Genomic DNA, 47,725 nt, shown 5'->3' on the forward strand with positions numbered 1-47,725 from the left:
ACCTTCTACAAACTCTTGAGCTATATAAAATTCTTGATTTTCTTCAAAATGAGCTAAGAAACGTGGAATTTGGTCATGATAACCTAATTTTTCCAGAATTTCTGCTTCCTGGTTAAACATTTTTTGTCCCACTTGCATAGTTAGGGGATCGGTAAACATTGGTTTAAATTGCTTGACAACGCACTTGGGATTTCCTGGGCGTTGCATATCTAGAGCTAAAAAAGTAATACCAAACCCCCCTTTTCCTAATTGAGCGATAATTTGATAGCGTCCACCTAGCATTTGACTCTGCATGGAAGTAACCAATCGTAGATTGTGGAAGTTGCCACTTTATTTGTGATTTTGACATAAAATAAAGTGGCTTTTATAGCTTTAGCGGGTCAACTGCCACAATCCCTTCAATTGCATAACGGGTAAAATCAGTTGTATTAAATGTCAGAATATGTGTCACACTGTTTGCCTTCATGCTAGCAACAAGGTAAGCGTCATGCACTTGCACACCTGATACACCATACGTAACAACAAGCCGACGCCACTCAGGATAAATTGCAGGAGTGTCAGGCAATAATGGGAAAAGACGCTCGATTAACTGCAGTAATCGATTTGCATACGTTGGCGTCAAGCCTAATCCGTTTTTTACTGCTGGTCTTGTAGCGACGTTCCAAAATTATTTACAATTTTGCGGCGTGATTTTTAATTGTTCTCCATTGGCTCTAAGTTTTTTCCTAACATCTCTTACAATAGTGTTTAGTGGACTGCTGCAATCCACAAAACGTAGTAAGAAGTTCGTGTCCACAAGATATGTCATCACAATTAGGGGCGATCCTCATAAATACCTTCACGGCTTACCGCATAGTCTGACAGTGTTGATAGATTTGAACCAATAAATAATAATTTGGTTATAACGCAAAACGAAATTAGCGATCGCCTGCTATTTCATCTGGCATTAAATCCATTACATTTTTGTATACTTCTGATGCCAGATGAAATGCTTTCTTAAGTTCTCCTGGGCTAGGATTGAAGTCTTCCGTTGCTTCTATAGGATATCGATATGTCTGGTTATACTGGCTTAAATATCCTGCTTCTTTTAAGATAGTTGTGAATTCTGGTTGAAATGCTGAAGCTAGTTTTACTAAGGTGTTGATATTATGAGTATCTCCTGGATCGGTATCGTGGAGAATAAGAAAACCTTTAAGAGCTTTTTCTGCTGCTTGCTGGCAATGGTAAATAGCTATGTCTGGTAGCTCTGAAGATAACTTTCGGGCAGCAAATAAATCACGTTGAGCTTTTTTCAACCAAAACTGTACCAAAATGCGCTTTGCTTTGTCCATACAGTAATTTTCCTTTTTCTACAATTTTTCTAGTAAGGGAAGCAGGAACTGTTTTAAATGTTTCTACATCAGAACGGGTTTTTATCATAACATCTACGTCAACCATTAAATCCTCTAAAGCATTTAATGCTCGTACTCCCCACTCAATACGGTCAAATTCCGCAATCTCATCATTTACAATGATGCATATATCTAGATCGCTGTACTTATTTGGTGTTCCCCAAGCATAAGAGCCAAAAAGAATAATTTCTTCCGGATTAAGTTCAGCTACTAAACGACGGGTTACTTCAGTAATCACCTCAGAATTAATGTTCATCTAATATCCACCTCTAACGACTACAATTAAAAAACCAAAGTTATCCTATGTTTATGTTATCAGGGTAATTGAGCGTATTTCCCAATCCCCAATCTCCAGTCCCCAGTCCCCAGTCCCTCTATACTCGCCACTTGTTAAAAGAAGATAATTGGCTACATTGCAGGTAGCGATCTAAATTTAGCATTAGTATTGTGAGCGCGATACGCCTTAAGGCGTTAAGCTTTGCTTATCGCTATGCCCTACCTCAAGAACGTCCAGATGACAGCAGATTATGAAACTTAGCCTGTGTACGATTGTCAAAAACGAACAAAAAACCCTTCCCAAGTGTCTGAGTAGTGTTAAGAACCTTGTTGATGAAATGATTGTATTAGATACAGGTTCAACAGACAGCACTCCACAAATCGCTAAAAAATTCGGTGCTGAGGTACACCATTTTCAATGGTGTAATGACTTTAGTGCTGCTCGCAATGAGGCTTTAAAATATGTTACGGGCGATTGGGTTCTCGTACTAGATGCAGATGAAACTCTTACCCAAAAAATAGTACCGCAGTTAAAAGAAGCCATACAAAGGGAAGAATACCTGCTTATTAACTTGGTACGCCACGAAGTTGGTGCAGAACAATCTCCTTATTCCTTAGTTTCTCGCCTATTCCGCAAGCATCCAGAAATCTCCTTTTCGCGCCCTTACCATGCTTTGGTAGATGATAGCGTATCTCAACTGATCGAGCGAGAACCGCATTGGCAAATCGGTTACTTGGAAGGAGTGGCAATTTTACATACAGGATATCAAAAAGATACCATAGCCCGACAAAATAAATTTGCTAAAGCACAAACCGCAATGGAGGAGTTTTTTGCCGCTCATCCTAACGATCCCTATGTTTGTAGTAAATTAGGCGCAGTTTATGTCGAACAAGGTAAAGTCATACAAGGAGTGGAGTTACTCGCAAAAGGAGTTGCGTCTGCTGAAGAGAACTACGATATTTTGTACGAACTTTATTATCATTTGGGTATTGCTTACAGTCGGTTGCAAAATACTAGACAAGCAATAGCTCACTATCAAGCTGCTATTAAATTACCTATTTATCCAATACTAAAATTAGGAGCGTATAACAATTTAGGGACTATGTTAAAAGCATCTGGAGATTTAAATGGGGCAAAAATAGCTTATGAAACAGCTTTAAAAATCGCTCCCAGTTTTACAACAGGATATTATAATCTTGGTATGACATTAAAAGCAATGAATTTATTGCAAGATGCGATCGCTGCTTATCAAAAAGCCATTCAATTAAATCCTAAATATGCCGAAGCTTACCAAAACTTGGGAGTTGTACTATTAAAACTAGGCTATGTAGAAGATAGTTTAACTGCTTTTAGGTCTGCGATCGCACTTCACGAACAACACAATCCTGAAGAAGCAAAACGATTGCGCCAAGGTTTGAAAGAGATGGGATTGATTAACCAGTGACCACCTGACCAGTGACCACCTGACCAGTGACCACCTGACCACCTGACCAGTGACCACCTGACCAGTGACCACCTGACCAGTGACCACCTGACCAGTGACCACCTGACCAGTGACCACCTGACCACTAACCACTAACCAATAACTCCTTTGACAAACCTTTCCAATCTATCCATTCCCTTTTCGATTGTTGCCATGTCCGTAGCATAGGAAAGGCGAATGTTATCATCAGCACCAAAGGCTATTCCTGGAATAACTGCAACTTGCTCTTTTTCTAGTAAGGCGTTACAGAAATCCAGGGATTTTAGCCCTGTTTTGCTAATATCGGGAAATAGGTAGAATGCGCCATCAGGTTTGGTACATACGAGTCCGGGAATCGCGTTGAGTCTTTCCAACATTACCTGTCGCCGTTGTGCGAAACCTTGGCGCATTTCTTCAACACAGTCTTGGGAATCTTCCAAAGCTGCGATCGCACCGTATTGAGCAAAAGTACACACATTAGATGTACTATGGCTTTGAATCGTAATTGTTGCTTTAATCAAATCTAGAGGTCCCGCTAAGTATCCTATGCGCCATCCCGTCATAGAATAAGCTTTGGCAAAGCCATTACTGATAATGGTTCGAGCAAAAATTTCTTCTCCCAATGAACCAATGCTGACGTGTTTTGCACCGTCATAAAGAATCTTTTCGTAAATCTCGTCAGAAACGACAAGGATATCTTTCTCAACAACTATCGCCGCTAAGGCTTTGATTTCATCTGGTGTATAAACCATCCCTGTGGGATTGGATGGCGAGTTAAGAATCAATAACTTTGTCCTAGGGGTAATCGACTTACGTAACTGTTCGGGAGTAATCTTATAATCCGTAGAGGCATCTGTAGAGACGATAACTGAAACCCCGTCTGCAAGCGTTACCATTTCAGGATAGCTTAACCAATAAGGTGCAGGAATAATCACCTCATCACCCGATTCAATCAATGCTAGTATCAAATTAAACAGAGAGTGCTTACCGCCATTAGTGACAACGACATTTTCTGCTTTGTAATCCAAACCGTTGTCAGTTTTAAGCTTGCGGGCGATCGCTTCTCTTAACTTTGGTTCTCCGGCAGCTGGTCCATACTTAGTCTTACCATCATCCAGCGCTTTTTGTGCAGCCACTTTGACGTGCGTCGGGCTGTCATAATCTGGTTCTCCGGCGCTAAAACTACAAACGTCTATACCCTCTGCCTTCATCGCCTTGGCTTTTGCAGCGATGGCTAAGGTTATGGAAGGCGTTACCTGACTAACTCGTCCTGCAAGCTTCATCGTTTCTTTTATTAGGCACATTCTTACCTATTAAAGGATATACCAGAAACTTTATCGATTTTTGTCTTTTAATAATTACTTTTGTAAGTTGCTCGCCGAAGTTAGGGACTCCCAAATAAAAAAGACCCCAACTTTACTCTTGTGGGACGGGCGTCCTCGCCCGTTCTTTATCTGTGGCGGGCTAGAAGCTCCGCAGTCGCCTCAACTCTTGGAACCCTCCGCAGTTGCTTCAACGGGGGGAACCCTCCGCAGTCGCCTCAACGGGGGGAACCCCCGCACGGCGCTGCTCTCCGCAACGCACTGCTCTCCGCACGGCGCTGCTCTGCGCACCACAAGATGGACAAACCACTAACACTATTGTTAACAAATGTAAAAACTTTTTGACACCTGCATAAATCTGCTTGCCACCTCCGTTAAGTAAACGAGGGTTCAAATCGGAAGCAAACTTTTGAGAGAATCCGAACTTACCTAGTACACATCGACTCACACTTTTTAAAGGAGAAAATTACATGGCTAACGGTACTTCTGGAAACGATACACTTTACGGAACTGACTTGGCTGATAGTATCTACGCTTATGAAGGAGATGATACTGTTTACGCTGAGGCTGGTGACGATTACGTTGATGCTTGGTATGGCAATGACACCGTTTATGGTGAAGCTGGTAACGACACGTTACTGGGTTATTACGGTGATGACTTCCTAAGTGGTGGTCGTGGAGACGATACTATCAAAGGTGAAGCTGGCAATGACACTCTCGTTGGTGGTTATGGTAAAGATACACTGTGGGGCGGTGATGGAGCTGATAAGTTTGTCTTTAACTACTTGTATGAAGGCGTTGATGTTATCAAAGACTTCCAGTGGACTGAAGGCGACAAAATTCTAGTTTCCGAAGCTGGATTTGGTGCTTGGTCTAATAACGACTTTAGCTATAACAGCACAACTGGTGCTTTGTCTTTCCTTGGCGTTCAATTTGCCACTATTGAAAACAAGCCTTCTGGTTTTTCAACCAATCTTGATGTTCAACTCATCTAAGCTCATCACAATCTTTCTGTTTAAGAGACATTCATGACAAAAAGAGGTGGATAGAGTAGAACGTCTTTTCTTTTTCTCGCTTTTCTCAGCAAGCGTTGTGCTGTATTTAATCGCTTAACTGCCACTTTACAAGTCAAGAAGAAAGTTTCCCAAGAAAGTAGTTTATTCCCACCGTCTTGCACGAGTGGGTTTTTTTATGTTTGTTCGTCACTACTTAAACGCATCTGAAAATATTGACGATATAAATTACAACGAGGCTGGACTTTATTACCAGCGAGTTTGACTAACCCCATACTTTGTAACTGATAAGCTGATATAGGTTCTATTTGTACGGGATGATGTGTATGAATCACTTGTTGAAAAGCTGCTGCTAATTTGAGGTGTTCTTGCAAATCTAACCAGTATTTCCATAAGTGAGGGCGGTAAATACCAGCTTCAGTTGGTGCTTCTGCTAAAAGTTGCTCCACTGTTATATCTGGATGGCTTTTAAGATGGGCAAAAGCTAATTCTAACAGGTAGGGGTGTCCTCCTAATAATTCCATTAGTTGTGCAACGGAGTTTGATGCGATCGCAAGCCCATGTTGCTGAGACAAAGCCAAGACTTGCTCCTGAGTAAACTCAGACAACTCAATGGGTAACCCAACATTAAAGGGGGATTGATTAATATTGAGTTGAATATAAACATCAGTTGAGTGTAAGATTGCCAATCTTAACTTTTGCCAAAGCCGACGACTTCTTGCCTTTTCATACCAAGAACGGAGTAATCCAAAAAAGTCTTCGTAAATTTCTGGATGGGGAAACAGTAAATCGACATCATCCAAGCAGAGCACAAGGGGATTTGTCAGTTCAGTCAAAAGATATTCCTCAAAATATGTCGTACAACTGACTTTAGAACCTATACCCTCTTCATCCCAGTATTCATCCAATTCCACTGGTAACCGAAGTTCGCGACTAATATTGATGCAAAACCAACGTAAGAACTTATTTAAGTTGGTAAAATGTATGCTCCTATCTGCCAGTTTAAAACTCAAGTAAACAATAGAGTAGTCTTTTTCTACTACTTGACTCAACACTCGTGTCATTAAATACGTTTTCCCCATAAGGCTAGGGGCTTTAATCCGGATGAGAGAACCTGGTTGTAAAATATGTTCGTAGCAGAGAGATTCTATAGGAGGACGTTCTACATAAACCTCTATTTTTGAAACTTCGTTCTTTTCTATTTGACTTCGTTCTTGTTGAATTTGCGTATTTTGTTTTAGCGAGTCTTCTTTGTTACTAGCAATATTTCTAGAAGTCTGTTTATCCCCTTCTGCGCCCGCTAAAACTTGTAAATTTCTACCGACTTCACTGAAAGATTGTTTCTCCCAATACCTTTTTAACGCTTCCTTAAAGTTACTTTTCTTAACTTTTTCTCCCAAAGCATCGCTTAACAGTTTCCAAAATTTAGGCGCTACATCTTGACTAATGTAGGTTGTAGCGTATTGGTGTTTAGCAGCAATAGTATCATAGTCCTCGCGCTGCCAAGCTCCCTTCACGATCGCGATTTCAAGGTCTGTTAGTTTTCTGTTGAATTTTGAATGTACGACTTGATTAGCTGCTTCAATAGCTTCGTTTAAATTGAAATCCATAGTTTTATTGAAAATAATAATCTTTTTTGTAAATCAAATGTAGTTATAAGAGCTTGAGTCAAGAACGCAGTACTAGTGTTACATACAGTCATACCAAATCTACAAGAAAAATGTTAAGTACTCTTAGATGGGCATTACCTGACTTACAACTCTTGATTGCTCTTTCAGAAACCTAGTTTGTGAGAGACCATTTATAAAGTCCATCTTAAATCGCCAAACATAATATATTGCGTAGTTTGGTTTCGTTCCTCAACCCAACATACAGTTGAGATTATCTGAATTAACCTGAATTTTCTGACCTTTTCTAACTTGTTGGAAGAAAAATTAATTCAAACACTCCTGAATTTAACTCAACTCCTTTCCGAAAGGATAAATCATACTAACAATAGAAAGCAACAAACAAGCTTTCCAACAAAACATCAAACACAAACTAGAAAAATTAAGGAGTCAAAAATGTCTACTTCTATTTCTCAAACACAACTATTTACTGAAATGACAGCAGAAGAAGGAGCAACACTAAGCGGTGGAACTGCTCAAGTTTACCTCAAACATTTTGTGATTTACGACACTCAAGAATGGCCTCGAGACGAACCTTATCTAAAAGTTGATGGTAGCACGATTTGGTCTAAAGATGGTGCGGGAAATGGCATTCACGCTATTGACAAAGCATTTAATATCACTGGTACTTATGATACACTTTCCCTTTGGGAAAATGATTCCTGGCCAAATAATGATGAATTTTTAGGTGAAAATAAAATTTACTCTTGGCAACGAGGAACAGATTTAGAACTCTCTTTCACTGGGGAAGGTGCTAACTACAAACTTGTCTATGATGTTTATGATGTTTATTAAAATCAAGCGGTTTCAGGTATCTAAATCCATCACCTCAAAAGAGTAAATTCTACCCAACTAACTCTCAAACATATTAACGTTGGAAAGCTAATTCGCTTTCCAGCGAAAAATATCCAAGCACAAACTAGAAAAATTAAGGAGTCAAAAATGTCTACTTCTATTTCTCAAACACAACTATTTACTGAAATGACAGCAGAAGAAGGAGCAACACTAAGCGGTGGAACTGCTCAAGTTTACCTCAAACATTTTGTGATTTACGAGACTCAAGAATGGCCTCAAGACGAACCTTATCTAAAAGTTGGTGACAAAACAATTTGGTCTAAAGACGGTGCGGGAAAGGGCATTCACGCTATTGACAAAGCATTTAAGATTACTGATGCTTATGATACACTTTCCCTTTGGGAAAATGATTCCTGGCCAAATAATGATGAATTTTTAGGTGAAAATAAAATTTACTCTTGGCAACGAGGAACAGATTTGGAACTTTCTTTCACTGGGGAAGGTGCTAATTACAAACTTGTATACGATGTTTACTCTGTTTAAATCTAGAACATAACATAGGTGTTTTAATAAACTCGGTATTTTTCAAATATCGGGTTTCTTTATAGAAATTCTATCTGATATGTGAAATCCACGTACTACGTTACATGGGTAATGCCTACCAAAAGTCTGATTTGGTGGGCTACAGTACTACAGTATTTAAAATTTTTCAGAAATTATCTGGCGTTCATATAAATAACAAACGAGGGAGATTGTACATTATCCTACCCAGTTACTCTAAATGGGTGCAAATAATTAGGGTGACCTGAATTTTCTGACTTTTTCTGACTTTTTCTGACTTTTTAAACAAAAAATGAATTGAGGAGCTTCTGAATTTAGCTCAACTCCTATACAGAATTATCAATCATACTAATAACAGAAAGCAACCAAAAAGCTTTCCAGCAAAGAATTCACAATTTTACTGAAAATTTTCCTCGGACTGTTTTTTGTACATCAATATTATTATCAATTATGAAATACCAAGTTGTTCTACAACACAGTGAAGAAGACTGTGGTGCTGCCTGTATTGCCACTATTGCTAAACATTACGGACGTACTTTTGCTATCAGTCGAGTGCGGGAAGCTGTGGGTACTGGTTCGCGAGGCACTTCCTTACTGGGTTTGAAACGGGGTGCAGAAGCACTGGGGTTTAATGCTCGTCAGGTAAAAGCTAATCCTGAAATGCTCGATCGCTTAATCGAAGTCCCTTTACCAGCAATTATCCACTGGAAAGGATATCACTGGGTTGTACTACACGGTCAAAAAGGGAAAAAATACATTGTTGCTGACCCCAGCCTTGGTATGCGTTATCTGACTCGCAAAGAGTTAATGATGGGTTGGGTCAATGGTGTCATGCTTTTGCTAGAACCAGACTACAGCCGTTTTCTAGAACAACCAGAAGATAAAATTGGCGGTTTTGGACGTTTTATTGCCCGTGCTTGGCCTTATCGCTTTATTCTTGCTCAGGCAATTGCCATTAATATAGCCATTGGTCTCCTCTCTCTCGCCTCTCCCTTGATGATGCAATTACTCACCGATGATGTGTTGGTACGGGGAGATACTCAATTGTTAACAACAGTGGCAATTGGGGTGATTACGATGAATTTTATTAGAAGTGCGATCGCATTAGTACAATCCCACCTCATCGGTCACTTCGGTCAGCGCTTGCAATTCGGATTAATTCTAGAATACGGACGCAAACTGTTACACTTACCCCTGTCATACTTTGAAGGTCGTCGTAGTGGGGAAGTCGTCAGCCGCATTTCTGATGTAAACGCCATCAACGCTCTTGTTTCCCAAATTGTTCTCGGTTTACCCAGCCAATTTTTTATCGCCGTGGTTTCCTTGGGGATTATGCTGTTCTACAGTTGGCAACTATCCATAGCTTCTTTTGTTGCATTTATCATCCTGACTTGCATTAATCTGCTTTTTGTACCGATGATGCGGAATAAAACCCGTAAATCCATCGTTTTACGCACAGAAAATCAAGGTTTTCTGGTAGAAACTTTTCGCGGCGTCCAAGTGCTAAAAACAACCCAAGCAACCCCCCAAGCCTGGGAAGAGTATCAAACAAATTACGGTCGCCTTGCCAACCTGGGGTGGAGTACGATGAAACTGGGGTTATACAGTGGTACTATTACCGGTCTTATTTCCACATTCACCAATATTGCCTTACTTTGGTTGGGAAGTTACTTAGTCATCAATCATACATTAACAATTGGTCAACTTCTCATGTTTAACGGTATGAGTGGTAACTTCCTCGGTTTCTTAGGTTCAGCAATTGGCTTAATTGATGAATTTATTACCGCCCAAGTTGTCATTCAGCGCCTGACAGAAGTTATTGACGCCACCCCAGAAGACGAAAACGACTTCAAAAAACCTTGGGCGCAAATTCCCGGTAATGCAGATATCACCTGTACCAACCTCAACTTCCACCATGCAGGTAGAGTAGACCTACTGCAAGACTTTTCTCTCACTATTCCCGGCGGTCAAGTCATCGCTTTAGTTGGTAAATCAGGTTGTGGCAAAAGTACCTTAGCTAAATTGATAACTGGTTTGTATCAAACTCAATCAGGTAATATCTCTTATGATATATACAACCAACAAGATTTATCTTTAGAATGCTTGCGACAGCAAATCGTTCTCGTACCTCAAGAACCCCACTTTTGGAGTCGCTCAATTGTTGACAACTTCCGCTTCAGTTATCCCAACATTACTTTTGAACAAATTGTACGAGCTTGTCAAATTGCTGGTGCAGATGAATTCATTAACAAACTACCCGACAAATACCAAACAGTTTTAGGAGAATTTGGCGCAAATCTTTCTGGCGGACAAAAGCAAAGATTAGCTATTGCCAGAGCAATTGTAACCGATCCACCCGTACTCATTTTAGACGAATCCACAGGTGCTCTCGACCCAGTTAGCGAAGCCGAAGTTCTCACTAAACTGCTACACCATCGACGAGGTAAAACCACAATAACGATCAGCCATCGTCCCAAAGTCATTCAACGAGCCGATTGGATTGTACTCCTCGAACAAGGTCGCTTAAAAATCCAAGGAACTCCAGAATATCTCCGACAAATTCCAGGCGAACACTTACATTTTCTCGAAGAAGGTAACATTCAAAGGTCATTGTTAACAGTCAGCAGTAACCAGTGACCAGTAGGTTGGGTTGAGGAACGAAACCCAACATTTAGTAACCAGTGACCAGTAATCAGTGACCAGTGACCAAGAAACAATTCAAAATCCAAAATCTAAAATTAATTAATCCAAAATCCAAAATCAATTAATCCAAAATCTAAAATCCAAAATCCTATGTTCGGCTACTTCAAATCAGATTCTATCCCCTTCAACCAAGAAAACGATTTTCTGCCTCCCCTGAGTCGTTGGACAACTTACGGTGGAATGTTTATCTTAGGGGTCATAAGTTTAGTAGTTCCAATTGCTTCTGTGAGTAAATATAAAGAGGTTGTAAAAACAGAAGCTGTTATCCGTCCTGTTGGTGAATTGCGAATTGTGCAAGCAGCAACAGAAGGTCAAGTCATACAAATCTCTGTTCAAGAAAATCAATTTATTAAAAAAGGGGATATCATAGCCACAATTGATGACTCCCGCCTACAAACTAAAAAAAGCCAACTACAAAGTAGTATTCACCAAGCGAAGTTACAACTTATTCAAATTAACTCTCAAATTGGTGCTCTTAACAATCAAATCCGCGCTGAAACTGACCGCGTAAACCGCACTATTGCTTCTGCTGAAGCCGAACTTAGCGGGCGCATTCGTTCATACCAAGATAAAAAAATAACGACTGTTGCAGAAGTTCAAGAGGCTGAAGCTAATGTTGGAATATCTGAAGAGGAATTGCATAAAGCTCATGCAGAGTTAAGATCGGCACAAGCAAATTTAAATGCTGCTCGCTCGGCTTTGATAGCTGCACGTTCTAAACAGAATCGATATGAAATGGCGGCTATTGTAGGAGCGCTGTCAAAAGACCAGTTAGAAGAAGCACAACTCGCTGCTAAACAACAAGAACAAGCAGTGGAAGCACAAGATGCAGTTGTGGAAGCGCAAAAACAAACTATCGCTCGCCTCAAACAAGCTGTTTCTGCATCTGTTGCCAAACGACAACGAGCACAAGTTGCTTTAAATCCTAGCTCTTCAGAAGTCGCGATCGCAACGGAACGTATTGCTCAAGAAAAAGCAGCCGGAAGAGCCAGCTTGGCTACATTGGATAAAGAACGTCAAGCTCTCATAGCTCAAAGGATTGAAGCCCAAAAACAGTTAGATCGCGATTTCCGCGAATTGCAACAAGTGGGTATGGATATCAGACAAACAATTGTCACAGCCCCATTTGATGGGACTATCTTCAAACTCAACTTGCGAAATACCAGTCTAACCGTGCGTTCTGGAGAAGAAATTGCCCAAATTGCTCCTAGCAATACCAAACTCATGGCTAAGAGTTCGGTGAGTGCGGAGGACGTGAGTAAAGTCAAAGTTGGTCAACAAGTTCACCTGCGGATATCTGCATGTCCCCATCCAGATTACGGTACTCTTAAAGGTAAAGTCACAGCCATTTCTCCAGATGCAATCGCACCTCAAGCCCAAGGTGCTAATTCCAATAGCGGTACGACTGCTAGTAAGATGATGACGGGTGGTGCGTTCTACGAGGTTAGTATAGAACCAGAAAATTTGGTGTTAGCTCAAGGCAAAAGCCAATGCCAAATAAGTTTGGGAATGCAAGGTAGAGCAGATATTATCTCTCGCGAAGAAACTGTATTACAATTCTTTTTGAGAAAAGCAAAATTGATTGCAGATTTTTAATATTTGCAACAATTTATATAGATATTTAGTGTTCTTTAGGAATACCAATTTTCGATTTGCAAGTCATTAAAATGCTAGAATTATATGTTGAAGACACTTGCCATATTGCTGAAATGTCAGAAACCTCTCCACCCAAAGACTGTAGAGTTGATTTGAGGGTGACACAACAACAAAAAGAACTCTTAGAAAGAGCCGCAAACCTCAAAGGAGTGTCCTTGAGTGCTTATACCCTTTTTCATCTGCTTCCCATCGCCAGACAAGATATAGACTCCCAAGAGAGGCTAGTGCTATCAGATCGAGATCGAGATTTATTCATGTCTGTGATGGAAAATCCCCCGGAACTTAAGGGAAAACTGAAAACTACACTGCAAAAGTTCCGTAAGAAATATAGCAATCCTATTTGATGTGTAAACGTGAAAGTAGGGCTATGCCGCACAAAAGCCTTATATGGTGCGCCTACCTACGTGTATTTCAAAAATCAAATAGGAGTCCTATATGCTTAAAAGTGCGATCGCTCTTCAATATGCATTAACAGGATGGTTTGTCAATCTTTTAGCTGGAAACTGTGTACTGGCTCAGATTAATCCAGATGAAACTTTAGGGACAGAACGCTCATCGCTCGTACCAAATGTTGAAATTAAACAGGGTGTGAGTAGCGATCGCATAGAAGGTGGAGCTACACGAGGGAGCAATCTTTTTCATAGCTTTCGAGAATTTAATATCAACGAAGGGCAAAGAGTTTATTTCAATAATCCTACCGGAATTACAAACATTATCAGCCGAGTCACGGGAACTAACCCCTCAAATCTTTTAGGAACATTGGGTGTGAATGGTAGTGCCAATTTATTTTTCATCAATCCTAACGGGATTATTTTTGGTCAAAATGCCAAATTAGACGTTGGAGGGTCGTTTGTCGCAAGTACAGCCAATGCAATTCAATTTGGGAACCAAGAGTTGTTTAGCATTGACAATCCAAATATTCCGGGTTTACTGACAATCAATCCTTCGGCTTTACTCTTTAACCAAATTGGAGCCACTGCATCTATCCAAAACAACTCAACAGCACCAGCCGGATTAGATTTAGCAGGTTTGAAAGCAACTGGTTTGCGCGTTCCAAATGGTAGAAGTTTACTACTGGTAGGTGGAAATATCACTATGGATCGCGGGGGATTAAATGCTTTTGATGGTCGTGTTGAGTTGGGAGGATTGACTTCTAGTGGAACGGTTGGACTTCAAGTCAAGAACAATAGTTTGAGCTTGAGTTTTGTTGATGGTGTAACACGAGCAGATACCACTCTAACTCATGGAGCAGGTATATATGTAGATGGTGCTACTGGTGGTCATATTGCAATTAACGCTCGTAATTTGAGCATTTTAGAAGAAAGTATTCTTTTTGCAGGAATCGGGCGAGGTTTGGGAGCGCTTAACACTCAAGCGGGAGACATTACACTTAATGCCACAGAAGCAATTAGACTTGAACAGTCAAGCGTTATTGGAAACTTAGTCAGTCGTGATGCGACTGGAAATGGTGGCGATATTATTATTTCTTCCGCTTTTTTGTCCATAACTAATAGTGTATTGGATAGCAGTACTTCTGGACGAGGGAATGCAGGTAGGATATTACTACAAACTTCTGATTCGATTTCGATCGCGGGGAATGATGCTGCTATTGTCAGTGGTGTAGGATCTGGGGGTATAGGTAAAGGAGGCAACATTGATATCCGTGCGGCTTCATTCTCTATAAAAGATGCTGCTCAGTTACAAAGTGCTATTTTTGTAAATCAAGATACCGGGCGAGTTGGACAGGGAGATGCGGGGGATATAAACATTAATGTCACGGGGTCATTGACAATTACAGGGTTAAACGAACGACCTAGTGGAATTTACAGCTTAGTGTCAACAGGAGGAAGAGGTAATGGGGGTAACATTACGATTTCTGGGAGGTCTGTGGATTTACTAGATGGTGCTAACATATTTGCCAACACTAATGGACTGGGGAATGCAGGTACAATTCAAATTAATGCGACTGATTTTGTCAACATTTCTGGAGCAAGTGCTACTAGAGGAGATTCTAGTGAAATATCTACACGAACTAGATCTTCTGGAAAGGGAGGAGAGATCGTTATTAACACTCCCAACTTTAACGTGTCAAACGGTGCAATTGTAAATGCCGAAACTAGGAGTAATGGCAATGGTGGTAATATTACAGTCAATGCAAGACGAGTGGAAGCGATCGATGGAGGACAACTTTTTTCTACCACTAGAGGTAGGGGCAATGCGGGTAAGATTGCAGTCACTGCTACAGATCGAGTCACTATCAATGGGATTGATACTACACTAAGCGATCGAATTGATAAATATGCCCAATCCGACCAAACGAGAGGAATTCTTAATTTAGCAAATGGTGCTAGTGGCTTTTACGTTCTTTCTTTAGGTTCGGGACGCGCAGGAGATCTTGAACTTACCTCATCGAAAATTCAGTTAGACAATTCTGGAAGGTTAACTGCTGAATCTGCATCTGGAGATGGCGGTAATATTACTCTCAAAGGAGGAGACATATTACTTCTGCGCCGTGGAAGTTTTATTTCTGCAACAGCAGGTATTACAGGCGCTACTGGTGGTGATGGAGGTAATATCAACATCAAAACTAATTTCATAGTTACTGTTCCCTCGGAGAATAGTGACATCACTGCCAATGCTTTTGAGGGTAGTGGAGGTCAAGTAAACATTACAGCCCAAGGTATTTTTGGAATACAACCACGCACCCGACAAGAACTACAAACTTTATTGAGAACGGAAAAACCAGAAGACATCGATCCTCGTAAACTTTCTAGTAATGACATTACAGCTATTTCTCAAAAAAACCCTTCTCTGAGCGGTCAAGTTATTACCAATACACCCGATACAGATCCAACACAAGCATTAGTTCAACTACCAGTAGAGCTCGTTGATGTGACAGGATTAATTAACCAAAACCTTTGTGTTGCAGCCAATCAAGGTAGTGAATTTACTATAACTGGACGTGGAGGTTTACCTCCCTCTCCTTATGAAGCCCTTAATCCTGATGCTAGTTGGGAAGATTGGCGCATCGTACAGCAACAAGCTTTATCTGATAAAACAGGGAGTACAAGAAATAACCAACCAGATCGAGATGTTCAATCTACAAACATTATTGAAGCCCAAGGTTGGGTAATGAGTGCAAATGGTACGGTAATTCTTACGGCTGAGCCTGCTGTAGTGACACCTGAAGGAACTTGGTTATCTCCTTTGGATTGCCAGCAGTTTAGGGCAAATTTATGAAATATAAAAAGCACTCCCTCGTCTCTCTTTCCCTGGTTACAGCTCTCAGCTTTATACTCAGCCTAAATATCCCAACATTATTTTCTGCCACCGCACAGCAACCTGTTATCACCCAGCAATCTGCGATCGCATTGATGCAAGCAGGTAAAAAAAGCTATGACGAAGGATTATTTGCTGAGGCTACAAAAACATTGCAACAAGCAGCAAAAATATACGCAACAACAGGAGAAACTCTCAACCAAGCTCAAGCACTGAGTTTTACTTCTTTAGCTCAACAAAAATTAGGGCAATTACAAGAAGCAGAAGAAGCTATTTCTACTAGTTTATCTTTGTTAAAAACCTTACCCGACCGTCAAGACACAACCCAAGTTCGTGCTTTAACTTTGAATGCTCGAGCACATTTGCTACTTGCTAAGGGCAATACTGAAACTGCTTTGGAAACGTGGCAAAAAGCAGAGAAACTTTACAGGCAAATTCGCGATCGCGTGGGAATTCTTGGAAGTCAAATCAATCGAGCTTTAGCACTACAAGTTTTAGGGCTTTACCGTCGTGCTGATAAAATTCTCACTCAGGTAGAACAAGAAATTTATCAAGAACCCGATCCCTCTTTTAAAGTTGCTGGTTTACTAAACCTCGGTCAGATTCGCAGACAGGGGAGAGATTTGGAACAATCTCAGAAAATTTTACAGATAGGGTTAGAAGTGGCTCAAAAAATGCGATTGTCCGAAGTTCAAAGTAAAGTTTTGCTAAGTTTGGGGAATACTGAGATAGCACTGGCTAGAAATGCAAAAACCTTAAAAAATTTAGAAAATGCTCAAAATTATACTCAAAAAGCTTTAAATTCTTATCAACAAGCAGCTAATCTTGCCATCTCACCGACGGCAAAAGTTCAAGCAAATCTCAATCAAATTTCTGTATTACTTGAAGAGCGGCAAGATTCCTCTGTTGCAGTTTTGCTTCCACAAATTAGGATTTCTTTAGAGAAATTACCGAAGAGTCGAGCTTCCATATATGCCCGTGTAAATTTTGCTCAAACTTTAATCAAATGGTCATTAGACAGAAAAGAAAACATAACTCAAATACTAAATATTGCCATTGATCGAGCAAGAAATTTAACAGACCAAAAAGCAGAATCCTATGCTTTGGGAACGCTTGGTCAATTATATGAAAATACTTTAGACTGGGCAAAGGCGATAGAATTTACTCAATCGGCTTTAGTGATTGCTCAGGCGACAAATGCACCTGATATTGCCTATCGATGGCAATGGCAAATGGGGCGGTTGCTTCAAATGCAAGCCGAGAAGACACATCACAACAAAAATGCTGACACCAAAGCGGTTAGTTACTACACTCAAGCATTTAATACTTTGAATAATTTACGGGGCGATTTAGTTGTTCTCAATCCAGAAGTACAGTTTTCCTTTCGAGAAACTGTAGAACCAGTGTATCGCCAGTTGGTGGATTTACTTTTGCGAGCGAAGCCCAATCGCGATCGCTTGATTCAAGCCCGTGACGTGATGGAAGCGCTCCAGTTAGCAGAACTAGATAACTTTTTTGGAGATGCTTGTGCCAAACCAGAACAAGTCAAAATTGACGATTTAGATCCCCATGCAGCCGTTATCTACCCAATTATTCTATCAGACCGTTTAGAGGTTATTATCAAATTACCAGGCACGGACAACTTACGTCATTACGGAAATCAAAATGTTTCTGACACTCAAGTAGACGAAGCTGTCAAACAACTGCGACAATCGTTGAAAAGACGCAGCACCAGCCCCAGTCAGATTAAAAAAGAAGCTCAACAAATTTATAATTGGCTCATAAAACCTTTTGAAGCTGAATTAGAGAGTACCAAAAACCGAGAGGAAAGCAAGGTAAAAAATTTGGTATTTGTTTTAGATGGTTCGTTGCGTAATCTACCAATGGCAGTTCTTTACGACGGAACAAAATACCTCGTAGAAAGATATGCTGTGAGCGTTACCTCTGGTTTGCAACTTCTCGAACCCAAACCACTTCAGAGAAAATCGCTGAGTGTTTTAGTAGGTGGTGCTATAGATGCTCCCAGTTTTGAAAAGGAAGGTTTAGGAGCCATCAATAACGTAGCGGTAGAACTGGAGGGAGTCAAGAAAAACGTTCAGCGTACACAAATGTTGGAAAATCAAACATTTCTCCAGCAAAACATCCAAAAACAAATTAATTCCAATCCCTATAATATCGTTCACCTAGCAACTCACGGTAAATTCAGTTCTAACCCAGAGCAAACTTTTATTTTAGATTGGCAAAAACGTATCAAAGTTAAGGATTTTGATAACTTACTGAATTTAGATTATCAAAGAAGTTCCAAACCCATTGAATTACTTATTCTTAGTGCTTGCGAGACAGCAACAGGAGACAATCGAGCAGCTTTGGGACTAGCAGGAGTCGCAATCAAAGCAGGCGCACGCAGTACACTAGCTAGCTTGTGGCAAGTCAACGATGCCTCAACTGCTCAATTTATGATTAAGTTCTACCAAGAATTGAAGAATCCCCAAATTACGAAAGCAGAAGCATTACGAAATGTCCAGCGTGCTTTCCTAACAGAGTTTTCTAGCACAGATTATCACCGCCCTTATCATTGGGCATCCTTTATTCTTGTAGGAAATTGGTTTTGATTTTGTAGATATTTTAACGAACAATCTGCATACTCTTGATTGAGGTAACTGTCTTACTTTTACCGCAAGGTTCAGCACTCTGACAATCATTCACTTTTTCTAGTCCGTAAAATAAACGCACCTTCTTATTTAAAAAAGTTTTTTCTTTTTCACAAATGTCATAAGATGCGTATAGTCCTTGATATTTTTTCCTTTTGCTATCTATTAAATCAACGTAGCAGGAAATATCTCCGTTTGTGATGCCTGTAACAGTGGCAATTTGAGGGAATTTAGCTGTCTTCTGTGCTTGAACAACAGATGTGTTGACAAAAATACTAGTAGTAGAAGTAGCAAAAATACAAACAGAGAATCCTATGGCTGATAGATGAGAGATTTTTTTGATTTTCATAATTTGCTGTTTTTATAATCTTTCTTAGCCTCGGTGATTGGAAATCGCGGCTATACAAACAGAGTCTGTCTAGGCAGACTGGATTGTAAAGAAGGCATGAATTTAGATTTGCGATCGCTAGAAATTGAATATCAGTAAAAATACTAATATTGGAAGTTTTGGTAAAGCTTCAGAAAATATTTCTTGTGACCGTTATAATAAATCAATTTTATTTACTGCAATACGCGATCGTCAAATCAAAATTGAATCTACTTAATCTAAGTCCGTCTCAATATTGCCGTGCAATCCCAATTCTTGTAGTGCTACTTTAGTTTCTTCAATCTTCTGAGTAGAAACATCGCCTTTGGGTTCAATAAATTGGGCTTCATGTTCGGCTAGGACGGCTAAAGCTTCTGCACCGCCTAACTGGTAAGCGATTTCTCCCCACAGTGTGTTTGCTAGACTTCACAAGGGAGAAGCAATGCGGCAAAGCATCGTTGTGGAAACATAAACAATGTAAAATTCTTGTCTGGTATGTGTGACTCTTGTTGTGAACGAGATAAATGCCCTTTCGTTGACTGCTGCATGACTCATCAGTTGAAACGATAAATATAATCTTTTTACTTCGATTGGTGTGTATCAGTTTTAGCCCGGATGGTCAGCAATTAGCTACCGCTGGAGATGACCGCAAAGTTCGTGTCTGGGACTTGCAGGGTCAGCTGTTGATAGGCTGGGAAGTGCATCAAGCCGATAGCTTAGTCACTAGCATCAGTTTTAGCCCAGATGGTCAGCGATTAGCTACCGCAGTCGATAATGGTAAAATCTGTTTGTGGGATTTGCAGGGTAAGCCGTTGGTAACTTTTAAAGCTCATGGAAATTATGCCTGGAGCGTTAGTTTTAGTCCGGATGGTCAACGACTAGCTACTGCTGGAGATGAGAGCAAAGCCTGCTTGTGGAACGTGCAGGGTCAGTTGTTGGTAACTTTGAAAGGGCATACTGGTTCGGTTAGGAGCGTCAGTTTTAGTGCAGATGGTCAACGACTAGCTACTGCCGGAAATGATGGCACAGCTCGCTTGTGGGACTTGCAGGGTCAACAATTGGCACTTTGGGGCGATCGTACTAGTAGGTTTTGGAGTGTTAGTCTTAGTCCAGATGGTCAACTGTTAGCTACTGCCGGAACTGACGGAAATGTGAGATGGTGGCAGATTGAATCGTTTGATGATCTGATGCAACGCGGTTGCGATTGCCTACGTGATTATTTGAAAAATCCTAATAACGGTCTTACTCAAGAAGATCCCCGTCGCTACATTTGTGATGACATTTGTTGAGTGCCAAACTGTTTGTCCACTTAACAAATTATTATTTGGGAGTATTTAAAATAATTACGAGTCATACGTTCACGGTTTTCCAGTTGCTGGGACACTCATGACAACCCATTTATAAATTAAGTAACTTTTGGAATCAGAGTTCTTTCACAATAATTGTAATTAGTAAATTACAAGGGTTACAGATTTTTACATTCTCGCTGTCATTAATTTGGCAAGTGGATAAACTATTTGGCACTCGATAAAAAGTATTCATTTCTCGTAGCTGCGATCGCCAAATCAAAAATAAACTAATTTATGTCCGTCTCAAGCTCGCCCTGCAATCCTAATTCTTGCAGTGCATAAACTAATTCAAGAATCTCGATGTGCGCGAATAGTACCCTGCTGATAAGCATTATAATTTAGATAATCCACTCACCGTCAACCTATGTAAAGACGCGATGAATTGCGTCTTTACGCTCGCCTACAATTCTCACCCGTAACCCTTAACTGAACTGTCTTGATGTATATCAACTTTTCTTGACTAAACGTGTCGAAACTTTTATTGCTAATACAGTACATTTTCAAAGCTGAGAAAGTACTTGAATTCAAAATATTTGTTAAATACTATTCGGACAGCACGGGCTTACCCCTTGTAAACTAAGTTTTTTGTCCATTTAGTTTTATTAATTTTAGATGCGTTTGCCCTGGGTGGATAGATGATACGGTTTAATGGAGCGCGATCGCTAACTGCTTTTAATGCCAGCTTTGTACAATTTGAGCAATGCGATCGCCTCTATTGGGCACTCTAAGAGCGATCGCTTAAGATGCAGCAGGCTCATTCAACTTTCCCGACATCTCCAAAACTCGTTGCGACCAAGAGCTAGCTTGAACAGCTACTTGGTTTCTGGCTGTGGCGTCAGACCATGTACTTTCCCAATTCAATTTCCACCCAGACAAAACGCGCATTAAATCTACCAACTCTGCAGCAGTGTCAATATCCATCTCTCGAGCTGTCCACTCAATAAAGTACTGACTTTCCCTAATGAGACGAATTGCTTCATCAGGTTGTGTTGTCTCAGTTGAAAGTAAATTGATTTTAGTCAGGTGAGCCGCCAAGTTATGAAGGCGAGTGGGAATATCATTTTGTACGAATTGTGCTCGCTCAATGCTTATGGTTGTCATACGCCTCCTAACAACTCTTGAATGACTTGGGCAACTTGTTCTCTTATCGTATCGTCCAAAATTTCCATTGAACGGTTTTGCCGGGAACGAATGTTTATGAGCGAATCGAAAGTCATATTTTGATTGGAGGGCATGAAACCAGCACCCCAAATATTTCTTTGAGAGCTACCCTCATACAGTAAAACCTTCTCGCAATCAGCATGCATTTCGCCACCGCCTGCTAGAATGCGCCGTTCGATATCAACTGCCAACTTGATATAGAACTTTAACTCCTCCAACATCTGCTTCATCTGTTCGGGAGTGGCGCGAGTGCGTATTATCAGAATTCGTGGGTTTTCTTCCATTTAATCAAATGAGTAGCAATGGCGAAATCGCCTTGGTTCTTTGCCACATTCCCTGATTGTTGCATTTGTAAGCCCTGTTGCTTGAGCTAATGCAGATCTTGTCATCTCTTGAGCGTCAATTAAATCTTGTAAGCGGCAACGAATTTTTACTTTAGATTGCTGTACAGCTTTAGCTCTTCCTTGGGAAATTTCTGTACGTTGATACCAGTAAATAGCAGCTGCTTTTCGGAGAGCGGAAGCAAATTCTTCTGGTGAGGAATAACGAGTCTTAAAGGCGTCTTCAGGTATGTCTAAAGAACTTTTCATCTAGTTTCTCCGATACTAATTAAAATCCTAAACCTTTCTTTCTTGCTAACACATCATCCACCCAACGTTTTTCATATCCTTTCCTCCGCATCCCATATAATACCTTGCCCTTAAATCAATGCTGTAATGAGTCTGTCACTCCACCCGCTTTTGAGCAACAAAACTAAATAATGCTTCTAAAGCCTCTTGTTGAGCAATTAAAACCGGAACAATTTCTGTTGCTGGTTTATCGGTGGTACCATAAGGAATTAAAGCTGTTTCAATTCCTTTTTCAATCAGAAGTTGTGTTGTATCTCTATCAATAGAATACAGATTTTCTATTATGCCTGTTTCAATAGCCCACTCTCGGCTCAGCTGCTCATGAAATTTCTTCAATGCATCAGACTCCTGAAATTTCCTAGCCTGACTTTTCCAAATTCTCGCAAGACCTTCCAGTTCAGTAGAAGCTAATGCCATCCAATTTAGAGGCAAATCTTCAATGGGTTTCCAGACAAAAGTTGTTTGTACCAAGTTACCCCGCTTCTCAGTCAAGAGTTATAAGCTGTTCCATCTTTATTTTGCATATTGAACCGCACGAGGCAAGAGAGGGCGCAGAGTAAGAGAGAGAAGCTGGCTAACCCGTAACGGTCACTGCTTACTGGTCACTGTCACGCCACCAACAATAGGTTCTTGTACAATTCTGCCCAAGTTAACATTTTCAGCACTTAACAAATCCTTCCAAATATTCTGAAGGTTGGGATTTTGTGGTTCTTTCAAGCGTAGTTGGGCTAATTCTGTTAATGTCTCCAACCAAATACCGTGTTTGGCGTAAACAGCAATTCTTTCTAGAGGTGTTTTTGCTGCACTTAGCTCCTTTTGCAGTTCGGGTGATGCTGAGACTCTCTGCACAACCCCTGTTAAAGAAGCTGGTGTTAGTGATTCGCTATTAGATGTTGCACTCGGGCAGTTAATATCTACATACCAACGATATTCTTTACCAATTGCCAAAGGTGGAAGACCTGGTGGCAAACTTACACTCACAATACCAGGTGTCGCGTTTAATTTAAAACGAGTTCGATAAACGTCTATATCCCCATCTTGCAGGACAAATTCGCCGTCGTTAACTTCATTGGAAGTATAAGGAACGTAAATCCAGAGAGTAGGACGTTCTTGTACGGTCAATTTCAAGTTATGGCTACCTGCTAGGCGAGTCAGTGGAGGCTTATTTTTTTTGGCAAGGCAATCGCCTCGGCTTCCCGTACCGTCATTTGTTGGAGGCGTTCCGCGATCGGGAGGCTCGTTGTGTGGTGGGATAAAGCGAATTTTTGATTGAGATGCTTTGTTTGTAATGATTTGGGTTTGTGCTTGTGAGGGTGCGGAAAGGAGATTCCAGCTACATATTACCCAAGACAGAATCAATAACCCTTTTAACTGTAATTTCTGTAATTCTTTCATGTTGGAATAATACCGCATCTCACATTGACACCAATACACTGGACTACAAATTTAAAGTACCGTATTCCGGATGTTAGGTTCGTTAATTAGAGATGATTTATAAAGTAGGTTGGGTTGAGGAACGAAACCCAACCTACGTAACATATTATGTTTGGTGATTTAAGGAATATTGGGTTTCGTTCCTCAAACAATATACGTAACATATTATGTTTGGTGATTTAAGGAATGTTGGGTTTCGTTCCTCAACCCAACCTACGAATGACCTCTTAAGAATTTGTCTTATATTTTAAAGTATTAATAATTACTAAACCACTAGCAGTCACTATCAAAGCAAAAGCAGAAGGAACTAATGGTAACCATCCACCCTGTAGCACTAATAAGCTCCAACAACTACCGTATAAAATTGTAACTGCGATCGCTTCTCCTAGTAAAATACTTGCAGGTAACCTAAAAGACCGTGCCACTAGACCCCCAACGAATGACCAAAACCCAATCCATAAAATTTCTAGTGGTTTTGACAACCACCAAATTAAGGGTCTGCGATCTAATACACTGCTCAGAAGTTGACTGACCATATGTGCTTGGATTTCCAAACCCGTTAAACTTCGTACCGACCCCTGACCTCTACCGTAAATCGTGCGCCAGCGATGGTCGTTAAAACTAGGATCGGTTGTACCAATGAGAACGATACGATCTTTGGCTAAATCGGGATTGAATCGCTCGCTCAGCACTTCTTGCATGGTTACTTTTTCAGCGATAGGTTCAGCAGCGCGGTAGTTGAGCAATATTTGATGACCGCTAGCATTAATATTGTGATAAAAACTCGTATTTCTTTCTAAAGTCTTAAAGACTGTTTGACCAATTCTTAAATAAGACTCCGACGTAAAACCGCTTTTAATTTTTTCTTGAAGTAAATAATGTGTGGCTAATTGCCAACTAAAAGCATAACTATTTTGACATGGCTTGGCGTTACTTACTGCTAAGAGATGGCGGCGGAGAACATCATCAGAGTCTATGACAACATTATTAAAGCCTTGATGATTCTTTGGAACTTCTTTTGGAGCAGCAACACCCGGATTACCATACTTACAGATGGCAAAAAAACTACTATTTTTCATCCTTATTGCTAAGTTTTTGTTATTTGCGCTCACAGGTATTTCACGATATATATCCAAACCAATAGCTCGCGGTTGCGATCGCTCTAATTTAGCTAACAACTGTGTCAACGAGCGTTCGGATAGGGAAGCAGCACCTCGTTCTGTCACAGGTTGAGACTGTACGTCTTGTTCGGTAATAGTGACGAGTAAAAGCCGTTCGTCTTTTCCCTCATCAGGGCGCAATTGCATCAATTGGTCATAAGCTTGTAGTTCCCAGGATTGCAGAAAACCTAGCGTTCTCATTCCAATGGTCAAACTGGTCACTAAAAAACTCGCTACCGTTACAGTTTTTATAAGAAGGACATTCCAACGAGTTTCAGGAGTTTGGATTTGTTGGTTAACCCAATTGCGATTGAAGACAGCTTGATATATTGGATTTTTTACAACTAACTGACCTTGTTGCTGGTTTACTAACCCTGATAAACGTAATTCCAAATGCTCGCAATTATTTTTTGCCGGGATTTTGCCCCGTTTTAAAATTTGTAAATATAAGTGTAGTAACTTTTGCTGAGAACGAGAGCGTAATATGCGATCGTGAATGGTTCGCAAGTGTTCTGGCTGGTCGTGAGATTCCCAATCATTAATCATTCGCGATCGTACTAATTGACCGATTGATTCAGGAGTTTGTATTTCTGGTTCCTGAGAAATTAGCCAACATATTTTTTGTGTTAGAAAAGGTTGTCCGCCACTCCAGTAAAGAATTTCTTTTAAAACAAGCTCAGGATGACTCACTTTGTCAAGTAATCCCTCAATTAAAGCTACACTTTCATGAAATTGAAATCCTTTCAATTCAATAGCTCGACCAATATTAAAAGGTGTTGCAAATTCATCTTGAATCAGATCTGAAGGTGTTGCTACCCCCAAAAGTACAAAAGAAAGCCTTCTATACTCTGGCTTAGTTGCACGTTTATCATAACAATTACGAATAAAAGCAAAAAATTCATCTGTAGGAAAACTTAAACTAAGAACGCTATCTATTTCATCAATAAAAATAATAATTTTTTGATTGATTTGCTTTAATAAAATTGTTTCAATAAACTCTCCTAACCGTTGTATTGGCGATAAGTCATTTTGTTCGCGCAACCAATTCCGGCGGTTGACTTTTAGTTCAAAACCACTAATTAGCTCTTGAATAATACCTCCATACCATTGCTGTGGTGTAATCTGTTGGCTACCAATCCCACTGAGTTCAATTTCTGCACAACACATTCCTTGTTCGTGCAGCTTAAACATGGTATGAATTCTGAGGGAAGACTTACCCATTTGACGTGAATTGAGGACATAACAATATTCACCCGCTAATAAAGCGTTGTAGAGTTCAAAATCTGCTTGTCTCTCAATATAGGTAGGAGCATTGGGAGGTAAACTTCCCCCTATTTGATATTTGTATTCAGAGTGGGGTACGGTACTCATCAGAAATTTTCCTCAAAAAACCAGCTATAGTAATAACGATAAACCCTATATTTATCAAAAAAAACTTCTGACCTTAAACCCCCAATCTTACCCAACTTCTCTGAATTTTTCTGAACTTATTCAATTTTGGATTTTAGATTTTGTATTGAGAATTAAGAAATCACTTGTTACTAGTCACTGTTAATATTTATTAATATAAAAAAATAAAATAAAAACAAGATTTTAATTACTCCTATCCGGCTTGAAGATTACTTAATTAAATGAACCACAGAGGCGCAGAGGACACAGAGGAAAGAGGAGAAGGCGATCGGTAATCTTATGGCGGAAAGGGAGTAATACAAAATTATGTATATCGGAGGAATGAATTTTCACTAAATAGTGTAGCTACATTCCAGTTTGTGAGGCTTTTCAGAAATTGGCAAAGGTATTTAGGACTGACGCATAGCCCCCCTTGAAAAGCTACGGTGTACACACAAGCTAGATTTACCCCCCTTAATCCCCCCTTATAAAGGGGGGAAACTGAAAATCAAGTTTCCTTTCCTGAAAATCAAGTTCCCTCCCCAAGACATCGGGGAGGGTTAGGGTGGGGTAAAATATAAGCTCAAACCTCCATTTGCAAACTATTTCAGACTTGTGTGTACACCGTAGCTTTGAAAAGGGGGGTTGGGGGGATCGATAACGTGTGAAAAACCAGATTTCTAGATCTGACATTTCCTATCTTGATATAAATAATTCTTATTCTTCAACTTCAAATTGAGATTTATCTGCACCACAAACCGGACATACCCAATCTTCTGGGATATCTTTAAATGCTGTTCCCGGTTCTATGTTACTCTCTGGATCTCCTTGTTCTGGGTCATATTCATAACCGCAAACAGTGCATATGTATTTTTGCATTTTATCTTCTCTCCCTACTTTGTTTGTTATCAATTTTACTTGAAAGGTTGTCATTCGTAATTCGTAATTATTAGTTTAATTACGAATTACGAATTAAAAATTACAAACTATTAAAAGTCGTGCCCAACCAACCACTAAAGTTTTTTTTCTGTATTACAGATGGTTTTTCTTGCGGTTTGACCTGATACTTACTAGGACGTGGAGCAGCCAAAGTCACAGGTAGGGTACGAAGTTCTTCGTGATGGAAAACTGTAACTTGAATGGTATCGTTTAGTTGGTAATCTTTGAGCCTTTGGCACAAGTCATTTGCCGTTACTCGCAAACCATCAATAGCTAGCAGCTCATCTCCAGCATCGATTCCAGCTAATTGTGCGGGAGAGCCAGCTTCTACAAACTTGATGATTTCTCGTCCGCGATCGCTACTCACTCTTATACCTAGATATGGTTCCTCCTCAGTTTCCACAACGAGTTGCAAGCCAAAGGGTTCTAAGTACTCCTTGAAAGGTAAATCTTCTGTCCCATCAATGTAGCGTTTAAAGAAATCACTCAAATCGACTCCAGCCACAGACTCGATCGCTTCTTGCAATTGTTCTGGGGTGTAACCAATTTCATCTTTGCCAAATTGATGCCACATTTTGACCATGACATCATCAAGCGAGAGCCGATTTTCATTGCGCGAACGAATCAGCAAATCGAGTAGCAAAGACACTAACTCTCCCTTGAGATAGTAGGATATTTGGGAATTGCCACTGTTTGCATCTTGACGATAGAGTTTAATCCAAGCGTCAAAACTCGATTCCGACAGAGGTTGTACTTTCCGCCCTGGTGTGGTTTCGTGACGAGTGATTTCCTTGCTCAAATTGCTGAGGAAGGATTTAGCGTCATAAATTCCCGCCCTTAAGGGTATCAGTAAGTCGTAGTAACTTGTTGTCCCCTCACAAAACCACAAAGAAGGGGTGTAGTTTTCTCGATCGTAGTCAAAAACTTCTAATGCTTGGGGACGAATGCGCTTGACGTTCCACAGGTGAAAGAACTCGTGGGCGACTAGTTGTATGAAGCGTTCGTATTTTTCGCGATCGCGAAATCCAAACCTTTGATATATGAGCGAACAACAATTTTTGTGCTCCAAACCACCATGTGCCTGATTAAATAGATGCAGCAGGAACACGTATTTTGGATATGGCAATCCACCAAACATCTTTGCTTCTGCCGTGACAATCTTTTTCAGATCTGCAATCATTTGCTGGACTTTTAAATTGCCTTTACCCCAGATAGCGAGTTCGTGAGACTTTCCCAAAACATCAAACTGATATAACTGATGGTCTCCAATTTCAAAAGGATTATCTACAAGAGTATCAAAATCTAGAGCATAGAAAGAATTTTCTTTTTCTGGAACTGGGGGTAGTGCTGTAGTCACCCGCCAGTCTGGGCGTGGTGGTACAACAGTTACCTCAATTGGGTATTTTTCCCAACCTGGTATTCTAAAAAACAATGCTGCACCATTAAAATAGCCATGGCTACCGTCTAGATGATTTGTCCGTACTGTTAACTCATTAGCAAAAACGCGATAAGAAATGGTAACTTTTGATGCACCATTTGTCTCAATCTGCCAATGATTTTTACTAATTTTCTGCCAAAGCAAAGGCTTATCTTGAGTAAAAGCAGCAAAATCTTGCAAATGTCTGGCGTATTCTCGTACTAAATACGAACCTGGAGTCCATACAGGAAATTTTAAGTCCAAGACAGGGGATGGGTAGTCCGTAATTTGCAGCGTCACCTCAAATAGATGCGCTTCTGGTTGGGACATCGTGACTTGATAGTGAATTGTCGGGACAGTCTGCTGCTGATAAGTATTGCTCTGCAGTACAGTTACTTTAGTCATCAGTGGTTGTGTATTAGGAGATCTAGGTACTAGTGACAAGTGACTAGTTAATAGTCATTAGTCAACAATCAATGGTCAAGAGTCAATAGTTTCAAGTAAAAAAACTTGCTTACTATTACAGTAATCTATACTTTTTACTGAGTAAAATCTATTACTATCTATCATTAATAGCACTACTTCAAGAATAAATCGAAATTAGAGAGAATATGCAACTTATTTAGTAATAAAAAATACATCTCTCTAGAGATAGACATTGTGGGATATATAAACAGGCGAGACGCCTGTTCCACAAGAAAATCTAATTATTATCTTGTGTTCTTACCCAGTCCCCAATCGCTAGTCACCATTTCTTACTAGACTTTGCCTGCCAAATTTACCAGTTGTTTAAAATTGGCTAAATAGATGCTGTTGTTATATTTATCAATTTTAATCCAGCCTTTTTCATGTAATTTTTCCATAATTTTTGTAGTTTCTTCAATACCAATTTCTGTGACATCTGCTAAATCCTTGAACGGAATATTATATATTTCTTTTCCTTTTTCTAAGGACTGACCGTAACTCTCACCCAAGGTGACAAGAGTATGAGCCAACTTGACAGCTGGGGGTGAAGAACGCATTTGCAAGCGGACATTAATTTGCCTGACTCGACGCACCATGAGTTGCAGCATTCGATGATGTAATTGTGGATCTTTAAATAATATTTGAATAAAGCGTTCTCTAGAAATACTAAGCAACTTTACAGGCGAGAGAGCAATAACATCGGTTGAGCGAGGGGATTCATCTAAGATTGCCATTTCTCCAAAAAAATCGCCTCGACCCAGAATTGCTATAGCAACAGAATCGTCGCCTGCTGTACGTCGAACTTTCACCCAACCAGAAACCAGAAAGTAAAGTGCATTACCCCAGGCATCTTCCATAAGAACAGCTCTTCCTGCTGGATATTCATGAGCGATAGCAACGGAGAGCAGCCATTCTATTGTTTGGGGGTTGGCAGTACTCATCAAAGGAAACAGTTCACTAAAAACCTCAATCTGCATGAAATATATTTTTGAATAAATAAAAGGTTAGTGGTTAGTGGTTAGTAGTTAGTGGTTGATGACTAACTACTCAAATCCTTTTTCTTTTCTTTTTTTTGGTGGTGGTGGTTCTGGAATATCTGTCAGTACCTTTATCTGCATATCTAAATTTTCCAGCACTCGATTTAAGCTATTGAAAGCTTCTAGTTGTCCGTTATCAAGATTAGAATTAAGACTCAGGCGTTCTTGGAGTTCGCGTAACTTGAACTTCAATTGCTGAGAAATTCCGGCTGCATCACGACTCAAACGCGCTAATTGTTGCTGTTGATAAAATTTTAAAGCTGCTCCCCGCAACACTTGTAATGTTGCCTCTTCGCCATACATTCCAGGCATGACGCGCAAGCGCAGTAACAGGCGATTTTGTTGATAAAGGCATTCCTTCTCTACCTGTTTTGGTTCTACAACCGTAGTCATAGGTAGAGACGCAAAACGCTTTAATTCATTGAGCACTCCTTGGAAGACAGAGAGAGGTACTTTTTCTAAGACAGACTGCAATACTCCATTTTCACTCCAGAGGATTCTGCCGTGGTAAGGTCTTCTCTCCAAGTACAAACGACCAATTCCGTCTGATAAAACTCGTCCTAGTAACTGTTCTAGTAATTTTCTGGGTGGTAGTGTCGCTAATTCTTCAACTGGACTAATAGCGTCAAGGCTGGGTAAGTGCAAAATGTGTAAGTTAGAAGGTAGGACTGTTTTATGAGCATCCCTATCTTTTTGTTCTTGACTTGGGCTAGGACTTTCATGGTGGGGAGTTGGTGTCGAACCTTCTGATTCATTGAAGGTTGAATAACCAAACTGCCAAACAGTATCGCCATTTTGTCCCATTTGTGATTGAGTATATTTTTTATCTGAATACCTTTCCGGCATTTCAGGAATAATACTGTTAATTTGTGTATCTGAGTTATCCGCGATCGCTGCCGGTTTTTTTTCTTGAGCAATGTCTTCCCAAGATGTTGGCATTGGTTTACCCCCAGTCGCCCCTGTGTTTTTATGATTCAGGTACGCTGAGAGTATGGTGCGGTGAGTATCGCCGTTGATGGGCTGAGTTTCCATAGTGCAATTGATGTATGGCAGTATGCGGTTCACATAATCTATAGCCGCATTGTCTTGCGGATTCACCATTCCCAATACCAAATTGTTGTCTTTTATGTTAAAGGGCAAAATTTGGTGATACAGGCACGCTTCAAAGGACAAGGTACTTTCAATCAACCGAAAAATTTGCTCTCGGTCGAGTCCTTTTTCCGATTGATTTTGTGTGCTGGGTAGCACTTGCTTACCACTGACCGTGGTATCAGCTGGTTTACCCTCTGAAGACAACATACGGTTTTGATGCTAGATGTTTCTATATATCCTATACTGCCCATAACTCAGTTGGCAGTAAACAGAATGCGATCGTAGAGTAAAAAAAGTTAAAAGTGGCGCGTCCATCTCAAAATTGGACGCGCCAGTGCTTGGATTACTTTGTAACTGAGTGTTGCGTCTTGGGTAAGCACGCAATCCCCAAACTTAATTTGTGGTTAGAGTGAATAAGATCGGTTTTTTTCCTTAATGATTCCCATATTTATATATAGAGCTGTAGTAATTGAGTCAAAATTAAGCACTCACTCACCTTGGGTTCTCATGCCTTGAGCTATCAAGTAAACTTTTGTCCATTCACCCATAGCTTGATGAGTCTTAACTTTTAATTGTTGAGCGATTTCCTCTATGGAACGACCTGCTTTTCGCAACTCCAGTATTTGTCGCTGCATTGCAGTCAATTTCTCATGGAGTTGCTCCCATTGCTTCGGTGTTAAACCCAAATTGTGTTCTTCTAAAGAAGTTGACAACCAACCATCTACCAGTTCTGGTTTATCTTTCAGCGCAAATACGCGGACTGCGTGGTAGCTGATTTTCTCTCTGAGACGGTAGATTTCCTTAATGGGTTTATTCAGTTGTTTAGCGATCGCATCTTGTGATTTCCCTTCCAGGTAAAGATGCAGCCACTTCACTGCTTCTTCTCCGAGATGTTCTCTCAAGTACGTTTCAAATTCTTGCTTCACAGCTTGACGAAGCGTTTGTTGTTCCTCGACTTCTTGTGCTTCTTGATACTCTACAATCGCTTGAGTATCCACCAAGTTCACCCGGTTATCGTTGTCATCTGTGAGAATTTCTTCTGAAACCAGCCTGACTAGATCGCTGCTTGGCACTTGAGTTAAACCACCTCGTTGAGTTCGTCTCAGATAGTTTACAAAACGATACACAAGCAATGGTTGATTGCGTACTGGTCGCAAACAATACTCTTCCACACTGGCAAACAGGAGGGCATTTTTTAACCTGTCATCAGTAGTACATTCACCAATAGCAAGCATTTGCTGCTGCATATAGTTATCACTCTGCAATAATTCTTGGATAACTTCTTGCAACACGTCTAACACTGTCCGTTGGCGATCCCGGCTTAAGGCAACCCACGTCTGAATTTTGTTACGTAATGTAACCAGACTACCCAATCGAGTTATCAAGTTGCGATAAGCACGTTCTCTGGCAATACCCAAGTAACGTTGACGCAAAATCCGATAGCGGTACTCCATAGCTTGCTGAGCAATATCTAACTCCTTGGGGGAGAGTACCTCAAATCGTTGCAAATCGCTTCCTAAAAGCCAATCAACGATACTTTCCTGATTGACAATATTTTGTTCTGGGCACTCCTCAGCTAACCGCTTTCGCCAATACCGTGCCAGTTTTTCTGCCTCCAACGCCATAGTGAGATTGCGCTCCTCGAAACCCTGTTTTAAAGTTTGCATCATCACAACCCCCTTTTATCCCACTTAACTTGTTCGCTGGCAGTTGCCCCTGATAAAATCATGTCCGTCATAAACTAAGCGCGTCTCTATTTTGTATTACGTTCTGGTTCGCTAGAGTTATGCAGAAAGTTTTATCTCCTGAAGCACTTTTATCTAGCTCAAATCGCGGAACACTCCATTTTCTAGACCTTTTGTGGCTTTACAAAAATTTACATTTTCCTCAACCACGGCAAGTAAATTTAACCTAGAAAACCGTTTTTATGACAACATGCTAGGGATGCACGGTATAACGGTGTATATGATGAGGTTTTTTGAACCAACATTTTGCACCCGCTCTTTCAGCACGAAGATAACCAACCCTCGTCTAGACGCGGTTTTGCCAATATATGTTTCGTTGAAGAAGGAAACAGGGAACTCTGTTGAGCGTTTCTTCGTTAATCAAATTATCTCATCATACTGTATTCCGTACTAATATTTTTTATACCGTAAATTAAGCGTTCTATGTATTTAGGGTTACTTAGGGATTATACCACCGATAAAATGCCTCCGTGTCTTAATGCCTTTCCACTCTAAAAATCTCTTGTGGTACTCTAAAAATCTCTTGTGGTACTCTAAAAATCTCTTGTGGTACGGGCGTCTCGCCCGTTAGGAAGTGGGGGCTGGCGAGGACGCCTACCCCACAATATAAAGAATGTATTTTTGCAAATCCCCAACTAGCGAATCTCCTCATAAAAACGCTTGAGGTATTGCGGCGAAACCCCAACACCCCAAAGGAATCCAATGTAAAGATATATAGCTGTTGCTTTAAAGGGGCCCCAATGTGCTACTCTGCGATCGCTACTTTGAACAATGCGGTTAAGCAAACAAATTCTTCCCCGTTGCACCAACTTCAAACACAAGTCAGCTTCTTCCATGATCGGGAGATTGTTGTCAAAACCTCCGCATTCCAAAAAATCAGTACGACGTACAAATATAGCTTGATCCCCAAACAACAAACGCAATCCTCGAACAAACAAGTGAGGGCGAAAAAGCAGTGGTGCGTAATAAGTTTTCAAAAAATTGTGTAGCGTCACACCCCAACGAGTGGTTTTATCTCCCGCCATCAGAGAAATAAAACCACCTGCACTTACAGATTGGTCTGCCAATGTCTCCTCTATCAAAGTCACGAGGTCATCTGACACCAGAGTGTCGGCATGTACAAAGCACAAATAGTCTCCAGAAGCTGCTTTCGCGCCCTGGTTCATTTGTGCTGCACGTCCGCACTTTTGAGCAATCAGGACAGAAGCGCCTGCTTGTTCGGCTATGGTGATAGTGGCATCAGAACTTCTGCCATCAACAACCAGCACTTCCTTTGCAGGTGGCGTTAACAGACTCAGATGGCGTAGAGTACGCCCCAGGCACTTCTCCTCATTTAAAGTCGGGATAATAATAGAGACTTTAGACATAATCACCTGACCAGTAATCAGTAACCAGTGACCAGTGACCAATCGCCAATCCCCAGTCACCTTCTTACTATTGGATTTTCTACTGCTTGTCGGTACTGTTCGACTTCTTCTGTATAACCAATAGGGAGAACAGCTTCGACGTTTTCATGGGGACGTGGAATGATAACCCATGATTCCAGAGTACCGCCATGAACCTTTTCCACGGCATCAATGCCTGCTGCCATAGCAGTTTTTACTTCTTGAACATCACCCCGTATGTTAACTGTAAAGCGAGCACTACCTACTCTTATATATCCAACGAGGGTGACTCGACCTGCTTTCACCATCGCATCTGCTGCTGCAAGTACAGCAGGAAAACCTTTAGTTTCAATCGCTCCAACTGCCTGTAGTGGCATTGGCTATCTCCTATATCAGTAAACGTATCTGGCGCAACAAGATAATTGTACGAATGTTTCTACCTATTTTGATAAGTTTTCTTTCACTTTAGCGTTACTCCCTACTCACTTCTTAAGAAACACGGAATGGCTCCGATTTTTTAGTAAAGTGTATGGGCAAAACGTTTTCTACGTTTTCTGGGGGATTGGGAACGATGTAGTAGGTAATGACCTTACCACCATTAGATTGCTCGTTACCAGCAGCAATACCAGCTTCAACGGCTCTTTCCACCTCAGCTTTATCTCCACGAACTGCAACCAACAATCGAGCACTTTCTGCTAAACCATAATATACAAGGGTAACTTCTGCTGCTTTCACCATTGCATCAGCTGCAGCAAGCACCGCAGGAAAACCTTGAGTTTCAATAACCCCAACTGCCATTGGCATGGCTTTTAACTCCGAGATTCAGTAGTAATTGTAGAAATTATCTTACTGGAAAATGGGGATTAGGGAATAGGGATTGGGGATTGGGCATTGGTTTTGACACCCTACTAGGGATAAAATTCACTTCTTCACTAAAATATACGCTGTCGCATACTCAGGGAGTTGACGGATGTTGCGAGCGAAATCAGTTTTCCCTTGAAAAATACCTGCTAAGAAATCGAGTTGATGAAGATTGGGTAAAAATGCTCCACCTGTGTCCGCAATAATTCCTAGTTTTAATTGTTTGCGTCCACCTTGAAGGTATTCAAGAGCAACAACTTTTCCTAAACCTATGTTAAGGATATCTCCAGCAAACGTAACTCCAGGAGAAATAGAAATTTTTGCGTCTATCTTATAGCCATAGCCTTTAATGGCATTGACTTTCCTAAAATACCAATAGCGCTTTTGTGCTGTTGCTACTGTACCTCGAATATAAGGAATTCCATTGTTTCGATCTACGTTAAATAAGGCTTCGGAACCATCAGTAAATTTAATTAGTATTGTTCCCTCCATTAGAGCTTCTTCCAATCCTTGCCGAGTTAAATAGGCGAGGGTTTCAACTTTACCAAATTCTTTGCCTCCTGGCTCGTAAATACCTGATAACACATCTTGCTTGGTATACTTAGTATAGAAATCATCTGTTATTAAATTATCTTTTAAACTATAAATAGCTGTATTAAAAGTGCGAGTTTTCTTACGAGAACCCGGATGAATAAAAACAGCATATTTTGTGAGTCTCAGTCGTCTCTGACCTGGATTCTCTGGATTATAAGCAGACCACTTCATAACTCGGAAGTTAGTGTTGATAAAATTTGGATCTTGTAACCGAGTCGGTCTCTTATTATTTATATCTTCCTGTAAGACAGCAATCATGAAATCCAAAGTTCCGATCGCATCTTGTACGGTGATTCCTTGAGTTTGTAGCAATCCCGGTCTTTGAAGATTTGGATCTTCTGTAGCATAATCTTCAAAATATTTTCTGGTATTTGAGAGAGTCGCTAATAAATCTGCTTGATTAAAATCCACTTTAACAGTTGGGAGTTTTCCTTGTGTAAAAACGCGATCGCCAGAAACTTGGAATTTATCTTTTTGCAACTCATCAATCACTTGATAAGTCTTCGGTACGATTGTAGGTTCTTTCGTTGATGGAGTGTTCTGCTTACCTTGCTTGTTTGAGGGTTGCGGAAGCAGGAAATTATTATGGATTGAGGAGAGGTTTTGAGAAGTTAAATTTTGTTGGGCAATTGGTTGAGTTGTTGACTGAGTATAGAGATAATGGCTAGCTAAACAAACCAGTAGTGAAGCGGCAAAACCTATTGTTATGCGGAATGTTCGGTTAGAGAAGATAGGCATAAGTTGAAGAAGCAATTTCCTTTATCTACAATGGTCTGTTACATATTGTATAGCTCAGCTTCCGGTTTAAAATCGAAAATCCGGAATAATACTTATGCGCTTGCATTTTTGTAAGTTACGAGATGACACAAATCAAACTTGCGTATCCCAAAATTCCTGACAGTAAAAACTGCCCTTTCAAGCAATGTATCGCTTTTGAGAAGTATGATGGCACAAATCTACACTGGGTTTGGGATTCCGAACTAGGCTGGTATGCCTTCGGTACGCGCCGTAACAGATTTGACCTAGATGAAATGGGTATTACAGACTTTAATGCTGCTCATCCCGGTTTAGAGGAAGCAGCTAGCATTTTTTTGAGAGACTTTGCAAATGCACTAGCAACTATTTTCCATAACAACCCAGATTATCATTGCCCAGAGATCGTTGTTTTCACTGAATTTTTTGGAGCCTCATCCTTTGCAGGAATGCACAAAAAGGAAGATTCAAAACAACTTGTCTTATTTGACGTTCAAACTGATAAAGGCATGATTGAACCAGAAAAATTTGTGAAAGATTTCAAGGAATTAAATATTGCCAAAGTTGTTTATAGAGGAAAACTAACTGGAAAATTCATAGATGACGTTCGTGAAGGAAAATACAATGTAGCTGAAGGTGTTATTTGTAAAGGAGGTAAAAGTAGTGAAGATTTATGGAGGGTCAAGATTAAAACAAATGCTTATCTCAAAAGACTTCAAGAAGTTTTTAAAGACAATTGGAAGAATTACTGGGAATAATTACAATATTGATTATATTAATTCTCTTGAATATATGAAATACACGTAGGGTGGGCAATGCCCACCAAAACTCTATTGATGAGCATTGCCCACCCTACAACTGACTACCGATCGCTAGTCACTATTAAAAGAATTAGCAAAGATAGCCGCTTGGGTCCGATAAGCGAAGCTTAACGGCTATACTGCCGTATCGGGTAAATTTAACCGACTTAAAATACTTGTAACATGATTTTTCACAGTTCTTTCTGAAATATAAATAATACAACAACCTTCACCCGGTTTACTATCAATATAAAATTGGCCTCCTAACGCTAATGTTCGCTCCCTCATGCCCTGTATGCCAAATCCAGTTGTGTTTTGATATGGGTTGAAGCCTTTACCGTTATCATAAATTTCTAAACTTAGTAAACTCACGGTTACCTGTATATTAATTTTGACATGAGTGGCAGCGCTGTGTTTTGCTGTGTTTGTCAGGGCTTCTTGAACAATACGATAGCTAGCTGTACAAATTTCAGCAGGTAAAGATTGAGATCAGTTAAAAATACAGTTTGGAGTAATTCTAGTTCTACGCTGAAAATCTACGATTAGAACTGTCAGTACAGATTCTAAAGACTTTCCGTACAGAGGATCGGAACGCAATGTAGCTACAGACATCCGTACTTCTTTAAGAGCATTGCTACCCAGTTGCTTTGCTTCTACCAAAAAAGTTTTGGCTTTTTCAAGATTAGATTGCAGGAACAACAAAGCACTCTCCAACTGGATACTTTGTGCCGTAAGTGAGTGACCTAATGAATCATGAATTTCGCGAGCAATACGATTGCGTTCCTGTAGAAGTTGCCCGAGCGTCAATGCGAAGAGCATATTCTCGGAGTTTCTGGTTAGCGTTAGCTAACTTTTCCCGACTTTGGCGTTCTACAAGCAAAGCATTGACCGGTGAGCCTCAACTCATATCTATACTAATTGCCCCGCTCGCTTTTACGGTAGTGACGCTAACGGCTAAAGCTGATATCACCTTTGGCGAAGCAAAAATCTTTGCTCAAATTTCCAATGAACTAGGAACGCTGAGAGTTAAACCTCACGACCAAGCCTTTTCACAAAAAGAGCCTTTTCCCGATGTTGAAGATATTAACCTAACTGACGAGCAAAAAAAGCAAATTCGGCAAATTCAGCAAGCCATATTGCCTCAAGTTTCGGAACTGATACCTCAGCCACAATTAACAGAAGAACAAAAAAATCAACTCCAATCCGGTCAACCCGTACAAATCACTTTGCAAACACCAACTTCCGAGCAAAAAGCCAAAGTGCAAGAACTAAAGTGCAAGAACTGATGCAATTATATATGCAAAAAATAGAAGCAGTCCTTACTCCCGAACAAAGGCAAAAGTTGCGTGAGAATAAGAAAGATTTAGTTTTGTTTGAACAGCATGTCAATTGGTAAGATCCCTTATACCATCAGAGGGATAAATCAATGAAGTTATTTCATTAATATTACCAGTAGAGAGAGACGTACTCGGGGGCATAACTAATGAATAGATTCCTACGGTTATTTTTGCCAGTTGTATCTTTGCCAACTTTATGTTTACTCTTAGTGTCTAATGTCTCAAAAGAAACTTATGCTCAAAATTCAGCACAACAAAATTCAACGCAACAAATTTTTCCTGATGTAAAGCCCGATTATTGGGCGCAGCCATTTATTCAAGGTTTAGCAGAAAAAAATATAGTATCTGGGTATCCAGATGGTAAATTTCGACCAGAACAATCAGTCAATCGTGATGAGTTTGCTGCCATGATTGATAAAGCTTTTAATCGCCCACCAGTTCGACAAATATCTGGCGGTGATGCTTATAAAGATGTTCCACAGGGATATTGGGCGGCTCCTGCTATAGAAGACGCTTACGAACAAGGATTGATGACAGGTTATCCTAATGGCGTCTTTCGTCCCAATCAAAATGTTTCCAAGGTTGATGCAATAGCGGCTTTATCAAAAGTGGTAACTCCCACTTCTACAACTGCACAAACCACGAGTTCACCAGTTGCTACCGCACCTGTAACGAATCAACAAGCAAGAAAACCAACGAGGAAGTTTATTATGTTACCGTTGGCAATGACTTCCTTAATGCAGCCACTATTAATTGCAAAAGCAAATGCAGCTAAAGTTGCTCCAGTACAACAGGTTGGTACGGGTGAAGAAGCAAAAACAGGCGAGCGCTCGGCAAATTCTAACCGTCCTGACTCGTTAGCTATAACAAATTTATACACTGATGCCAGAGAAATTCCACAAGATAAAGTAGATGAGGTTACAAAAGCAACCAGGGCAAATCTTGTTGTGAATTATCCAGAACGTAATGTTCTTAATCCGAGAAAAACCCTGTCTCGTGGTGAGATGAGTGCCTTAGTTTACCAAACGCTGGTAGCTCAGGGAAGGATGGAACCAGTTGCGATTAACACGCCTGCTTACAAGTATATTGTGAGCCCTGAAAATAGATAAAATATTAACAGTGACCAGTGACCAGTGAGCAGCTATTATTTGATAGTTCTCATCTGTTTAGATCTCCGGTTTGTTGAAGAAGTCGGAGATCTAGCGCAATTGCCCTTCGCGTATCTCCTCCGGAGACGCTGAGTCGCTAGCGCGACACGCTATGTGCAAGGCACACGCTTCGCGAACGCGATGCCGCAGGCTATGCCCGCAAGGGCTATACGCGAACGCAGTCCCCTAGGTCGGGAAACCCTCCTATGGCGCATTCGCACCACGCTATGTGCAAGGCACACGCTTCGCGAACGCTATCAGGGCTGTCTCACCAATCGCCAATCGCTAATCGCCGATGCCCAATCCCCAATCGCCAATGCCCAATCCCCAACCATCTAGTGAGCCGACTTCAGAGATAGATACCAAGTCGGGTGAAAATTCACTGACAGATTCTGTTGTCGGTATCTGGAATCAAGCAACCACGGGTTTTATGAAATTTCTACCTGTAGATCGGATAGCTCAGACATTGGTTAAATGGTTCAGTGTGAGTGAAACTCAAGTTGCTGAAATCTTGGAGAGGGTTCGAGCAGAATTACCGACAACAGATGCTTTATTGATTGGGAAACCTCAAGCGGGGAAAAGTTCCATTGTTCGGGGATTGACAGGAGTTTCGGCTGAAATTGTTGGTCAGGGATTTCGTCCTCATACAGAGCATACCGAACGTTATGCTTATCCTTCTAACGATTTGCCGTTGCTCATCTTTACAGATACAGTGGGACTTGGGGATGTGAGTCAGGAGACTGAGGCGATCGTTCAAGAACTGCTAGGGAATTTGCAACAGCAGAATTACGGTGCTAGATCCTTGATTTTGACAGTGAAAATTAATGATTTTGCAACGGATACACTGCGAGGAATTGCGAGAGAACTGCGTCAAAAGCATCCAGAAATTCCTTGTCTGTTAGCAGTAACCTGTTTGCATGAACTTTATCCTCCCGGTACAGAGAATCATCCGGCTTATCCGCCAGAATATGAGGAGGTTAATAGAGCATTTACCGCCATACAAGAATCTTTTACAGGATTGTACGATCGCGCTGTCTTGATTGACTTTACTTTAGAAGAGGATGGTTACACGCCTGTATTCTATGGCTTGGAAGCATTCAGAGATACACTTGCAGACTTGCTTCCAGAAGCAGAAGCTCGTGCAATCCATCAGTTATTAAATGAGGATACGGGAAAAGAAATTGGTAATATTTACAGAGACACTGGACGACGCTATATATTAGTTTTTTCCGTGATGACAGCAGCGATCGCAGTTGTACCATTACCATTCGCCACACTACCAGTCCTGACAGCTTTGCAAGTATCAATGGTAGGTTTGCTAGGGAAATTATATGGGCAAACATTAAGCCCGTCCCAAGCAGGAGGAATCGTCAGTACAATAGCCAGTGGTTTCTTAGCGCGGGCAATTGGACGTGAGTTAATTAAATTTATACCAGGTTTCGGCAGCGTTATAGCTGCTTCTTGGGCAGCTGCATACACTTGGGCTTTAGGAGAAGGTGCTTGCGTTTACTTTGGCGATTTGATGGGAGGAAAAAAACCCGATCCACAAAAAATTCAATCAGTTATGCAACAGGCGTTTCAGGAAGCAAAAGATCGTTTTAAGGCAAAGTAAGCAAATGAGCAGAATTAATGCTATGGTAATTTTTCTTCCCAAGGATTAATAATAAAAATTCCGCAGTTGGCAAAATCAACAACATTACGAGTTGCTATGGCTGCGTTATGAGAGTAACAAATAGCAGTAATTTGGGTATCAGCTTGAGATATGGGCATTCCACTTAGTCGTCTTTGGGCTGAAATATTAGCAAAAGCGACAGCCGCAGATTCATCAAATGCAAGAACACGCCCTGCGAAGTCTTCTGCAAACATTAAAGTAGCGGCTTGGTAAAATTGATATTTACGCTTTCCTTCTGGTAGTATGGCAATGCCATAAAGTATTTCAGCTTGTGTAATTGTTGTAGTAAACAAACACCTAAAGAAACTCAAGCTACATCATTATACGGAAGCGTAGGTATTTGATTATAAACTTCTGAATTTTCTTCAAGAGCTTGACGTATATCGTATTGCGTTTGTAAATTTAACCAAAACTGAGCACTGTTACCAAAATAGCGGGATAAACGCAAGGCTGTATCAGCTGTAATACTGCGTTTTCCAGATAAAATTTCACTAATCCGTGTCTGAGGTACATTTATATCCTTGCTCAATCGATAAGGGGTGATATTGAGTGGCTCTAAAAATTCTAATTGTAGGATTTCCCCAGGGTGGATATTTGGCAGACGGTTGTTGTTCATAATTATTGACCTGCGTCAGTGGTAATCTACTATTTCAACTTCTGAAGCATTGTTCTCGTCAGTCCAAACAAAGCAGATTCTCCATCGATTGTTAATGCGAATACTATACTGCCCTTTCCTATCGCCAACTAACTTTTCTAAACAATTACCGGGTGGAACACGTAAGTCATTAATTGATGTGGCAGCATCAAGGATAAGGAGTTTTCGTAAAGCACTTTTTTGGATATTTGGCGGATACTGAGAAGATGTAAAGCCATCAAAGATAAGCTTAGTTTCTTCTGATTGAAAACTAACTATCACAATAATATCGCTTTGCGTTACTATCGTCAAGCGTTAGTATACAATAAAGTTTAGTTAATAGGTAAAGTGGAACAGCCTGTAGATCTTATGCTTTACAGAATTAGTTGCAATGTAACCTTAATTTTTCTTAAAATAATTACATATATCTTATATGTTGCTCAAAACTACTTATGTCACAGTCAAAAATTCAATCCCCTAAATCTACTGAAATCACTCAAGCCACCTCTTCACCGTCATGGCAAATTAAGCTACTGTACGATGGCGAATGCCCGCTATGTCTGCGAGAGGTCAACTTTTTGAAAAGACGGGATGCAGGTCGAGGTTTGGTGGCGTTTGTGGATATCGCAGACGATCGCTATACCCCTGAAGCGCATGGTGGGATTGACTTTGAAACGGCGATGGGACGAATCCATGCAGTGCTTCCTGACGGTACAGTTATTAAAAATGTGGAAGTTTTTCGTCGAGTTTATGAGACTCTGGGAATGGGTTGGGTTTATGCTGCTACCAAATTGCCCATTATTGGATTTATCGTTGATGCTCTCTACGGAATATGGGCTGATTTACGGCTTGCTCTTACCGGGCGTCCAAATCTAGCAACAATTGTTGCCGAACGTCAAAAGCGTATTGACAGCAAGGGGCAAGGACGTTGTAGGCTGACCGAAGATAGTCAGTGCTGAGAGTCTTATACATTCAAATATTATGAAGTACCGAGTTGTTCATCATCTAACTGAACCTCAGATTTCAGAATTGGTGGATTTGTACAAACAAGAATTTTGGAGTCAGAAACGCGAGCGAGATGATGTCGTGAAAATGCTGGCTGCAACAGATATTATTATTGGGTTGGTTGATGAGAGCGATCGCTTAATTGGGTTTACGCGAGTTTTAACAGACTACGTATCGCAGCAATCAGTGACCAGTGACCAGTGACCAGTAACCAGTGACCAGTGGCTACTAACACTTAAATCAACAAAGTTAGCGATTATGCTAACCTTAATGAATCTTTATATTTTAGGGATATTGAGATATTCGACTTCTTGAAGAAGTCAGGAACTTAGCAACCCTTATAATCATAATTAGTACTTATGTCTTTATTTCCTAAAATCGAAAGCATTTACACGGATGGAGCTTGTACGGGAAATCCCGGTCCTGGAGGTTGGGGCGTGGTTGTTTATTTCAGTGATGGTTCGACTCATGAAATGGGTGACGCCTATCCTCAAACTACAAATAACAGGATGGAAATGCAAGCAGCAATAGCTGCCCTAGAATTTCTTCAAGAATCAGGACAAAGCCAACCAATTACTCTTTACAGTGATAGCGAATATCTCATTAATAGCGTTACCAAATGGGTTAAAAGTTGGAAAAACAAAGGCTGGAAGAAGTCAGACGGCAAACCCGTTCTCAATCAAGACCTTTTGGAAACTTTAGATCGCCTCAATAACTCTAAAGTGAAGTGGGAGTATGTCCGAGGTCATGCTGGTAATATTGGGAACGAACGCTGTGATGCGATCGCTCGTGCCTACGCAAATGGTAGAAGCCCCGTTTTAAAAGAAATGACATTCTCTTACAAAGACGAACAAAGACAGCAAAAAAGTGAGGGAAATGCAACAATAGCTTCCGATGTTGAGTCAAACTCTACAATAATTAACAAAAAGAAACAAGAGTTCGGGACTCTTGAAACTCATACAACCAATCCTATGGAATCACAAACCTCGCATACAAGCGCTGTATCTGAAGAACTACCACGAGAAACGAGGGTTACACAGCTCCGTAACCTAGTAGAAACCCTCCGCATCGCCGAGGAAATAGCAGAAAAAGGCTATTTAATCACGAGTTCCGAACTGGCAGATCTGATGGATGTCCATGCAAGTGCAGTCACGAGTCGTGGCGACGAATGGCGATGGCGCAATTGGATTGTCTCGCGGGTACGACGTGAAGGTAATCAGATTCTTTGGGAATTAGAACGGGGGGATAAGGTGGCGAGTGAGGAGGAAGGGGAGTAGGGATTGGTGATTGGGGATGGTGACTAGCGACTGGCGATTGGGAAAAAATTCTTCTTGTCCTCTTAAGCCCCAATCCCCAATCCCTAATCGCCAATCCCCCGACCATACTTTCTTCCTCTCCATTCTCTGGGAGTGCGAAGTGCGGATAGCAAGATTCGCAGCACTGCTATGGGATCGGCAAAGGGGGAAAGCCAAAAGAACCAACCGCCTTTTGCTTGTGTTCTATCGTAGGAAGGTGCGATCGCAAAAAGTAGTGCAAAGCGGATTGCGAATAGGAAGAGATTGAGTCCAAAGAGGAGGAAGGGGGGATTGGGCGAGGGGGGGAGAGAGGGGAAAAAGATGAGAATATTTAGGATAACAATCAGGGGTAGAGCTTGAACTGAGGTAAGTAACCATAAATCTCCCCAAAGTTGAGCGCGAGAGGAAGCATCTTTAAGATCGAGGCTTCGCCCCCACTCTTTCCATGTTTCTAGTGCTCCTTCATACATCCGAACTTTTAAAACCTTTGCTCCATCTAAAAAACCTACCTTGTATCCGGAGGCGGCTATATTCCTTGCTAGCGTCACATCGTCGCAAAATGAATGCCCTGCACTGGTATAGCCTCCCACAGCAGCTAACACGGAACGACGGCATAAAAAGCATTGCCCGTTTGCCATCACCCGTTCTGGTTGTTCTGAGTTCACTCCTGCTGGATTAAATCTATAAAGTAGAGTCATCAAGAGGGCAGGTTGCAACCAGCACTCCCCTGGGTACTTAAGAATAAACTGAGGCGATAGAGAAACTAAGTCATATCCTTGAGATTCTGCTGTCTCGATCGATCCAGCTACTAAACCAGGTGAGGGCTGAGTATCCGCATCCATACCAAGAAACCACTCACTCGCCTCTGAACTTTGCAAAAATCCATTGTGTAGCGCCCAGGGACGCCCTACCCAACCAGGAGGAAGGGGATCGTCTGTTATGAGGCGAAAGCGTGGGTCTTTTTGCTGTGCTGCTTTTACCAAGTCGGGGGTACCATCACTTGACCTACTATCAACAACAATTATTTCCCGTACTTCGTAACTTTGCCGACTTAAACCCGTTAGTAGAGGACTAATACGACTGGCTTCGTTTAATGTGGGAACCACAATGCTGACACACCCCAAAATGTCTGGAGTGGGATTTTGGGGTGCTACGGGAGGTTGACGGCTGGGACCTTTTAGGAGGCGCGACAGCAATATAGCTGTCGCTGGTAGTTGGATAACCAACAAAATCAATGAGATAGCGTTTGCTATCGTCCAAGTATCAATCACAATTGGTAAAGTCTACTTGACAGCAACCTTCACATTTGCTACTGAAACTTCAGCAGTGGCTGTAGGAGATGTAACTTTTAGATTGTCCATCGCCGATGCAGATAACCAAAGTGCAACAGCAGGAACAACCCCAAGCCCTAACCCTAAAGAAACTGGTATAAAATACCCAGCCCCTAAACTCAGTCCGGCAGCAAAGATAAAGTTGCTCAAGTATACAATAATTGGCACAGTCAGTTGCGATCGCTCTAATTTAACAGGTGTATTTCTCCACAATAGCGCCGCTACGCTCATAAACAAAGCACTTGTGCCGAACCAACCAGCATAGTTTTGATAAGGCGTGCCAAAGAACGCACCTGGGTGTTCCCAATACCAGAAAGGAAAGGCTGTTTGACTCATAGCTGGTTCCAAGGCAAAATCCCAACTGGTAAACAGCAAAGCTCCAAGCAGGATTGCAGCAATGTGACGCCCTAGAGAGGGTTTTTCAGCTACTTTCAACCCTGCACGAGCAAGAAGGTAAGTAGATAAACCTACATAGAACCAAGACAAGGGGATTGTAAACGGTACAAGCCCTGCTATTTTATATCCCAATCCACTGAGGTAACTATAGTATCCAAAAGGAAACCCCGTACTAGTTCCCAATAATTCACTCCCTACCGATATTAAGAGAGATGGAATCATAAATAACAGCCAAGTGCGCCATCCTAAAACTCGCGAGGCAAAAATCGAGACAGCAATTGTCCCAAAAATGATGTCTACTACGCCACCATCAGCCATACTTAACTGCATAGCTGTCTGTCCAACTCCCCCTCCTAAGTTGAGAATAACTTCGGCATGGGGTATGACCAATAAAATACCCAATAGCCCAAAAATCTTGGCTGAAATATGACCGATTAGGCATATACGCTCAGTGATAACCAGTTGTCTCATGATACTTCCCTTACAAGACGTGATATGCAGCTACGCATTCTATTAATAGTTTACAAATGTTTAAGAAAATATTTAACACTTCATATAGCACTTTTGGGGAACCTTGTTTTGCTGTCTTTGAGAGAGCATAATTTCCTATTGGTTGAAAAAAGAAGAAATTATGATGATAAGCTTATAGTTTAAAGTATTGACGCTACATTCTATACAACTTTATCAGCCTTTGGGAATAGTGCGAGGCATACTATACAATCAAGTTACAGTTTCTAACCCATATCATTTTTGAAAAGACTTCCTTGGGTTTCCCTCACTCTGTTTGTACTAACCTATGCCATCTATGGCTGGCTGATATCCAAAGCAAACCCACCTTTGCTTGCGTGGCTGCTTGCTATTACGGCTGCTTTTCTTCTGATGGGAGGTTTAACAAGTCCTTCAAGTAAAGTTGCAGACTACTCCTTTGCTCTATTCAAATCAAATCTCAGGTCTTTTAGCGTAACCGTTTTGGCAGCGCTATTGTTTTTTATGATGCTTGCCTGGTTTCGAGTTTTCTTAGATACTTTGGTTATTGTCGCTGCTTCTATCATGGCAAGAATAGACTTTCAAACATCCGGTTTCAGCCAGAGGCAAGCTTTTTGGATTTTATCTACTATATCTCTTGTCAGTTTGGGGTTGGGAGCGATCGCTCAAAGATTTTTCGTGTTGTCCTTACATTTCCATTAGATCCAAAAATAATTTTCTCTTGTGGTGCGGGCTTCTAGCCCGCCATTAGTATAGGACGGGCTAGAAGCCCATCCCACAAGATGGATGATTTCTTGGAAATCCCTTAAACTCTCCAAAAACAATTTTCTCTTGTGGTGCGGGCTTCTAGCCCGCCATTAGTATAGGACGGGCGAAAACGCCCATCCCACAAGATGGATGATTTCTTAGAAATCCCTTAAACTCTCCAAAAACAATTTTCTCTTGTGGTGCGGGCTTCTAGCCCGCCATCAGTAGAGGACGGGCGAGGACGCCCATCCCACAAGATGGATGATTTCTTGGAAATCCCTTAAACTCTCCAAAAACAATTTTCTCTTGTGGTGCGGGCT

At 40.9% G+C, this 47,725-nt stretch carries 47 protein-coding genes and 1 pseudogene (1 of these 48 running past the window's edge); 19 read left to right on the forward strand and 29 right to left on the reverse strand.

Going from position 1 to position 47,725, the window contains the following annotated elements; all coding sequences use genetic code 11:
- From ACKTT2_RS33450 to ACKTT2_RS33465, 4 genes are all read right to left on the reverse strand, one after another.
- A protein-coding gene (locus tag ACKTT2_RS33450) for a protein kinase (RefSeq protein WP_407894897.1) crosses the window boundary here: on the reverse strand, window positions 1-294 show its 5' portion. Its footprint begins 111 nt before the window's first position; 294 of the gene's 405 nt are visible here — the first part of the coding sequence; it begins with the start codon at window positions 292-294; the stop codon falls past the left edge of the window.
- Window positions 295-364: 70 nt separating this feature from the next.
- The gene (locus ACKTT2_RS33455) at window positions 365-622 is read right to left on the reverse strand and encodes a type II toxin-antitoxin system VapC family toxin (protein ID WP_407894899.1); all 258 of its coding nucleotides are present in this window, start codon (window positions 620-622) and stop codon (window positions 365-367) included.
- A 295-nt stretch (window positions 623-917) separates the two neighbouring features.
- Window positions 918-1,331, reverse strand: a complete 414-nt coding sequence (locus ACKTT2_RS33460) for a HEPN domain-containing protein (protein ID WP_407894901.1) — start codon at window positions 1,329-1,331, stop codon at window positions 918-920.
- Window positions 1,276-1,647: a nucleotidyltransferase domain-containing protein gene (locus ACKTT2_RS33465; protein WP_407894903.1), complete on the reverse strand. Its 372-nt coding sequence runs from the start codon at window positions 1,645-1,647 to the stop codon at window positions 1,276-1,278. Before ACKTT2_RS33465 ends, ACKTT2_RS33460 begins: the two co-directional genes overlap by 56 nt.
- A 271-nt stretch (window positions 1,648-1,918) precedes the next feature.
- Between ACKTT2_RS33465 and ACKTT2_RS33470 the strand changes: the two genes are divergently transcribed.
- Window positions 1,919-3,112 carry a glycosyltransferase gene (locus tag ACKTT2_RS33470; protein WP_407894905.1) on the forward strand — a complete coding sequence of 398 codons (1,194 nt, stop codon included), beginning with the start codon at window positions 1,919-1,921 and terminating at the stop codon, window positions 3,110-3,112.
- 131 nt (window positions 3,113-3,243) lie between these two features.
- Here the strand turns inward: ACKTT2_RS33470 and ACKTT2_RS33475 are convergent, their stop codons facing one another.
- Window positions 3,244-4,413: a pyridoxal phosphate-dependent aminotransferase gene (locus ACKTT2_RS33475; protein WP_407894992.1), complete on the reverse strand. Its 1,170-nt coding sequence runs from the start codon at window positions 4,411-4,413 to the stop codon at window positions 3,244-3,246.
- A 509-nt stretch (window positions 4,414-4,922) separates the two neighbouring features.
- Here ACKTT2_RS33475 and ACKTT2_RS33480 point away from each other — a divergent pair.
- Window positions 4,923-5,447 carry a calcium-binding protein gene (locus ACKTT2_RS33480; RefSeq protein WP_407894907.1) on the forward strand — a complete coding sequence of 175 codons (525 nt, stop codon included), beginning with the start codon at window positions 4,923-4,925 and terminating at the stop codon, window positions 5,445-5,447.
- Window positions 5,448-5,641: 194 nt separating this feature from the next.
- On the opposite strand, the gene ACKTT2_RS33485 is transcribed toward ACKTT2_RS33480, so the two are convergent.
- Window positions 5,642-7,075, reverse strand: a complete 1,434-nt coding sequence (locus ACKTT2_RS33485) for an AAA-like domain-containing protein (protein WP_407894909.1) — start codon at window positions 7,073-7,075, stop codon at window positions 5,642-5,644.
- A gap of 453 nt (window positions 7,076-7,528) precedes the next feature.
- On the opposite strand from ACKTT2_RS33485, the gene ACKTT2_RS33490 reads away from it, so the two are divergent.
- From ACKTT2_RS33490 to ACKTT2_RS33520, 7 genes are all read left to right on the forward strand, one after another.
- Complete coding sequence (locus tag ACKTT2_RS33490; RefSeq protein ID WP_407894911.1) at window positions 7,529-7,927, forward strand: hypothetical protein; 399 nt, start codon at window positions 7,529-7,531, stop codon at window positions 7,925-7,927.
- Between the two features lie 147 nt (window positions 7,928-8,074).
- Window positions 8,075-8,470, forward strand: coding sequence for a hypothetical protein (locus ACKTT2_RS33495; RefSeq protein WP_407894913.1), 396 nt, complete (start codon window positions 8,075-8,077; stop codon window positions 8,468-8,470).
- Window positions 8,471-8,938: 468 nt separating this feature from the next.
- On the forward strand, window positions 8,939-11,125 hold the full coding sequence (locus ACKTT2_RS33500; RefSeq protein WP_407894915.1) for a peptidase domain-containing ABC transporter: 2,187 nt from the start codon (window positions 8,939-8,941) through the stop codon (window positions 11,123-11,125).
- A gap of 156 nt (window positions 11,126-11,281) precedes the next feature.
- Window positions 11,282-12,787 (forward strand): beta-barrel domain-containing protein, encoded by a 1,506-nt coding sequence (locus tag ACKTT2_RS33505; protein WP_407894917.1) that lies wholly within the window; start codon window positions 11,282-11,284, stop codon window positions 12,785-12,787.
- 71 nt (window positions 12,788-12,858) lie between these two features.
- Complete coding sequence (locus ACKTT2_RS33510) at window positions 12,859-13,191, forward strand: type II toxin-antitoxin system TacA family antitoxin (protein WP_407894919.1); 333 nt, start codon at window positions 12,859-12,861, stop codon at window positions 13,189-13,191.
- 91 nt (window positions 13,192-13,282) lie between these two features.
- Entirely contained in the window at window positions 13,283-16,087 is a 2,805-nt protein-coding gene (locus tag ACKTT2_RS33515) for a two-partner secretion domain-containing protein (protein ID WP_407894921.1), read from the forward strand.
- On the forward strand, window positions 16,084-18,738 hold the full coding sequence (locus ACKTT2_RS33520; protein ID WP_407894923.1) for a CHAT domain-containing protein: 2,655 nt from the start codon (window positions 16,084-16,086) through the stop codon (window positions 18,736-18,738). The genes ACKTT2_RS33515 and ACKTT2_RS33520 overlap by 4 nt, the downstream gene beginning before the upstream one ends.
- Before the next feature lie 13 nt (window positions 18,739-18,751).
- Here ACKTT2_RS33520 and ACKTT2_RS33525 read toward each other — a convergent pair whose 3' ends face one another.
- Window positions 18,752-19,126, reverse strand: a complete 375-nt coding sequence (locus ACKTT2_RS33525; RefSeq protein WP_407894925.1) for a hypothetical protein — start codon at window positions 19,124-19,126, stop codon at window positions 18,752-18,754.
- A gap of 611 nt (window positions 19,127-19,737) precedes the next feature.
- On the opposite strand from ACKTT2_RS33525, the gene ACKTT2_RS33530 reads away from it, so the two are divergent.
- Complete coding sequence (locus ACKTT2_RS33530; RefSeq protein ID WP_407894927.1) at window positions 19,738-20,433, forward strand: WD40 repeat domain-containing protein; 696 nt, start codon at window positions 19,738-19,740, stop codon at window positions 20,431-20,433.
- Window positions 20,434-21,231: 798 nt separating this feature from the next.
- On the opposite strand, the gene ACKTT2_RS33535 is transcribed toward ACKTT2_RS33530, so the two are convergent.
- From ACKTT2_RS33535 to ACKTT2_RS33605, 15 genes are all read right to left on the reverse strand, one after another.
- Window positions 21,232-21,594: a hypothetical protein gene (locus ACKTT2_RS33535; RefSeq protein WP_407894928.1), complete on the reverse strand. Its 363-nt coding sequence runs from the start codon at window positions 21,592-21,594 to the stop codon at window positions 21,232-21,234.
- Window positions 21,591-21,938, reverse strand: a complete 348-nt coding sequence (locus tag ACKTT2_RS33540; protein WP_407894930.1) for a DUF5674 family protein — start codon at window positions 21,936-21,938, stop codon at window positions 21,591-21,593. The genes ACKTT2_RS33535 and ACKTT2_RS33540 overlap by 4 nt, the downstream gene beginning before the upstream one ends.
- The gene (locus ACKTT2_RS33545) at window positions 21,939-22,244 is read right to left on the reverse strand and encodes a UPF0175 family protein (RefSeq protein ID WP_407894932.1); all 306 of its coding nucleotides are present in this window, start codon (window positions 22,242-22,244) and stop codon (window positions 21,939-21,941) included.
- 135 nt (window positions 22,245-22,379) lie between these two features.
- Complete coding sequence (locus ACKTT2_RS33550; protein WP_407894934.1) at window positions 22,380-22,775, reverse strand: hypothetical protein; 396 nt, start codon at window positions 22,773-22,775, stop codon at window positions 22,380-22,382.
- Window positions 22,776-22,871: 96 nt separating this feature from the next.
- Complete coding sequence (locus ACKTT2_RS33555) at window positions 22,872-23,678, reverse strand: DUF928 domain-containing protein (RefSeq protein ID WP_407894936.1); 807 nt, start codon at window positions 23,676-23,678, stop codon at window positions 22,872-22,874.
- A 266-nt stretch (window positions 23,679-23,944) separates the two neighbouring features.
- Window positions 23,945-26,248 (reverse strand): CHASE2 domain-containing protein, encoded by a 2,304-nt coding sequence (locus ACKTT2_RS33560; protein WP_407894938.1) that lies wholly within the window; start codon window positions 26,246-26,248, stop codon window positions 23,945-23,947.
- Between the two features lie 735 nt (window positions 26,249-26,983).
- Complete coding sequence (rd, locus tag ACKTT2_RS33565) at window positions 26,984-27,145, reverse strand: rubredoxin (protein WP_407894940.1); 162 nt, start codon at window positions 27,143-27,145, stop codon at window positions 26,984-26,986.
- Between the two features lie 100 nt (window positions 27,146-27,245).
- The gene (locus tag ACKTT2_RS33570; protein ID WP_407894942.1) at window positions 27,246-29,027 is read right to left on the reverse strand and encodes a M61 family metallopeptidase; all 1,782 of its coding nucleotides are present in this window, start codon (window positions 29,025-29,027) and stop codon (window positions 27,246-27,248) included.
- Window positions 29,028-29,380: 353 nt separating this feature from the next.
- Window positions 29,381-30,064, reverse strand: coding sequence for a Crp/Fnr family transcriptional regulator (locus tag ACKTT2_RS33575; RefSeq protein ID WP_407894944.1), 684 nt, complete (start codon window positions 30,062-30,064; stop codon window positions 29,381-29,383).
- A gap of 66 nt (window positions 30,065-30,130) precedes the next feature.
- Window positions 30,131-31,423 (reverse strand): GspE/PulE/PilB domain-containing protein, encoded by a 1,293-nt coding sequence (locus tag ACKTT2_RS33580; protein ID WP_407894946.1) that lies wholly within the window; start codon window positions 31,421-31,423, stop codon window positions 30,131-30,133.
- Window positions 31,424-31,704: 281 nt separating this feature from the next.
- Window positions 31,705-32,886, reverse strand: a complete 1,182-nt coding sequence (locus tag ACKTT2_RS33585; protein WP_407894948.1) for a HetZ-related protein 2 — start codon at window positions 32,884-32,886, stop codon at window positions 31,705-31,707.
- A 710-nt stretch (window positions 32,887-33,596) separates the two neighbouring features.
- Window positions 33,597-34,328, reverse strand: coding sequence for a TIGR04283 family arsenosugar biosynthesis glycosyltransferase (locus ACKTT2_RS33590; protein WP_407894950.1), 732 nt, complete (start codon window positions 34,326-34,328; stop codon window positions 33,597-33,599).
- 56 nt (window positions 34,329-34,384) lie between these two features.
- A complete protein-coding gene (locus tag ACKTT2_RS33595) occupies window positions 34,385-34,723 on the reverse strand; it encodes a carbon dioxide-concentrating mechanism protein CcmK (RefSeq protein ID WP_407894952.1) in 339 nt (112 codons plus the stop codon).
- Window positions 34,724-34,835: 112 nt separating this feature from the next.
- Window positions 34,836-35,150, reverse strand: coding sequence for a BMC domain-containing protein (locus tag ACKTT2_RS33600; protein WP_407894954.1), 315 nt, complete (start codon window positions 35,148-35,150; stop codon window positions 34,836-34,838).
- 117 nt (window positions 35,151-35,267) lie between these two features.
- The gene (locus ACKTT2_RS33605) at window positions 35,268-36,539 is read right to left on the reverse strand and encodes a hypothetical protein (protein WP_407894956.1); all 1,272 of its coding nucleotides are present in this window, start codon (window positions 36,537-36,539) and stop codon (window positions 35,268-35,270) included.
- Between the two features lie 122 nt (window positions 36,540-36,661).
- Between ACKTT2_RS33605 and ACKTT2_RS33610 the strand changes: the two genes are divergently transcribed.
- Window positions 36,662-37,312, forward strand: coding sequence for a hypothetical protein (locus tag ACKTT2_RS33610; RefSeq protein WP_407894958.1), 651 nt, complete (start codon window positions 36,662-36,664; stop codon window positions 37,310-37,312).
- Window positions 37,313-37,489: 177 nt separating this feature from the next.
- Here the strand turns inward: ACKTT2_RS33610 and ACKTT2_RS33615 are convergent, their stop codons facing one another.
- A complete protein-coding gene (locus tag ACKTT2_RS33615; protein WP_407894994.1) occupies window positions 37,490-37,822 on the reverse strand; it encodes a sensor histidine kinase in 333 nt (110 codons plus the stop codon).
- A gap of 21 nt (window positions 37,823-37,843) precedes the next feature.
- A complete protein-coding gene (locus ACKTT2_RS33620; protein WP_407894960.1) occupies window positions 37,844-38,173 on the reverse strand; it encodes a sensor histidine kinase in 330 nt (109 codons plus the stop codon).
- 65 nt (window positions 38,174-38,238) lie between these two features.
- On the opposite strand from ACKTT2_RS33620, the gene ACKTT2_RS33625 reads away from it, so the two are divergent.
- The 4 genes from ACKTT2_RS33625 (at window position 38,239) to ACKTT2_RS33640 (ending at window position 41,451) form a co-directional block, all read left to right on the forward strand.
- Window positions 38,239-38,640 carry a DUF3945 domain-containing protein gene (locus ACKTT2_RS33625; protein WP_407894962.1) on the forward strand — a complete coding sequence of 134 codons (402 nt, stop codon included), beginning with the start codon at window positions 38,239-38,241 and terminating at the stop codon, window positions 38,638-38,640.
- A 197-nt stretch (window positions 38,641-38,837) separates the two neighbouring features.
- Window positions 38,838-39,800, forward strand: a complete 963-nt coding sequence (locus ACKTT2_RS33630) for an S-layer homology domain-containing protein (RefSeq protein WP_407894964.1) — start codon at window positions 38,838-38,840, stop codon at window positions 39,798-39,800.
- Between the two features lie 180 nt (window positions 39,801-39,980).
- On the forward strand, window positions 39,981-40,178 hold the full coding sequence (locus ACKTT2_RS33635) for a hypothetical protein (protein WP_407894966.1): 198 nt from the start codon (window positions 39,981-39,983) through the stop codon (window positions 40,176-40,178).
- On the forward strand, window positions 40,156-41,451 hold the full coding sequence (locus ACKTT2_RS33640) for a YcjF family protein (protein ID WP_407894968.1): 1,296 nt from the start codon (window positions 40,156-40,158) through the stop codon (window positions 41,449-41,451). Before ACKTT2_RS33635 ends, ACKTT2_RS33640 begins: the two co-directional genes overlap by 23 nt.
- Before the next feature lie 20 nt (window positions 41,452-41,471).
- Here the strand turns inward: ACKTT2_RS33640 and ACKTT2_RS33645 are convergent, their stop codons facing one another.
- From ACKTT2_RS33645 to ACKTT2_RS33655, 3 genes are read right to left on the reverse strand one after another with little or no spacing between them, the layout of a single operon-like run.
- Complete coding sequence (locus ACKTT2_RS33645) at window positions 41,472-41,804, reverse strand: type II toxin-antitoxin system VapC family toxin (protein ID WP_407894970.1); 333 nt, start codon at window positions 41,802-41,804, stop codon at window positions 41,472-41,474.
- 14 nt (window positions 41,805-41,818) lie between these two features.
- Complete coding sequence (locus ACKTT2_RS33650) at window positions 41,819-42,127, reverse strand: HigA family addiction module antitoxin (RefSeq protein ID WP_407894972.1); 309 nt, start codon at window positions 42,125-42,127, stop codon at window positions 41,819-41,821.
- A gap of 15 nt (window positions 42,128-42,142) precedes the next feature.
- Window positions 42,143-42,427 carry a type II toxin-antitoxin system RelE/ParE family toxin gene (locus ACKTT2_RS33655; RefSeq protein ID WP_407894974.1) on the reverse strand — a complete coding sequence of 95 codons (285 nt, stop codon included), beginning with the start codon at window positions 42,425-42,427 and terminating at the stop codon, window positions 42,143-42,145.
- A 170-nt stretch (window positions 42,428-42,597) separates the two neighbouring features.
- Between ACKTT2_RS33655 and ACKTT2_RS33660 the strand changes: the two genes are divergently transcribed.
- The 3 genes and pseudogenes from ACKTT2_RS33660 (at window position 42,598) to rnhA (ending at window position 44,427) form a co-directional block, all read left to right on the forward strand.
- Entirely contained in the window at window positions 42,598-43,104 is a 507-nt protein-coding gene (locus ACKTT2_RS33660) for a thiol-disulfide oxidoreductase DCC family protein (protein WP_407894976.1), read from the forward strand.
- 22 nt (window positions 43,105-43,126) lie between these two features.
- Window positions 43,127-43,339: pseudogene (locus ACKTT2_RS33665) on the forward strand (GNAT family N-acetyltransferase); the annotation flags it as partial.
- Window positions 43,340-43,509: 170 nt separating this feature from the next.
- Window positions 43,510-44,427 carry a ribonuclease HI gene (gene rnhA, locus ACKTT2_RS33670; protein ID WP_407894978.1) on the forward strand — a complete coding sequence of 306 codons (918 nt, stop codon included), beginning with the start codon at window positions 43,510-43,512 and terminating at the stop codon, window positions 44,425-44,427.
- 83 nt (window positions 44,428-44,510) lie between these two features.
- Here rnhA and cruG read toward each other — a convergent pair whose 3' ends face one another.
- Together cruG and cruF are read right to left on the reverse strand one after the other, a co-directional pair.
- On the reverse strand, window positions 44,511-45,716 hold the full coding sequence (gene cruG / locus ACKTT2_RS33675; RefSeq protein ID WP_407894980.1) for a 2'-O-glycosyltransferase CruG: 1,206 nt from the start codon (window positions 45,714-45,716) through the stop codon (window positions 44,511-44,513).
- 12 nt (window positions 45,717-45,728) lie between these two features.
- A complete protein-coding gene (gene cruF, locus ACKTT2_RS33680) occupies window positions 45,729-46,643 on the reverse strand; it encodes a gamma-carotene 1'-hydroxylase CruF (protein ID WP_407894982.1) in 915 nt (304 codons plus the stop codon).
- A gap of 279 nt (window positions 46,644-46,922) precedes the next feature.
- On the opposite strand from cruF, the gene ACKTT2_RS33685 reads away from it, so the two are divergent.
- A complete protein-coding gene (locus tag ACKTT2_RS33685) occupies window positions 46,923-47,360 on the forward strand; it encodes a hypothetical protein (RefSeq protein ID WP_407894984.1) in 438 nt (145 codons plus the stop codon).
- Window positions 47,361-47,725 lie beyond the last annotated feature (365 nt).

Source organism: Scytonema hankhaensis NUACC26 (genome assembly GCF_045865695.1).
Classification (GTDB): Bacteria; Cyanobacteriota; Cyanobacteriia; order Cyanobacteriales; family Nostocaceae; genus Scytonema.

Coding starts and splice junctions, on each gene's coding strand:
- ACKTT2_RS33460 (WP_407894901.1), bottom strand. CDS start 1,331: ATGGACAAAGCAAAGCGCATTTTGGTACAGTTTTGGTTGAAAAAAGCT.
- ACKTT2_RS33465 (WP_407894903.1), bottom strand. CDS start 1,647: ATGAACATTAATTCTGAGGTGATTACTGAAGTAACCCGTCGTTTAGTA.
- ACKTT2_RS33470 (WP_407894905.1), top strand. CDS start 1,919: ATGAAACTTAGCCTGTGTACGATTGTCAAAAACGAACAAAAAACCCTT.
- ACKTT2_RS33475 (WP_407894992.1), bottom strand. CDS start 4,413: ATGAAGCTTGCAGGACGAGTTAGTCAGGTAACGCCTTCCATAACCTTA.
- ACKTT2_RS33480 (WP_407894907.1), top strand. CDS start 4,923: ATGGCTAACGGTACTTCTGGAAACGATACACTTTACGGAACTGACTTG.
- ACKTT2_RS33485 (WP_407894909.1), bottom strand. CDS start 7,075: ATGGATTTCAATTTAAACGAAGCTATTGAAGCAGCTAATCAAGTCGTA.
- ACKTT2_RS33490 (WP_407894911.1), top strand. CDS start 7,529: ATGTCTACTTCTATTTCTCAAACACAACTATTTACTGAAATGACAGCA.
- ACKTT2_RS33495 (WP_407894913.1), top strand. CDS start 8,075: ATGTCTACTTCTATTTCTCAAACACAACTATTTACTGAAATGACAGCA.
- ACKTT2_RS33500 (WP_407894915.1), top strand. CDS start 8,939: ATGAAATACCAAGTTGTTCTACAACACAGTGAAGAAGACTGTGGTGCT.
- ACKTT2_RS33505 (WP_407894917.1), top strand. CDS start 11,282: ATGTTCGGCTACTTCAAATCAGATTCTATCCCCTTCAACCAAGAAAAC.
- ACKTT2_RS33510 (WP_407894919.1), top strand. CDS start 12,859: ATGCTAGAATTATATGTTGAAGACACTTGCCATATTGCTGAAATGTCA.
- ACKTT2_RS33515 (WP_407894921.1), top strand. CDS start 13,283: ATGCTTAAAAGTGCGATCGCTCTTCAATATGCATTAACAGGATGGTTT.
- ACKTT2_RS33520 (WP_407894923.1), top strand. CDS start 16,084: ATGAAATATAAAAAGCACTCCCTCGTCTCTCTTTCCCTGGTTACAGCT.
- ACKTT2_RS33525 (WP_407894925.1), bottom strand. CDS start 19,126: ATGAAAATCAAAAAAATCTCTCATCTATCAGCCATAGGATTCTCTGTT.
- ACKTT2_RS33535 (WP_407894928.1), bottom strand. CDS start 21,594: ATGACAACCATAAGCATTGAGCGAGCACAATTCGTACAAAATGATATT.
- ACKTT2_RS33540 (WP_407894930.1), bottom strand. CDS start 21,938: ATGGAAGAAAACCCACGAATTCTGATAATACGCACTCGCGCCACTCCC.
- ACKTT2_RS33545 (WP_407894932.1), bottom strand. CDS start 22,244: ATGAAAAGTTCTTTAGACATACCTGAAGACGCCTTTAAGACTCGTTAT.
- ACKTT2_RS33555 (WP_407894936.1), bottom strand. CDS start 23,678: ATGAAAGAATTACAGAAATTACAGTTAAAAGGGTTATTGATTCTGTCT.
- ACKTT2_RS33560 (WP_407894938.1), bottom strand. CDS start 26,248: ATGAGTACCGTACCCCACTCTGAATACAAATATCAAATAGGGGGAAGT.
- rd (WP_407894940.1), bottom strand. CDS start 27,145: ATGCAAAAATACATATGCACTGTTTGCGGTTATGAATATGACCCAGAA.
- ACKTT2_RS33570 (WP_407894942.1), bottom strand. CDS start 29,027: ATGACTAAAGTAACTGTACTGCAGAGCAATACTTATCAGCAGCAGACT.
- ACKTT2_RS33575 (WP_407894944.1), bottom strand. CDS start 30,064: ATGCAGATTGAGGTTTTTAGTGAACTGTTTCCTTTGATGAGTACTGCC.
- ACKTT2_RS33580 (WP_407894946.1), bottom strand. CDS start 31,423: ATGTTGTCTTCAGAGGGTAAACCAGCTGATACCACGGTCAGTGGTAAG.
- ACKTT2_RS33585 (WP_407894948.1), bottom strand. CDS start 32,886: ATGATGCAAACTTTAAAACAGGGTTTCGAGGAGCGCAATCTCACTATG.
- ACKTT2_RS33590 (WP_407894950.1), bottom strand. CDS start 34,328: ATGTCTAAAGTCTCTATTATTATCCCGACTTTAAATGAGGAGAAGTGC.
- ACKTT2_RS33595 (WP_407894952.1), bottom strand. CDS start 34,723: ATGCCACTACAGGCAGTTGGAGCGATTGAAACTAAAGGTTTTCCTGCT.
- ACKTT2_RS33600 (WP_407894954.1), bottom strand. CDS start 35,150: ATGCCAATGGCAGTTGGGGTTATTGAAACTCAAGGTTTTCCTGCGGTG.
- ACKTT2_RS33605 (WP_407894956.1), bottom strand. CDS start 36,539: ATGCCTATCTTCTCTAACCGAACATTCCGCATAACAATAGGTTTTGCC.
- ACKTT2_RS33610 (WP_407894958.1), top strand. CDS start 36,662: ATGACACAAATCAAACTTGCGTATCCCAAAATTCCTGACAGTAAAAAC.
- ACKTT2_RS33620 (WP_407894960.1), bottom strand. CDS start 38,173: ATGCTCTTCGCATTGACGCTCGGGCAACTTCTACAGGAACGCAATCGT.
- ACKTT2_RS33630 (WP_407894964.1), top strand. CDS start 38,838: ATGAATAGATTCCTACGGTTATTTTTGCCAGTTGTATCTTTGCCAACT.
- ACKTT2_RS33635 (WP_407894966.1), top strand. CDS start 39,981: ATGCCGCAGGCTATGCCCGCAAGGGCTATACGCGAACGCAGTCCCCTA.
- ACKTT2_RS33640 (WP_407894968.1), top strand. CDS start 40,156: ATGCCCAATCCCCAACCATCTAGTGAGCCGACTTCAGAGATAGATACC.
- ACKTT2_RS33650 (WP_407894972.1), bottom strand. CDS start 42,127: ATGAACAACAACCGTCTGCCAAATATCCACCCTGGGGAAATCCTACAA.
- ACKTT2_RS33660 (WP_407894976.1), top strand. CDS start 42,598: ATGTCACAGTCAAAAATTCAATCCCCTAAATCTACTGAAATCACTCAA.
- rnhA (WP_407894978.1), top strand. CDS start 43,510: ATGTCTTTATTTCCTAAAATCGAAAGCATTTACACGGATGGAGCTTGT.
- cruF (WP_407894982.1), bottom strand. CDS start 46,643: ATGAGACAACTGGTTATCACTGAGCGTATATGCCTAATCGGTCATATT.